52 protein-coding genes (1 of these 52 running past the window's edge) are annotated in these 57671 nt (G+C 54.0%); 38 read left to right on the forward strand and 14 right to left on the reverse strand.

Annotation, left to right across the window (positions count from 1 at the left end; all coding sequences use genetic code 11):
• Positions 1 to 3097: CHASE domain-containing protein (locus tag FFS57_RS11970; protein WP_171013874.1), on the reverse strand; the 3097-nt coding region annotated here is incomplete at its 3' end.
• A gap of 675 nt (positions 3098 to 3772) precedes the next feature.
• Here FFS57_RS11970 and FFS57_RS11975 point away from each other — a divergent pair.
• The 17 genes from FFS57_RS11975 to lexA all read left to right on the forward strand — a co-directional run bounded on the left by FFS57_RS11975 (position 3773) and on the right by lexA (position 17881).
• On the forward strand, positions 3773 to 5344 hold the full coding sequence (locus tag FFS57_RS11975; protein WP_137938032.1) for a thioredoxin fold domain-containing protein: 1572 nt from the start codon (positions 3773 to 3775) through the stop codon (positions 5342 to 5344).
• A 224-nt stretch (positions 5345 to 5568) separates the two neighbouring features.
• On the forward strand, positions 5569 to 6234 hold the full coding sequence (locus FFS57_RS11980; protein WP_137938033.1) for a class I SAM-dependent methyltransferase: 666 nt from the start codon (positions 5569 to 5571) through the stop codon (positions 6232 to 6234).
• 225 nt (positions 6235 to 6459) lie between these two features.
• Complete coding sequence (locus tag FFS57_RS11985) at positions 6460 to 6750, forward strand: LapA family protein (RefSeq protein WP_137938111.1); 291 nt, start codon at positions 6460 to 6462, stop codon at positions 6748 to 6750.
• Positions 6751 to 6840: 90 nt separating this feature from the next.
• On the forward strand, positions 6841 to 8004 hold the full coding sequence (lapB, locus tag FFS57_RS11990) for a lipopolysaccharide assembly protein LapB (protein WP_349306736.1): 1164 nt from the start codon (positions 6841 to 6843) through the stop codon (positions 8002 to 8004).
• A gap of 21 nt (positions 8005 to 8025) precedes the next feature.
• Positions 8026 to 8733 carry an orotidine-5'-phosphate decarboxylase gene (gene pyrF, locus FFS57_RS11995; protein ID WP_137938035.1) on the forward strand — a complete coding sequence of 236 codons (708 nt, stop codon included), beginning with the start codon at positions 8026 to 8028 and terminating at the stop codon, positions 8731 to 8733.
• Between the two features lie 16 nt (positions 8734 to 8749).
• The gene (locus FFS57_RS12000) at positions 8750 to 10072 is read left to right on the forward strand and encodes a UDP-glucose dehydrogenase family protein (RefSeq protein WP_137938036.1); all 1323 of its coding nucleotides are present in this window, start codon (positions 8750 to 8752) and stop codon (positions 10070 to 10072) included.
• A gap of 88 nt (positions 10073 to 10160) precedes the next feature.
• The gene (rfaE1, locus tag FFS57_RS12005; RefSeq protein WP_137938037.1) at positions 10161 to 11105 is read left to right on the forward strand and encodes a D-glycero-beta-D-manno-heptose-7-phosphate kinase; all 945 of its coding nucleotides are present in this window, start codon (positions 10161 to 10163) and stop codon (positions 11103 to 11105) included.
• 144 nt (positions 11106 to 11249) lie between these two features.
• Positions 11250 to 12245 (forward strand): ADP-glyceromanno-heptose 6-epimerase, encoded by a 996-nt coding sequence (gene rfaD, locus FFS57_RS12010; protein ID WP_137938038.1) that lies wholly within the window; start codon positions 11250 to 11252, stop codon positions 12243 to 12245.
• A gap of 153 nt (positions 12246 to 12398) precedes the next feature.
• Positions 12399 to 12860, forward strand: a complete 462-nt coding sequence (locus FFS57_RS12015; protein WP_137938039.1) for a PaaI family thioesterase — start codon at positions 12399 to 12401, stop codon at positions 12858 to 12860.
• Between the two features lie 7 nt (positions 12861 to 12867).
• Positions 12868 to 13299 carry a PaaI family thioesterase gene (locus FFS57_RS12020; protein WP_137938040.1) on the forward strand — a complete coding sequence of 144 codons (432 nt, stop codon included), beginning with the start codon at positions 12868 to 12870 and terminating at the stop codon, positions 13297 to 13299.
• Between the two features lie 52 nt (positions 13300 to 13351).
• Positions 13352 to 13888: a hypothetical protein gene (locus FFS57_RS12025; RefSeq protein WP_137938041.1), complete on the forward strand. Its 537-nt coding sequence runs from the start codon at positions 13352 to 13354 to the stop codon at positions 13886 to 13888.
• Positions 13889 to 14081: 193 nt separating this feature from the next.
• The gene (locus tag FFS57_RS12030) at positions 14082 to 14639 is read left to right on the forward strand and encodes a DUF2059 domain-containing protein (RefSeq protein ID WP_137938042.1); all 558 of its coding nucleotides are present in this window, start codon (positions 14082 to 14084) and stop codon (positions 14637 to 14639) included.
• 169 nt (positions 14640 to 14808) lie between these two features.
• Positions 14809 to 15888, forward strand: coding sequence for a 3-phosphoserine/phosphohydroxythreonine transaminase (serC, locus tag FFS57_RS12035; protein WP_137938112.1), 1080 nt, complete (start codon positions 14809 to 14811; stop codon positions 15886 to 15888).
• Positions 15889 to 16010: 122 nt separating this feature from the next.
• Entirely contained in the window at positions 16011 to 16148 is a 138-nt protein-coding gene (locus tag FFS57_RS25210; protein WP_171013876.1) for a hypothetical protein, read from the forward strand.
• Between the two features lie 229 nt (positions 16149 to 16377).
• The gene (locus FFS57_RS25215; RefSeq protein ID WP_171013878.1) at positions 16378 to 16521 is read left to right on the forward strand and encodes a hypothetical protein; all 144 of its coding nucleotides are present in this window, start codon (positions 16378 to 16380) and stop codon (positions 16519 to 16521) included.
• Positions 16522 to 16572: 51 nt separating this feature from the next.
• Positions 16573 to 16992: an MAPEG family protein gene (locus tag FFS57_RS12040; RefSeq protein ID WP_249383982.1), complete on the forward strand. Its 420-nt coding sequence runs from the start codon at positions 16573 to 16575 to the stop codon at positions 16990 to 16992.
• 283 nt (positions 16993 to 17275) lie between these two features.
• Positions 17276 to 17881 carry a transcriptional repressor LexA gene (gene lexA / locus FFS57_RS12045; protein ID WP_137938043.1) on the forward strand — a complete coding sequence of 202 codons (606 nt, stop codon included), beginning with the start codon at positions 17276 to 17278 and terminating at the stop codon, positions 17879 to 17881.
• A gap of 95 nt (positions 17882 to 17976) precedes the next feature.
• Here the strand turns inward: lexA and FFS57_RS12050 are convergent, their stop codons facing one another.
• The 3 genes from FFS57_RS12050 to FFS57_RS12060 are packed head-to-tail and all read right to left on the reverse strand — an operon-like array spanning position 17977 to position 22918.
• Positions 17977 to 20043: a putative bifunctional diguanylate cyclase/phosphodiesterase gene (locus FFS57_RS12050; RefSeq protein ID WP_137938044.1), complete on the reverse strand. Its 2067-nt coding sequence runs from the start codon at positions 20041 to 20043 to the stop codon at positions 17977 to 17979.
• Positions 20040 to 20972 carry an ABC transporter substrate-binding protein gene (locus tag FFS57_RS12055; RefSeq protein ID WP_137938045.1) on the reverse strand — a complete coding sequence of 311 codons (933 nt, stop codon included), beginning with the start codon at positions 20970 to 20972 and terminating at the stop codon, positions 20040 to 20042. The genes FFS57_RS12050 and FFS57_RS12055 overlap by 4 nt, the downstream gene beginning before the upstream one ends.
• Positions 20972 to 22918: a TonB-dependent receptor plug domain-containing protein gene (locus FFS57_RS12060; RefSeq protein ID WP_137938046.1), complete on the reverse strand. Its 1947-nt coding sequence runs from the start codon at positions 22916 to 22918 to the stop codon at positions 20972 to 20974. The genes FFS57_RS12055 and FFS57_RS12060 overlap by 1 nt, the downstream gene beginning before the upstream one ends.
• 220 nt (positions 22919 to 23138) lie before the next feature.
• Here FFS57_RS12060 and FFS57_RS12065 point away from each other — a divergent pair, with 220 nt between their 5' ends.
• A complete protein-coding gene (locus FFS57_RS12065; RefSeq protein WP_171013880.1) occupies positions 23139 to 23933 on the forward strand; it encodes a substrate-binding periplasmic protein in 795 nt (264 codons plus the stop codon).
• A gap of 86 nt (positions 23934 to 24019) precedes the next feature.
• Positions 24020 to 25093: a hypothetical protein gene (locus tag FFS57_RS12070; protein ID WP_137938048.1), complete on the forward strand. Its 1074-nt coding sequence runs from the start codon at positions 24020 to 24022 to the stop codon at positions 25091 to 25093.
• A gap of 69 nt (positions 25094 to 25162) precedes the next feature.
• On the opposite strand, the gene FFS57_RS12075 is transcribed toward FFS57_RS12070, so the two are convergent.
• From FFS57_RS12075 to FFS57_RS12120, 10 genes are all read right to left on the reverse strand, one after another.
• Positions 25163 to 26077: a class I SAM-dependent methyltransferase gene (locus tag FFS57_RS12075; protein WP_137938049.1), complete on the reverse strand. Its 915-nt coding sequence runs from the start codon at positions 26075 to 26077 to the stop codon at positions 25163 to 25165.
• 293 nt (positions 26078 to 26370) lie between these two features.
• On the reverse strand, positions 26371 to 27435 hold the full coding sequence (locus tag FFS57_RS12080; RefSeq protein ID WP_137938050.1) for a bifunctional nicotinamide-nucleotide adenylyltransferase/Nudix hydroxylase: 1065 nt from the start codon (positions 27433 to 27435) through the stop codon (positions 26371 to 26373).
• 98 nt (positions 27436 to 27533) lie between these two features.
• Positions 27534 to 28454, reverse strand: coding sequence for a quinolinate synthase NadA (gene nadA, locus FFS57_RS12085; protein ID WP_137938051.1), 921 nt, complete (start codon positions 28452 to 28454; stop codon positions 27534 to 27536).
• Positions 28455 to 28839: 385 nt separating this feature from the next.
• Complete coding sequence (dapD, locus tag FFS57_RS12090) at positions 28840 to 29661, reverse strand: 2,3,4,5-tetrahydropyridine-2,6-dicarboxylate N-succinyltransferase (protein WP_137938052.1); 822 nt, start codon at positions 29659 to 29661, stop codon at positions 28840 to 28842.
• A 360-nt stretch (positions 29662 to 30021) separates the two neighbouring features.
• Complete coding sequence (locus FFS57_RS12095; RefSeq protein WP_137938053.1) at positions 30022 to 30588, reverse strand: PilZ domain-containing protein; 567 nt, start codon at positions 30586 to 30588, stop codon at positions 30022 to 30024.
• Between the two features lie 24 nt (positions 30589 to 30612).
• On the reverse strand, positions 30613 to 30897 hold the full coding sequence (locus FFS57_RS12100) for a hypothetical protein (RefSeq protein WP_137938054.1): 285 nt from the start codon (positions 30895 to 30897) through the stop codon (positions 30613 to 30615).
• 194 nt (positions 30898 to 31091) lie between these two features.
• Positions 31092 to 31700, reverse strand: a complete 609-nt coding sequence (locus FFS57_RS12105; RefSeq protein ID WP_137938055.1) for a hypothetical protein — start codon at positions 31698 to 31700, stop codon at positions 31092 to 31094.
• Positions 31701 to 31759: 59 nt separating this feature from the next.
• Positions 31760 to 33529, reverse strand: coding sequence for a hypothetical protein (locus tag FFS57_RS12110; RefSeq protein ID WP_137938056.1), 1770 nt, complete (start codon positions 33527 to 33529; stop codon positions 31760 to 31762).
• Positions 33530 to 33570: 41 nt separating this feature from the next.
• Positions 33571 to 34617 (reverse strand): TolB family protein, encoded by a 1047-nt coding sequence (locus FFS57_RS12115; RefSeq protein WP_137938057.1) that lies wholly within the window; start codon positions 34615 to 34617, stop codon positions 33571 to 33573.
• A 17-nt stretch (positions 34618 to 34634) separates the two neighbouring features.
• Positions 34635 to 34982 (reverse strand): hypothetical protein, encoded by a 348-nt coding sequence (locus tag FFS57_RS12120; RefSeq protein WP_137938058.1) that lies wholly within the window; start codon positions 34980 to 34982, stop codon positions 34635 to 34637.
• A gap of 225 nt (positions 34983 to 35207) precedes the next feature.
• On the opposite strand from FFS57_RS12120, the gene smc reads away from it, so the two are divergent.
• From smc to FFS57_RS12215, 19 genes are all read left to right on the forward strand, one after another.
• Positions 35208 to 38726, forward strand: a complete 3519-nt coding sequence (gene smc / locus FFS57_RS12125) for a chromosome segregation protein SMC (protein WP_137938059.1) — start codon at positions 35208 to 35210, stop codon at positions 38724 to 38726.
• A 192-nt stretch (positions 38727 to 38918) separates the two neighbouring features.
• The gene (locus FFS57_RS12130) at positions 38919 to 40019 is read left to right on the forward strand and encodes a cell division protein ZipA (protein ID WP_171013882.1); all 1101 of its coding nucleotides are present in this window, start codon (positions 38919 to 38921) and stop codon (positions 40017 to 40019) included.
• A complete protein-coding gene (ligA, locus tag FFS57_RS12135) occupies positions 40016 to 42094 on the forward strand; it encodes an NAD-dependent DNA ligase LigA (protein ID WP_137938061.1) in 2079 nt (692 codons plus the stop codon). The genes FFS57_RS12130 and ligA overlap by 4 nt, the downstream gene beginning before the upstream one ends.
• Positions 42095 to 42153: 59 nt before the next feature.
• On the forward strand, positions 42154 to 43035 hold the full coding sequence (galU, locus tag FFS57_RS12140; protein WP_137938062.1) for a UTP--glucose-1-phosphate uridylyltransferase GalU: 882 nt from the start codon (positions 42154 to 42156) through the stop codon (positions 43033 to 43035).
• Between the two features lie 185 nt (positions 43036 to 43220).
• Positions 43221 to 43967 carry an S-methyl-5'-thioinosine phosphorylase gene (locus FFS57_RS12145; RefSeq protein ID WP_137938063.1) on the forward strand — a complete coding sequence of 249 codons (747 nt, stop codon included), beginning with the start codon at positions 43221 to 43223 and terminating at the stop codon, positions 43965 to 43967.
• Entirely contained in the window at positions 43957 to 44499 is a 543-nt protein-coding gene (def, locus tag FFS57_RS12150; protein WP_137938064.1) for a peptide deformylase, read from the forward strand. Before FFS57_RS12145 ends, def begins: the two co-directional genes overlap by 11 nt.
• A gap of 59 nt (positions 44500 to 44558) precedes the next feature.
• The gene (locus FFS57_RS12155) at positions 44559 to 44969 is read left to right on the forward strand and encodes a DUF5713 family protein (protein WP_137938065.1); all 411 of its coding nucleotides are present in this window, start codon (positions 44559 to 44561) and stop codon (positions 44967 to 44969) included.
• A 66-nt stretch (positions 44970 to 45035) separates the two neighbouring features.
• A complete protein-coding gene (pseB, locus tag FFS57_RS12160; protein ID WP_137938066.1) occupies positions 45036 to 46031 on the forward strand; it encodes a UDP-N-acetylglucosamine 4,6-dehydratase (inverting) in 996 nt (331 codons plus the stop codon).
• Positions 46028 to 47182 (forward strand): UDP-4-amino-4,6-dideoxy-N-acetyl-beta-L-altrosamine transaminase, encoded by a 1155-nt coding sequence (pseC, locus tag FFS57_RS12165; RefSeq protein ID WP_137938067.1) that lies wholly within the window; start codon positions 46028 to 46030, stop codon positions 47180 to 47182. Before pseB ends, pseC begins: the two co-directional genes overlap by 4 nt.
• Positions 47183 to 47186: 4 nt before the next feature.
• On the forward strand, positions 47187 to 48263 hold the full coding sequence (locus tag FFS57_RS12170; RefSeq protein WP_137938068.1) for an N-acetylneuraminate synthase family protein: 1077 nt from the start codon (positions 47187 to 47189) through the stop codon (positions 48261 to 48263).
• Between the two features lie 3 nt (positions 48264 to 48266).
• Positions 48267 to 48926: an imidazole glycerol phosphate synthase subunit HisH gene (hisH, locus tag FFS57_RS12175; RefSeq protein WP_137938069.1), complete on the forward strand. Its 660-nt coding sequence runs from the start codon at positions 48267 to 48269 to the stop codon at positions 48924 to 48926.
• On the forward strand, positions 48920 to 49681 hold the full coding sequence (gene hisF / locus FFS57_RS12180) for an imidazole glycerol phosphate synthase subunit HisF (protein ID WP_137938070.1): 762 nt from the start codon (positions 48920 to 48922) through the stop codon (positions 49679 to 49681). The genes hisH and hisF overlap by 7 nt, the downstream gene beginning before the upstream one ends.
• Position 49682: 1 nt before the next feature.
• On the forward strand, positions 49683 to 50975 hold the full coding sequence (locus FFS57_RS12185; protein ID WP_137938071.1) for an N-acetyl sugar amidotransferase: 1293 nt from the start codon (positions 49683 to 49685) through the stop codon (positions 50973 to 50975).
• Positions 50976 to 51052: 77 nt separating this feature from the next.
• Positions 51053 to 51907 (forward strand): hypothetical protein, encoded by an 855-nt coding sequence (locus FFS57_RS12190; RefSeq protein ID WP_137938072.1) that lies wholly within the window; start codon positions 51053 to 51055, stop codon positions 51905 to 51907.
• A gap of 60 nt (positions 51908 to 51967) precedes the next feature.
• Positions 51968 to 52657: an acylneuraminate cytidylyltransferase family protein gene (locus FFS57_RS12195; protein ID WP_137938073.1), complete on the forward strand. Its 690-nt coding sequence runs from the start codon at positions 51968 to 51970 to the stop codon at positions 52655 to 52657.
• A 3-nt stretch (positions 52658 to 52660) separates the two neighbouring features.
• Entirely contained in the window at positions 52661 to 54139 is a 1479-nt protein-coding gene (pseG, locus tag FFS57_RS12200) for a UDP-2,4-diacetamido-2,4,6-trideoxy-beta-L-altropyranose hydrolase (protein ID WP_137938074.1), read from the forward strand.
• Between the two features lies 1 nt (position 54140).
• Entirely contained in the window at positions 54141 to 55199 is a 1059-nt protein-coding gene (pseI, locus tag FFS57_RS12205; protein WP_137938075.1) for a pseudaminic acid synthase, read from the forward strand.
• A 98-nt stretch (positions 55200 to 55297) separates the two neighbouring features.
• Entirely contained in the window at positions 55298 to 56569 is a 1272-nt protein-coding gene (locus FFS57_RS12210) for a class I SAM-dependent methyltransferase (protein WP_137938076.1), read from the forward strand.
• Positions 56566 to 57671: the beginning of a glycosyltransferase gene (locus FFS57_RS12215; protein WP_137938077.1), read on the forward strand. Its footprint extends 3637 nt past the window's final position; 1106 of the gene's 4743 nt are visible here — the first part of the coding sequence; the start codon lies at positions 56566 to 56568; the stop codon falls past the right edge of the window. The genes FFS57_RS12210 and FFS57_RS12215 overlap by 4 nt, the downstream gene beginning before the upstream one ends.

A 57671-nucleotide genomic window follows, 5' to 3' on the forward strand; every position in this document is an offset into this window, starting at 1 on the left:
GGTGTAGATCGAGGATGACTGCGTCAAAGTGCTGGTTTCTCAGGGCCCCTCGTGCTGCGGCCAGCGAAATTGCAAGGGTCACTTGATAATGGGCCTTGGTCAACAATTCGGCATAGTGTTCAGACTCCACCGCGTTGTCTTCCACCAGCAAAATACGTTTGGTCGCGTTGGCAAGCTGCCCGGTCATGCGTTGCAATACGCCCAATAGATCGGACAGATCAAAGGGTTTCACCAAGTAGTCATAGACGTCTCGTTCCTGCCAGTCATTGGGTCGATCCAGGCAGGAGACCACTTGTACAGGGATATGGGTGCCGATCACTTCGCGCAGTTGTCGCAATACGTGCCAGCCGCTCATGTCCGGCAGTAACAGATCCAATATGACCCCGTCCGGAGGGTTGCGTTTGGCCATGTCCATCGCTTGGGCGCCATTGCTGGCAACTTCAGTCTGCACACCAATTGATTGTGCAGTGTTGACAATGATATTGGCCAGCATTGCGTCATCTTCAATCACCAATAGCCGACCACCATCTGGTTTGTCGAGCGGAGCAACGGTGGCGACTTGTTCGTTGCTGCTGGTGGATCGGTAAAGCGGAGGCTGAGATTGAATCGGAATGTAGGCAGTGAAACAACTGCCGCCCGTTGGTGGGTCGCTCAACCTGACATCGCCACCCAGTAATTGGGCCAATTGTCTCGCAATGGTCAGCCCAAGCCCGGTGCCGCCAAAGCTTCGACTGGTGGAGCTATCCAGTTGACGGAACGCTTCAAAGATCAGTTCCCGCTTGTCTTGTGGAATGCCCGGCCCCGTGTCAGTCACCGCAATGGCCAGCCATGGGCTGATATCGTCAGATGTGGGATAGGGAGGGGTGTCAATGGAAAACAACTCAATATCGACTTGCCCACGTTCGGTAAATTTGATGGCATTGGCCACCAGATTTCGAACCACCTGATGCAGGCGCTTGCTGTCAGTCACAAAGTGGGCGGGCGTACCAGGCTGGACAGTTACCTTCAGCTGTAGACTCTGTCGGTCGGCCATGGGTTTGAACGACCGCAACAAATTGCTGGCCAGTTCCTGCGTACTGACTTGATCCGCAGCCACAGTCACCCGTCCTGCTTCGATCTTGGAGAGATCCAGAATATCGTTGATCAGGGCCAATAATTCAGATCCGGAGCGATAAATGATATCGGCGTGTTCTGTCTGGCGGGCGGTCAGGTTCTGATCCCGGTTTTCCCGCAGCTGCTCGGCCAGAATCAGAATACTATTGAGTGGAGTACGCAGCTCATGGGACATATTGGCCAGAAACTCGCTCTTGTAACGATTGGCCTGTTCCAGTTGTTCCGCCTGTTGTCTCAATCGCTGCTCGGTCGCTTTGCGATTGGTGATATCCGTAATCAAGCAGAGCACGAACATGCCACCATCGGTATTGATCGGATTCAAGCCAATTTCGATTGGAAACTCCGAACCGTCCTTACGTAAACCAAACAAGTCGCGATCCGCGCCCATTGGTCGGGCATGTTGTTCACGCAAAAAGGCAGCGCGATAACCCGGATGTTGGCTGCGAAAACGTGTTGGAATCAACATTTCAATGGCCTGACCCAGTAGTTCATCACGTGGATAGCCAAACCAGCGCTCCATCATGGAGTTGACCAGCTCGATATGCCCCAGGTGATCCACCATCAGAATGGCGCTGGGAACGCTTTCCACTACTTGGCGGAAGCGTTCTTCCAATCGTTTGCGGATCGAAATGTCGATGACTGAACATAAGGTCACGGCGGTGCTGTCCAGATCGGCCGGTGTCAGCTGGACTTCAACGGGGAATTCGCTGCCATCGCGTCGTCGGCCGCATAAGTCCTGATCCGGCCCCAGGTAGCGTGGCCCATTGCCGGAAAGGAAATGGGTTGAGCTGTTTTGCATGGCATCGGTGTCGGCATGGGTCCGAGGGCCGATCAGCGAATTGATCTGTTGGCCGTGCAAGGTCTCCACGCTGCTGTCAAACCATTGGGCTGCCGTACTGTTGGCCATGGTGATCCGGCCATCCCGGTCCAGTGTCAGGATGGCGTAGGGAATGGCCTCCAGCGTGTTGTGCAGCCGGGCCTCCTGTAACTGGCTTTCCTTGGCATGGTCGGCAACCCGTTGTAATTCCAACCTGCGGGCACGCCCCATCTGGGCCATCATGCCGATGCTGAGCAAGGTGATCAGGCTGCCTGCCACCAATACCCAGATGGCACGATAGGAGGTCGCGTTCTTCATGAAGGCATCGGTGGCCTGGATGTCCAGTATCCAGCGGTGGCCGACGATATCCATCGACTGCTGGGTACGAAATGGGGTGGGCAAGGTTTTGCCATCACCATAAATCAATGGGCGCTGAGGCGTGCTGTCGTAAATGTTCAGTTTCAGCGGTAAGGCAGTCATGCCCGCGCCGGCTACCAGCTCATGGATGCGACAGGCTGCATACACCCACCCACCCAGGCGAGGGTCATCTGCGGCTGGCATGGTCGTTCGATTGCCGCCGCCATAATAGGGCCAATACAGGAGGAATCCTGGTGCTTTGCTTCGTGACTTGTCGTAAAACAACACCACGCTGGCAGTCGCTGCGGCACGTCCCTGCCGTGCGGAGAGTTCGAGGGCTTCGCGACGGGCAGGTTCACTGTAGGCATCAAACCCAATGGTCGGCAGATAGTCGGATCGCGGCGGGTAAATCAATTCCACAATGGCATGGTAGGGGCGTTGACCCGGTGGATGGATACGAAAGTCTGAATGCCGGCTTTGCATGGCCGCTTCAAATCGCGGCAATTGTCCTGCCGGCACACGTCGTGCAAAGCCGATGCCCAGTAGGCCTGGATGGGCATCAAGCAAGGACTGGCTCTGGATGTAGTCGTGGAATTCGGCAGGCACCACCTCGCCACGTGCATTGAAATGGGAAACCAAGCCGCGCAGTACCTGTTGATAGGTTTCCAGTCGTTCACTCAAGCGGGCTTGCAGTTGCCGTGACTTTTCCTGAAAACGTGCTTCGGCAATGGCACGATCCTGATGATGGATGACCCAGGCAATGGCCAGCGTACTGCAGCACAGGATGATTGCCAGCAGCGAACTGAACATAAGGTGTCGTGATGGTGTCCTGATGAGGTCCGGCAGGCCTTGGCGCATGAGCGGCGCCTCCTTTCTCGTGGGGCTGGTGGTGCAGTGGCTTGCTTGTTCGTATAGGCCGGGCCATTGCCGGCCGACCGGTAAGTGGATGGAAGGCAGCGATCGATGCGGGAATTGTCGAAATTTTGCACGGTATGTGAATTGTCGGCAGCGCCGGGTCATACCGTCGTGTAGTCGTTGCCCGCTAGCAAGCTACACTCAACATGTAGTTAATCGGCAGGTAGAAGTCAATCAACTTGCTTTATCAATAAATGCGTATTCGATAAATAATTAGTCAATATAGGGCAGTGGTGAGATTATCAGCGGTGCTGCAAGTGAAATTCGCCGATGGCATTGACCCTGTTGGCCCTGCCGTAAGATGGGTCAGGCAATTTTCACATTGTCTGTCTGCGCATAGGTGGCACAAGATAGCGACATCACACCTATTGAGCCATTCAATGAGCTTGTCAGGCTGGTGGTCGTTTTGGGTGTCTGCAGCATTCAAACCCAGACTTTTTATCCCATTCGTCGCGGCGAGTGAGTATATTGGGTTGTAAGCCGCACCAGTATTAGGTTTGGTCGTGAAGTCACTACTGGCTGGATGGGTTCTTGCATTATCATCACGTTGTTATTTCTTCTGGGGGTAGCATGAAGCCTTGGCCGTTTCTGTTGTTGACCCTGTTTGCTGGTGCTGGGCCATCCCTGGTGTTGGCGGGCGATGCTGTTCAGGCTGCTGTCGCGACGCAGGTTGTACATGGCATCGATTGGCAAAAAGGAGATGTCGATGCCGCTTTTGCCATGGCTAAAGCGGGTAACAAACCTTTATTCTTGTATTGGGGCGCGGCATGGTGCCCGCCCTGTAATCAAGTTAAATCCACCATTTTCAATCAGCGCGCTTTCATTGATCGGTCCCGGGCATTTGTGCCGGTCTATCTGGATGGCGACAGTCCGAGTGCCCAACAATTGGGCGAGCGGTTCCAGGTGCGCGGTTACCCAACCATGATCCTGTTCAAGCCGGATGGCACTGAAGTGACCAGGCTGCCCGGTGAGCTGGATGTGCAGCGTTATCTGCAAGTGCTGGATCTGGGCATGACAGCGGCGTTGCCTGTCAAGACCGTACTGACACAAGCGCTTGCTGGTCAGGCCGGGTTGGGCGTGGATGTTTGGCGCATGCTGGCCGACTATTCATGGGATACCGATGAAGCCAGATTGATTGACCCCACGCAACGTGCGCAAACGCTGTTTTCCTTGGGGAAGGCATGTCCACAGCGCGAGTTGGCAGTCAGGTTGATGCTGAAGTCACTGGCGGCTGCCAGCAATCAGCAAGGTTCATTGGACGATGTTGCATTGCATCGGGCTGGCAAGCATCTCGGTCAGGTATTGGCCAATACACGGCTCAGTCGCCACAATTTTGACATTCTGACTGGCTATGCGACGGATATTTTCCCGTTGGTGGCTGACAAAAGCCTGCCACGAGCGCGCTTGATGCAATCTTGGCAACGCGTGCTGACACGGTTGGGGCAGGACACCACCTTGTCCGCCACGGATCGGTTGTCGGCATTGGCTGCGCGAGTGGGTCTGGCCAAACTGGATGGTGCTGATGGCTCACTTGATACAACTTTGTTGAGTGCGGTGCGCGAGCAGGTTGCTGAAGCGGATCGTGTCACGACTGATCGTTTCGAACGGCAGTCGGTGATCAGTGCGGCGGCTTATGTGTTATCTGAGGCTGGCTTGATTGCGGAATCCGATAAATTGTTGACTGCCGAGCTGGACCGCTCACATTCACCGTATTACTTCATGCTGTCGTTGGCGGGCAATGCCAAGAAACGTGGTGACAAGGCCCAGGCACTGGCATGGTATGAAAAAGCCTATACCGCAGCGGAAGGCCCGGCCACACGGTTGCAGTGGGGTGCGACCTACATCGGGGGGCTGGTCGATTTGGCGCCAGACGACGAAGCCCGTATCGACCAGGCGGTGACCGCAGTACTGAGTGAATTGAATGGCCAGCAGAATGTGTTGTATGAGCGTAATCGCCGTTCGCTGGAGAAAGTCATGCAGAAACTCGCCACCTGGAATCAGCAGGGGCAGCATGCTGCAGTGATTGCACGTGTCCGTAGCCAACTGGATGGCATCTGCAATGGTCTTGTCAGCGACGACCCGCAACGGGCGGTTTGCCAGGCCTTGATTGGCGCAGTGGCGCGTCCGGCTGGAGATGGCTGAACACGGTCTGAGAACCTGTTCAATATCTTACTGCGCGACCACGATCGGGGCTCATGTGTTGCTCAACATCCTCATGTATCACACATACACTCCGGTTTTTGCGCTGTGCTTCACCACCGCTGGTAGCCGCTCATCACAGGCCTTGAACAGGTTCTGAGACTGGGTGCCCGCAAGGCAGATGCTACTTTGTATGAAACTTTGAAACTTGATTGCTAGGAATCAGTATGTCCCGACGTACCCTGAATCTTGACGATACCTTGTATCACTATGTGTTGAGTCATTCGTTGCGAGAGCATCCAGAACAGACAGCATTGCGTGAAGTTACCGCACATCACGAGCGCGCGGGTATGCAGATCTCGCCGGAACAAGGGCAGTTCATGGCTGTGCTGGCTCGCCTGCTGGGGGTGCGCCGTGCCATCGAGATTGGCGTGTTTACCGGCTACAGCGCCATGACCGTTGCCCTGGCGATGCCGAGTGATGGTTATTTGCTGGCGTGTGATATCAGCGAGGAATACACCCGGATCGGTCAACCGTATTGGCAGCGTGCAGGCATCGCCAGCAAGATCGATCTGCAACTGGCGCCAGCACTGGAGACGCTGGATGCGCGGCTAGCTGCCGGCGAGGGGGGAAGCTACGATTTCGCCTTCATTGATGCGGACAAGCGCAGCTACGACGGCTATTACGAACGCTGCCTGCAGTTGTTGCGTCCAGGTGGTCTGATCCTGATCGACAACGTATTGTGGGATGGTTCGGTGGCCCGACCTGCGGAGGAGGGGGATGTCGATACCCTGGCGCTGCAGGCCCTGAACCGCAAGTTACATGATGACGCCCGGATCGATGTGTCGATGTTGCCTTTAAGTGATGGGGTGACCTTGGCACGTAAACGCTAGCCCACTGCAGGCAGCCGACTGTGCTGCCTGTGTCATTGCTTGCATACCCACCTGGATTTGTACGGCTGCCAGCATTTGCCCATCAAGTCACGCCAGCTATTGTGTGGTTTTTTGTGCTAAACAATACGTGGCGTGTGTCAACTTCTCGGGTCAAACCTACCTGTAACTGTCACCTATCGGGTAAAATGGCCGGCTATTCGGACCTGCCAAAGAGACCTGACCGTGATGCGCTATTTCATCTGGGCCATGCAGTTCATTGTTTTTCTATTGTTTCTTGGGTTTGCCCTGCACAACAGTCAGACTGTGTCGCTGCGTTACTTTCTGGGTTATGAGTGGCAGGCGCCGCTGATTTTGATGCTGTTGGTGTTTTTTTGTATCGGTGCGGCATTTGGCCTGTTGGCGGGGCTCGGGCAATTGTTGAAGCTACGCCGTGAAATCCTGGTGTTGAAAAAAGAACTCCGCAATCGGAACTCGGTCACTCAGACGGGGCCTCAGCAACCTGACATCGTGCTCTGATTCATGCCAGGTTTGCACGGGTCGGTTTCCTTGCAGCCGATCCCCCTCTTTCTGCCATCCCATTTAGCTGATTAGGATACCCGCGTGGATATGGAGTTGTGGTGGCTGATATTGCCACCCTTATTTTTTGGCCTAGGCTGGCTTGCAGCCCGAATTGACATTCGCCAGTTGCTACGCGAAACCCGCAAGCTGCCTTTGGCCTACTACAAAGGCTTGAACTTCCTGCTGAACGACGAGCAGGACAAAGCCATTGCCGAATTTGTCGAGATCATCAAATCCGATCCGCATTCAGTCGATTTGAACTTTGCGCTGGGTAGTATGTTCCGTCGCAAAGGGGAGCATGAGCGTGCCATCCTGATTCATCAGAACCTGTTGGCACGTAATGACATCAATCCCGAGCATCGATTGAAAGGTCAATATGAGCTGGCGCTGGATTTCGTCAAGGCAGGGCTGTTTGATCGCGCGGAAGAAATGTTGCAGAAGCTGACTGGTTCAAGCTATGCACGTGTCGCGAGTCAGCAGTTGCTGGATATCTACCAGCTTGAGAAAAACTGGGAAAAAGCCATTGAGACTGCAAACCGGCTGGCTGATGGCACGGCTTCATTCCAGAATGAAGTGGCGGAATTTCACTGTGAAATGGCCCAGCGTGATATTGCCAACTCACAGCCGGAACAAGCCAAAACCAATCTCAACAAAGCATTGCAGATTCACCGTAAGTGTGTGCGTGCCAATATTCTGTTGGGTGATATTGCATTGGCGGAGGGTGATTTCGAGACGGCTATCGATTACTGGAAGCGCATTGAAACTCAGGAGCCGCAATACTTGTCTTTGGTCGGCACACGATTGATGGATGCCTACAAGCAGGCCAATCGCGCTGCCGAGGGTTTACAGCTGTTGCGGACCTACTTGGGGAGCTATCCCGCTCTGGATATCCTGGATCAGGTCTTTCAGGTCATCAGCGAGCAGGAAGGGCTTGATGCAGCGAAGGAATTCCTTTACGCCGAACTAAGACGCAACGCGTCGATGTTGGGCTTGAAATCCTTGGTGGATGTCGAATTGAACTATGTTGCAGCCGAGCGCCGGCCGGATCTGGAAGCGATTCGTAGCCTGCTGCATGACAACACCAAGAAGCTCGCCATGTATCAATGCCAGCAATGCGGTTTTCGCGCGCGGCAATATTACTGGCATTGCCCAGGTTGCGCTGGCTGGGAAACCTATCCGCCCAAACTGGGGGGTGAAGGCAGTGCACATTAAATTCATATCATGACGGACAGTATGACACCTCATCACGATCCTAAAATCATTGTGCCGCTGGATTACGCGGATGCGGCCAATGCCTTGCAATTTGTCGCCCGTGTCGACCCTGCCCTGTGCCGCCTGAAGGTAGGCAAGGAGCTCTTCACGGCTGAGGGGCCACGTTTTGTCGAGCAGCTGATCGGCAAGGGGTTCGACATTTTTCTTGACCTCAAATTCCATGATATTCCCAATACCGTCGCCCAGGCTTGTAAAGCTGCCGCCGGACTGGGTGTGTGGATGGTGAATGTTCACGCTTTGGGTGGGCGGAAGATGATGGAGACCACGCGTGAGGCGTTGGCCAACGTGTCGCACCGCCCCTTGTTGATTGCCGTGACGGTATTGACCAGCATGGATGCTGTACAACTGGCGGAAGTTGGCTTGCCCGGGGATCCGGCAGCCATGGTAGCCCGTTTGGCCCAGTTGACCCAAGATTGTGGCCTGGATGGTGTGGTGTGTTCTGCGCAGGAAGCAGCACAGTTGAAGGCGCAGCATGGCGCAGATTTCAAACTGGTTACGCCAGGCATTCGCCCGAAAGATGCCAGCCTGGATGATCAATCCCGCGTGATGACGCCAGAAGAGGCCGTTCGCGTTGGCGCTGATTACCTGGTAATCGGTCGCCCCATTACCCGTTCTAATGATCCCCTCGCAACGCTGATGCGTATTCGCGATGCGATCGCAATGGCTTGAGTAAAGGAACCTCTCAATGAAAATCAGCATTATCGGTACCGGCTATGTCGGTTTGGTGACCGGCGCTTGTCTTGCCGAGATGGGCAACAATGTCTTGTGCCTGGATGTTGATCCACGCAAGATCGATATCCTGAACAAGGGTGGCATCCCGATTTATGAGCCGGGCCTGGAAGATATGGTCAAGCGCAATGTGGCTGCAGGTCGCTTGGCTTTCACCACCGATATACAGGCCAGTGTTGCCCACGGAACACTCCAGTTCATCGCCGTGGGTACACCGCCGGATGAAGATGGTTCTGCCGACTTACAATATGTGGTGGCGGCTGCCCGTAATATTGGCCGCCATATGGCGGATTACAAAGTCGTGGTCGATAAATCGACTGTACCGGTTGGTACGGCAGATCGTGTTCGTGAAGCCATTCGTGAGGAATTGCAACAGCGTGGAGCGCAAATCGATTACAGCGTTGTGTCCAACCCTGAGTTCCTGAAGGAAGGGGCGGCGGTGGAGGACTTCATGCGCCCAGACCGTGTGGTGATCGGTGCGGATGACGAACGTGCGCTGACATTGATGCGTAGCCTGTATCAGCCGTTCCAGCGCAACCATGAGCGTATCATCACTATGGATGTTCGTTCTGCCGAGTTGACCAAGTATGCTGCCAACGCGATGTTGGCGACCCGCATCAGCTTCATGAACGAGCTGGCCAATCTGGCGGAAGTCATGGGTGCTGATATCGAGCACGTCCGCAAGGGTATCGGCTCGGACCCGCGAATCGGCTACCACTTCCTTTACCCGGGTGTGGGGTATGGTGGTTCTTGCTTTCCGAAGGATGTACAGGCGTTGCAGCGTACTGCCAGCGAAAATGGCATTGATCTGCATGTGTTGAATGCAGTCGAACGTGTCAACGATGCTCAGAAATTCCGAGTACTGAACAAGTTGGAATCGCACTTTGATGGTGACCTTGCAGGCCATCATTTCGCGCTGTGGGGCTTGGCCTTCAAGCCCAATACCGATGATATGCGTGAGGCGCCCAGCTTGGTGATCATTCGTGGCTTGCTGGCACGTGGTGCCACGGTTACTGCCTATGACCCGATTGCTACCGACGAGGCACAACGTATTCTGGGTGGGCTGGAAGGTGTGCGCTATGCGAGTTCGCCAATGCACGCATTGGAAGGGGCGGATGCATTGGTGATCGTCACCGAATGGAAAGAGTTCCGCAGTCCAGATTTCCCTGGTATCAAAGCTGCGTTGAAGCACCCGTTGGTAATAGACGGCCGCAATATGTACGACCCAGCGTTGGTTCGTAGTTTCGGCTTGGAATACGATGCGATCGGGCGCAAGTAATCAACGGTCAGCCAATGGCCATGCCGGCGTTGTTGGCCTTGGGTGAAGATCCGGGCTTTCGTCGGGTAATCAGTATGAGGGAAACACAATGGATCGAGCCCAGATCAATCAGCTGAAATCCGCTATCCACGGCGCACGTATCCTGGTGGTGGGTGATGTGATGCTGGACCGTTACTGGTTTGGTGACGTCAATCGTATTTCACCAGAGGCACCGGTGCCGGTGGCACTGGTCAATCGCGCCGAAGAACGGGCGGGTGGTGCGGCAAATGTGGCCCGCAATGCGGCATCACTTGGCGCACAGGTAACGTTGTTGTCGGTGGTGGGCGATGACGAGGCGGGTACGGCATTGGTACGGTTGATGGAAAGCTCTGGCGTGAAAACCTCACTGCTGCGTGATCCTACCATCTCTACCATCATCAAGTTGCGCGTGATTGCCCGTCAACAGCAATTGATTCGGATCGATTTTGAAGCTCAGCCCAGCCACGAAGTACTGGCAGCCAAGTTGGGGGATTTCGAGGCTGCATTGCCTGACCATGATGTGGTGATCCTGTCTGATTATGGTAAGGGTGGGCTGACGCACGTCGAAACGATGATGAAGTTGGCACGGGCTGCTGGCAAAGTCGTTTTGGTCGACCCGAAAGGTGACGACTATCGTCGTTATCAAGGCGCCACCTTATTGACCCCCAATCGCAGTGAGTTCAAGCAGGTGGCTGGCAGCTGGCGAGATGAGGCCGAGTTGACCGAGAAAGCACAGGCACTGCGTCAGCAACTGTCGCTGGAGGCTTTGCTGGTCACCCGCAGTGAGGAGGGTATGAGCCTGTATCGCGATGACAGTGCGTTGCATGAACCGACGCAGGCCCGTGAGGTCTATGACGTGTCTGGCGCGGGGGATACGGTTATCGCTACATTGGGTGTGATGCTAGGTGCAGGCCTGCCGATGCCGGAAGCCGTACGCTGGTCCAACCGGGCGGCCGGGATTGTCGTGGGTAAGTTGGGTACGGCAGTGGTGCAGCAGGACGAGTTGTTCGCCTGAAATGCGTGGGTATACCCGCCAACATGACATCAAGACGCGGTATTGCTACGGGATGCCGTGTCGTTTTCATTCTGAGTTCCAACGGGCCGGGTTGGCCCGGCATCATCAGAGCCAGTCATCTACACTGACTCACGGAGGTATTGCATGACCATTATCGTCACCGGCGCTGCCGGATTCATTGGTTCCAATCTGGTCAAGGCGCTGAATGAGCGCGGTCAGACCGACATCATTGCAGTGGACAATCTCAAGCGCGCCGACAAGTTCAAGAATCTGATTGACTGCGAGATTGCTGATTACCTGAGCAAGGAAGATTTCATCGAGCTGTTCCTTGATGGTGCGTTTGACGGAAATGTGGATGCCATTCTGCATCAAGGTGCGTGTTCCGACACCATGGAAACCGATGGCAAGTACATGATGGACAACAATTACCGCTACACGCTGGATTTGTTTGAATACTGTCAGGCTGAAGATATTCCTTTCCTGTATGCCTCTAGTGCTGCGACTTACGGTGCAGGTCGTGTTTTCCGCGAATCACGTGAATTTGAAGGGCCGCTGAACATCTATGGCTATTCCAAATTCCTGTTTGATCAGGTTGTGCGTCGTCGTTGGGATGATTTGACCAGCCAGGTAGTCGGTTTCCGCTATTTCAATGTCTATGGCCCACGCGAACAACACAAGGGGCGCATGGCATCGGTTGCCTTTCACCATTTCAATCAGTATCGCGATACGGGTCGGGTCAGGCTGTTTGAAGGGTGTGACGGCTATGGTCATGGCGAACAGCGTCGCGACTTTGTCTCGGTGGAAGATGTGGTCAAGGTCAACCTATACTTCCTCGACAACCCGGATAAATCCGGTATTTTCAATCTAGGCACTGGAAACGCGCAGAGCTTCAATGACGTTGCGGTGGCATCGGTCAATGCTTGCCGTGCGGCGGAAGGTAAGGAAGCGCTGGGACTGGTGGAACTGGTTGAGCAAGGATTGCTGGAATACATTGATTTCCCTGAGGCGCTCAGGGGTAAATATCAAAGTTTCACCCAGGCGGACATCACGGCATTGCGCAACGCTGGCTACGATCAGCCTTTCCTGAGTGTGGAAGAGGGTGTGTCGCGCTACGCACAATGGATGCTCTCCCGTGCTTGATAGGCTGGTGGTAGCAAGTGGCAGTGTGAGTATTGTTTGCGAATATGCAAAACTCACCTTGTTGCGTTGCAATAACTGCTAGAATCGTGCTCAGGATTGCGGACGGCCGGCAAGGTGTTTGCCGGCCGTCTTGTTTTGAGCAGGAGCCATATCATGTCGACACTTCCATTGCCGGTCATCAATCAAGCGCTGTTTGATTCGGTCGCCCGGTGGTTCACTGAAATTCCCCACTCCAAAACCATTGGCCTGCAATATGTGCAAGGCGAGCGAGGTCGCGCCACGATGAAAATCGATTATCGTGTCGATCTGGTCGGTAACCCGAAAACAGGTGTGGTGCATGGTGGGGTGATCACCTCGTTGATCGATACGACCAGCGGCTTGGCTGTCTTTTCGCATTTGCCAGATTCAGAAGCCATTGCGACCCTGGACTTGCGGATTGACTACCTGCAATCGGCCATTCCGGGGCAGGCCATCTACTGTACGGCGGAATGTTATCGATTGACCAAAAATGTAGCGTTCACCCGTGCTACTGCCTATCAGGAAGGGCAGGAACAGCCTATTGCCTACAGTGTGGGTACCTTCATGCGCGATTCCAGCGCTGCAACCATCAAGTGAGGCTGTCATGAATTTGATTGATAAACTGATGGCAGCCAAGAGCAGCAACGATTATTCGGGTATTATCGAGCTGATCCCCTACGCGAAATTGCTTGGGGTGAAAATGGATGAGCGTGATGGCAACCCGTTTTTTACGCTGCCTTTCAATCAGGCCAACATTGGGAATGCCATGTTGCCGGCGCTGCATGGCGGTGCAATTGGCGGATTCCTGGAAAATGCTGCATTGCTGCAATTGATGTGGGCACGTGAATCCAATGAGATCCCGAAGACAGTGGATTTCTCGCTGGATTATCTGCGCCCGGGCAAGGCGCAGGATCTGTTCGCCGTTTGCGATATCACCAAGCAAGGTAAGCGGGTGGCGAATGTGCTGATGACTGCTTGGCAGGAGGATCGAGATAAGCCGGTTGCCGTGGCGCGTGCACATTTTCTGTTGGTCTAGTTGCCAGTTGCGTGGTCTGCTAATCGAACCCTGAGATAAAGGAAACTGACGAATGATATGGTGGCGCGGAGTGCTGGTGGTAATGATGGCGTGTCAATTGAATGTGGCGCAGGCAGAAGAAGCGCCACCAGCTGTCACGCGTGAAACCGTGCGTGCCTTGATCCAGCGTTTTGAATTCGGAGGCCAGTTACAGCAGATGATGGCCGCCATCGTGCAACAGACACAGACCACGCTACCCCAGGTCGCAAATGACTGGATTGATCAGCGTCCCTATTGGGACTATGAGAAAAAGCAGCAGCGTCGTGCGCAGTTGAAGCAGGAGCAGGCCAAGTTGGCTCAGGCCTTTGCTGACGAGGTCAAGCAACTGGATTTGTCTGATGTGATGGAACGTAACTTGCTAGCCGTGTCTGGTAACTATGTCAGCGAATCAGATCTCAAGGCGATGTTGGAGACGGGCAAAGCAGCAGAAATGTTTTCGAGCACGCCATTGCCGGCTATGCTGAGTGAGGCCATGCAGCGTACGTTGAAGCAAGTGATGCCCATGATCGCAGCAACCCGGGATCGTGTGATCGAGCAGCAATTGAACTGATGTGGCAACCGGGCGTCTCAATTGGCACTTATTGTTGCAATCTGGGAAGAAGACAGTCCGGATTCCTATTTCGTACTGCAATGTGCTGATCATTCAAGACTGACGGAAGTTGCGTGAAAATCAGGTGCTTTCGAGATGATCCGCACTTTGGGGTATCCCGAATCATGAACAAAAACCATAGATGGAGAAATGAATGAAATCGGTTCAAGTGATGTGTGCCGCCCTGTTGGGCGCCGCCTTGATGAGCCCTGTGATGGCTGCAGATGCGCCGTTGTCGGCGGAAAAGCGCAAAGCCGCCCAGGAACTGCTGGCGACGCTGGACGTCAAGCGATCCACGTCGCAATTGAAGGAACTGATGTTCCGCCAGTGGATGGTTGCTGCTTCATCGGCAGCGCCACGTGCCATCAAGGAAGACAAGTCGCTGACTGAAGAACAGAAAAAGAAGCTGATGAACAATGGCGAAAAAGTCATGAAGGTCATGGGTGATGACTTCAAGGCTGCGCTGGACAAAGTCGACATGAACAAAATCCTTGAGAATGCCGCATCGGAAGCCTATGCCAAGAATCTGACTGAGCAGGAAATGCGCGAGATTGCAGCATTCAACAGCACTGCGACAGGTAAAAAGCTGCAACAGTTGCAGCCACAGATTTCTGCTGATGCCATGAAGCTGGCAACCGAACGTGCTGCAGAGCAACTGCGTGGTGCCAAGCAAACCTCGTTTGCAGATATGGTTAAAAAGATCGACAAGTAAGTCAACTTGGCAGGCTAGCCATGGCGTCCGCGTTGTGGGTGCGCCAGTGCCGCCCTGTAGTTTTGGGGCGGCGCTTTGTTTTTGAGGTTTTGAATCGTCTGGCGATTGGCAGTAAGCCGTGAATGCTGGTCGTTTTTTGGTTGGATAGAGCAAAGAGGTCGTCGTGAGCATGGTGTATAACTTTTCGGCAGGCCCGGCGGTACTGCCTAAGGAAGTCTTGTTACAGACCCAGCAAGAGTTGCTGGATTGGCATGGTTCTGGCATGTCGGTGATGGAGATGAGTCATCGTGGCCCTGAATTCACTCAGATCATTCAGGAAGCTGAAGCTGACCTGCGTGAGTTGATGGCGATCCCGGCCAACTACAAGGTGTTATTTCTGCAGGGCGGGGCGACTACACAGTTTTCGGCAATTCCGATGAATTTGATCGGCCGCACGGGTAAGGCAGATTACGTTCACACTGGGCATTGGTCCAAAGGCGCCATCAACGAGGCCAAGCGCTACGGTGATATCCACCTGGCTGCCAGTGGTGAGGATCGCCATTTCACTTATATCCCGGATCCGGCAACCTGGCAGGTGCGGCCAGATGCGGCTTACTTGCATTACACGCCAAACGAGACGATCGGTGGTGTGGAGTACCAGTTTGTACCTGAAGTTGGTGACATTCCATTGGTGGCCGATATGTCATCCAATATCCTGTCACGTTCGGTCGATGTTTCCAAATTCGGTTTGATCTATGCGGGGGCACAAAAGAATATCGGTCCTTCCGGGTTGGTGATCGTGATTGTCCGTGAAGATCTGCTTGGCCATGCTTTGCCATCTACGCCGAAGCTGATGGACTACAAGCTGGTGGCGGACAACGATTCCATGCTGAATACCCCGGCAACCTTTGCAGTGTATGTTGCGGGGTTGATCTTCAAATGGTTGAAGGTCAAAGGCGGGGTGGCGGGTATTGAGCAATTGAATATTGCCAAGGCAAACAAGGTATATGAGGCAATCGACCAAAGTGGTGGGTTCTATCGTAACCCGGTCGCGTTGGATTGCCGTTCTCGCATGAATATTCCGTTCGTATTGCAGGATGATGCACTCAACGCACCCTTTCTCAAGGCGGCGGCAGAGCGTCACTTGTTACAGCTCAAAGGGCACAAGTCTGTTGGCGGCATGCGGGCATCCATTTACAATGCGATGCCGATGGCTGGCGTGGATGCGTTAATCGATTTTATGCGTGAATTTGCTGCGCGACACGCATGATGCCGATCTCAATCGACTTGCTACCTGCCTTCGTGATGGGCGTATTGGCACTGGCTATCGTTCTTGGGCCTGATCTGGCGTAGATTGGCGCGTATTCGGTTACCTACAGGCGCCATACAGGTTTGCTGTGTGTATTGGGCATCGTGCTGTCAGGTGTGTTGCAAACATTATTGATTGCTGCAGGACTGGGTAAGTTGTTGCAAACCATACCTGCCTTGGTCGTGGCGGTTAAGGTGGTGGGTGCCGTTTATCTTGCATAGCTAGGATTTACCGCATTACGAGCAGCCTGGAATGGGCTGGTAATTCGTACCATCCTGCCATCAGTCAAGGTGAGTGCCGATCACGCCGTCATCGTATGTGCTTGCCTTGGTAATTTGATGAGCCCCAAGGCGTTATTGTTCTTCAGCTTGTTCCTGCCGCAACAAGGCCCGGTCGCGTTGTAACTGGCAACCTGGAGCTTGTTGCTGACCAGTATTGCAGTTGCAGTGAATGTGGTCTTTGTATTACTGGTCACAGAACTGGGCTGACACATGGGGATACGTGTGGCGGCTGGCCGGTTTGGGCAAAGGATTGCTGGGTATCGTCTTCATTTCATTGGCGGCCCGTATTGCGATGGCAGAGCCGGGTCGTTGAATGTTCATGCGAGATTTGACGCCGCTCTCAGCTTGCTTGCGGTGTTAAACCTTGTTATTGTCCGACAATCTATCGCTTGATTTGATTGTGGGGCAGGCTGTGACAATTGCACACTGGTGTATCCTGATTACGGCATTCATGCCGATTTTTTGGGTTGGTTTGGCCAAAGGGCAGCGTACCTATAACAATCGAGCCCCGCGGGTGTATCTGGATCAGCTGGAAGGCTGGCGCCAACGGGCGGTCTGGGCGCAGCAGAATTCATGGGAGGCGCTGGCATTGTTTGCACCTGCCGTGCTGGTGGCGCAACAGGCGCATGCCTCGCAGGATCGGGTGGATACCCTGGCCGTGGCATTTTTGATGCTACGGCTGATATACGGTATTTGCTATTTGGCTGACTGGCAGGCAATGCGGTCGCTGGTCTGGTTTGGTGGGATTGGCTGTACCGTGGCAATATTTGTTGCCGGTGCCTGATTGTCGATTGCTTCCCAATATTAGCATTGCCACACTTGAGCGTAAGCCGCGCCAGAGTTATCATGTAAGCTTGACTGATAATTTAATCAGTTGTTGGCATGCTATGTGATAAGTTCTACTTTTCCGTTTTTGGCAAGCCTTCCGATAATGCATTCTGGTATGTAGATTGCAGTGCATTGCGGGTGTAATAAAAAATTTCATTTAAAGCTGTTATTTTTTACAGTTTCCGTTCTATAATCCCGCTTGGAATTTCAATGCTGACCTTAAGCAGGGAATCAAGACAATGGAACGCTTAACCGCTCGTCAACAAGTCGTCCTCGACTTCATTCGCGATTACATTCGTGAAAACGGTAGTCCCCCAACCTTTGCCGATATCGCTGAAGGCCTGGGTTTCCGCTCTATCAATGCCGCTGTGGATCACGTCAAGGCATTGGTCAAGAAAAATGTCATTGAGTTGCAGGCCGGTGTGGCACGTGGCATTCGCCTGAAGGATGAAGCCAAGCAAGATGGCTTGCCTGTCATCGGCCGGGTGGCAGCGGGTTCGCCTATTCTGGCCCAGGAACACGTCGAACACCACTATCTGGTTGACCCTAATCTGTTTTCGATGCCTGCTGATTATCTGCTCCGTGTTCGCGGCAACAGTATGATCAATGCCGGTATTCTGGATGGTGATCTGATTGCAGTGCATCGTACACAAAGCGTACGTGAGGGGCAGATCATCATTGCGCGTTTGCAGGATGATGTCACTGTCAAACGCTTTCACCGCAATGGGGAGGTGGTCGAGCTGATTGCCGAAAACCCGGAATATCCACCAATTGTGGTAGACCCGCGCCGAGAAGTATTGGATATCGAAGGGCTCTGCGTCGGCGTGATCCGCTCAGTGCAGTAAGCAGATGATTCGCGCAAGGCGGACAGTAAGGAAGAATCTGACCTGACTGTTCGCTTTTTTGCTTTTTGCGCTGCTCAATTGACGGAATCGCCAGTTCAGCCGGCTGTATCTGCTGCGATTTCCAGGCTGTTTTTCGTGAGGATCGGGGAAAATTCGTCAAAAGGTCTGGGAGCGGCAATCCAGTATCCTTGAGCATAATCTACATGTAGTGCTTTCAGTACGTTGAAGACAGCGTCAGAGTCCACATATTCAGCAATGGTCTTGAGCCCCATCAGGTGACTGATTTCGTTGATTGAAGAGACCATGGCACGGCTGATTGGATCATGGGCAATGTCGCGTACAAATACGCCATCAATTTTGACATAGTCTACCGGCAGCTGTTTCAAGTAGCCCATCGAAGATACGCCACTACCAAAATCGTCCAATGAGAACCGGCAACCCAGTTTGCGCAATCGCTGCATCAGGTCCACTGCCTGTGGCAGATTGATGATGGCAGCAGTTTCGGTGATTTCGAAGCAGATGCGGGCCGGCTGAATGGCATGTTGTTCAATGTGAGACAAAATGAAGTCGAACAGTTCGCCATCGCCAAGCGACATGCCCGATAGATTGACCGCGCAGGTGGTAGGCATGATCCGGCCGGTTGTCTGCCAGTTGCCCAATTGCTGGAACACATTGGCAACGACCCAGCGGTCCAGGGTTGGCATCAGGTTATAACGTTCAGCTGCCGGAATGAAGGCCATCGGAGAGATGATTGAGCCACTCGGGTCGGCAATACGCAACAGGACTTCAATGTGATCAATGGAGGCATGGTGCGTTACATCCATGATTGGTTGGTAGTAAAGTCGCAAGTGATGGCAATCCAGCGCATGGTTGATGCGACTGATCCAATGCATTTCACCGTGGCGCCGCTGAATGTCGGCATCGCTGGCCTGATGGATCTGTATGCGGTTGCGACCGTTGTCCTTGGCGCTGTAACAGGCGGCATCAGCATGAGCCAATACTTGTTGGAGGTCGGCTGTTTCACGTGTGATCGCGGCCAGGCCTACACTGGCACCGACACCAAATGATTTGCCTTCCCAACTGAAACGGAAGCGATTGATGGTGTCCAGCAGATCTGTAGACAGATTGAAGGCATCCTCGATTCGGGTGTGCTCCATCAGCAGACCAAATTCGTCACCGCCCAACCTTGCCAAGACTGCCTGATCAGGGACGTGCTGCTCCAGCACCATGGATAGCTGCCTGAGTAGTGCGTCACCAGCGGCGTGGCCACACGTATCGTTCACGACCTTGAACTGATCCAAATCCAGATAGCCAATGGCGTGCATCGATCCATGTTCCTGAGCATAGGTGATGGCTTGTGCCACCCGTCGTTCAAATTCGGCACGATTGATCAGGCCGGTGAGTGCATCGTGGCAAGCCTGATGACGAAGTTGGCTGGTGGCGTGACGAATTCGCTCTTGCAAGTGTTCCTGTGCTGATTCAATGGCATTGGCCATGCGATTGAAACCTTGCTCCAGTACGCCCAGTTCTCCAGGCGATATACAATGGACTCGTTCATCCAGTTTGCCCGCGCCAAAACGTTTGACCGCACGTGACAGTGCACGTACTGGCTGGCGGAAGCCTTTGGACAGGCGCCAGGCCAATGCACAGCAAAGTAGAATTCCACCTATGCCGATCAATACGGAATGGCGGATCATCTCCTGACGCCGTTCGATCATGTTGCGCTGTGTCAACACCACCTCCACTTCGCCGATACGATGACTTTGACTGCTACCTTGATTGGAGAAGTCATCTAGTGTGATTTCGACATGCTCGATGGTGGCAACGTAGCGAGCGATCGGTTCATCTGATGTTGGTTTGCGCCGCCAGATGCCAGCCAGCTCATGGCCCTGGTGATCCCGAACGCTTATCGACACCACATCGGTTGCTTGCGCAGCAGAGCGAAGCAACTCATCCAGAATGGCGACGTTGCCAGACAGGACGCCATATTCACAAGCTGGCGCCAGATTATTGGCCAGTTGGGTGCCACGATCTCGCAGCGACTGGCGCAGATCATTGAGCTGGGTGCTGAGTGAGTGTGTGGTCAGCAGGATACCTAGCAGCAACATGGGTGCCACCATGGTGGCAATCAATCGGGGCAGAAAGCCATTCAGCAGTCTCATTCTTCCCCCAGTTCCTGGCGTAACCGATCCATCAGTAATGGAATCGGATCAATATCGATATCCAGCGCCCGTGCAACTTGATCGTTGACGTTCACGGAATAGTACTGTGGGTATTGCGGTGGTGGCAGGTTGGTTTTGCTGGCTAGTACCCGCCCGGCGATTTCGCCTGCCTGCTGGCCAATCTGGCTGGGTGTTGAATAAATTGAGCATAACGCACCAGCTCGGGTAAAGGTGCTGGAGAAGCCAATGATTGGTACGCGGCGGCGAAAAGCCGTCAGGATGACCAACTCTGCCGTTCGTGGCGTATAGACTTTGTTGTCCGGGATTGCAAGCAGTGCTTGGGCATCCGATAGAATACGCTGCATGGATGGCATCAGATCGCGCTCGTTCATGACTGGCTCGACGGCAATCGATACGCCGCTGCGTGGATTGCTGGAGAACGTTTTACGCTGCGTCATGGTGTCCAGGCTGCTTAATACTGCTACCCGTTCCAGTTTGGGGATGGTCAGTCTGGCCAGTGTCAGAAAGCGGTCAAAAGGTTGGTCGAGGTAGATGGCGCTTCGGTTACGTATTTCTGCTGGCGTTTTGCCGGCAAGCATTTTTTCATAGGTACTGCGCGGCACCAGTACAGCCAGATGCATGCCGCGATAGCTATTTTGCAGCATTGCCTCTGTGGCGGTTACGCCGAGTGTGACAATCAGGCGTGGGGGCTGACGGGTCAGCATGTCGGTCGCTTGCAGGCGAGAAAGGGTAACGATTTCTGTTTTTTCCAGCCGCTTGGTCAGGCTGGAACGAAATGCGCCCATTAATTCCTGATAGGGTGCCGTGTCGTCGCTACTGATCAAGAGTACATCGGGTGCGGCTCGTACTGCACTCAGGATGCCGAGCCAGGCCAGCAGGGCCAGTAACAGGCGCAGGTCAGGGAGCATCAATAGTCCAGGCTAAGTGTGACCGCTGTGGTTCGGCGGGCCAAATTATCTTTGAAGAAGTCCATGTGGCGGCTATCGGTCAGGTTCTGTACGGACATGGCCAGTTTTCCATTCAGCCGGGCGATTCGGGCCGAGTAGCTCACGCTTGCATCCCAGCGATGGATATCGCGAATCCGATCTCCTTCCCACATCCAGACCATCTTGCCGACACGAAAGTAGCTGAGATGACCGGTAATCGGGCCGTGTCGCCAGCCCACCGCACCGGTAAACGTGTAATGTGGCACCGACTCCGTCAGTTCATCTGGTGTGCTGTCGGACAAGGCGCGAGTCAGATTGCGCGCATAACTGGCACGCAGGTCGACTGATTGGATGGGCAGCCAGGCCAGCTGTATATCGGCCCCCCGGACACGAATACCCGATTCGTTGCGAAAGTAATTAGGCTGGTTGCGATCCGCCCGCTTGGTTAGATTGACCAGTTGATCAATCCGATCATCAAATAGTCGGATATCTACGTTCAGCCGTTTGTCGGGCCACTGCAGCAAATAGCCGATGTCACGACTGCGGATGCGTTCAGTGCTGAGATTCTGGTCGGTCAGAATGAAGCGAATGCGCGTATCGTTGATCTGGATGCTAAAGTCTCCACGTTGTTCAAACAAAGCTGGGTTCCGCGTGGCGCGGGATTCGCTGAATCGAAACGTATGTCCGCGCCAGGGCTGCAGATTCAGGGCCACACGGGGAGACGTGCTGTTACCAGCCAATCGGTCTCGCTCAGTCATCAACCCTGCATGCAACGACCAGAATGGGTTGGGCTGCCAGACAGCATCTGCAAAGCCGCGTCGAAGTTGGTTGCTGACTTTGCTGCTGGGGCCGGAAATATAGCCGGTCGCACGTACCAATTCATTGCGCAAACTGCCACCCCAAGCCAAACGTAGGCTGGACAACGGGCTCAGCGTGTGGGCCAGTTCCAGCTCCGAGCGTGTTTCCTGATCCAGATTGGCGGTGATCTCATATTGTTGTGGTGGAATGGGGCCAATTGCGATGGGTAGTGTATGAGTCTGTTTGCGGAAATGCCGGTTCTGGGTGTAGGCCTGTAAATTGATTGCACTATCGTCACCAAGCTGATGTACCCATTGAATCTGGCCAACATAGCTACGGTGATATTCGTGATGTGGTGTGTTAATTGCCTCATTCTCGAAGCCAGCTTCCCGCTTGCCATCTATCAAACCACCATGCAGGGCGAGTGTATCCTGATCGCTAAGACGGATGTCTGCCCTCGTGGAGAGGTAGCGGTAATGTCTGCTATCCCGTACCTTGTCAAAACCGTCATCCATATCGCGCGCCAGCGTGACTCGATAAAACACATTGGTAGCTTGCCCGCCATAGCGAAATGACTGCCGCTGATACTGACCCACTGTACTTGCAGCCGACCAGCCTTGTGTTTCGGTGGCATGGCGCGTGATGATGCTGATGACACCCAGAAAGGCATTTGCGCCATGGGTGGCGGCATTGGGGCCGCGTACCACTTCAATCCTGTCGATGTCCTGTATGGTTAAAGGCAAATCAATCCAATCCACGCCACCAAACATCGGAGAATAGACAGGGCGGCCATCAACCAATATCTGCATGCGTCGCGCGTATTGATCACCCAGGCCGTGATAACTGGCAGCAGGTTGGTTGCCATCCAGGTTCCCGACAATCATGCCCGGCACTAATCGGAGGATGTCAGGTAGCTGACGCAACCCAGCGCGTTCCAGTTGTTCGCGATCAATTACGGTGATGGCGGCAGGTACATGTTCAATGGGTTGAACCAAGCGTGATGCAGATAAAACAGGTGGTAGATTGAATAGGAAATCCTGTTCCGACAACGGCTTCTCTTCACTGGCATCGGCGTAAGGCGCGGCAAGCACCAAACCAACGGCGGTAAACAGGCGCAGCGCTAAGGTCATGTCGTCGTATGCCGCCAGGGATGCGGTACCTTATTATTGTGAATGTTGTGATTCTAGCATTGCGTTTCGCGAATGCGCACGTCACGCACCGCTAGGCCTTGCTCTTCTTGATTACAGCGAGTTCATTTCTGGCAATTCGCTGTGCTAGGCCAGATGCTGACGTTGTCCGTAAATGTGCCTATAAACATATAATGGGGTGGCAACAGGCAGAAGGATGAGCGTGAATCGAAACTGGATGGCAGGTCTGCTGCTTGGTTTGGCCCTGCAATCGATTGCCGCGACTGGGAAGCAATCCATCAACCTGATCTTCGTCGATGTGGATTCCACTCCCTTCCTGGTTGGACGCGGAGATCGTGTGGCCAATCCACCGGGATTGGCGGTGGAATTGATCCAGCAGGCTGTTGCTGCCGCAGGTTATCAGTTGCAGTTGCAACGCCTTCCCCAATTGCGAATGTTAAGGGCGTTGGAAGAAGGTAAGGTCGATGGTGCGTTCATCTTTTCCTATACCCCTGAACGAGCGCAGCTCTATGTCTATCCAATGATAGAAGGGCAGCCGGACCCAAATTTCCGAGTTACGCATATCAGCTATCGCCTGTATCGATTAAAAGGAAGTCGCGTTACCTGGGACGGGCAGAAATTCGAAGGAATGGCGCATCCTGTAGGTGTCAATACCGGCTGGGTGATGGCCAATACACTGCGTGACAAGGGCTTGGCTGTGGACGATGGTGGGCGAGGCTATCCGGAAAATTTCAGCAAGCTCAAACTAGGTCGGATTTCAGCCTATGCCACGCTGGAGCCTTCTGCGGAAAGCTATCTGAAAAGCACAGGTATGGCCGATCAATTTGAGAAAGTCGGTCCGCCACTGCAGGATAAGGACTACTTTCTGCTATTCAGCAAACGGTTCATGAGTGAATCACCTGATGTGGCCAGACGAATCTGGCAAATGCTTGCACAGGTTAGAGAAAAGCAGGAGGCTGCACTGTTCCAGAAGTATGAGGACGTGGCGCCCCAGTAAGATGTGGAAGGGGACGATGTGGCAAGCGGCCCGATTGGTGGTGAATGATATAGTTCCAAATTTGCCATCTTTTCAGGAAGGCCGATATGACAACACAGCCTGATCTGTCACCGCATCAAGACTTGATTATGCAGGCACAACTGGCTGGGATGTTCCGGTCACTTGCATCGCAACCAGTCCATACGCTTGAAGATTGCCTGCGCGTGTTTGATGCATTGCATCAACACGTGGTAGCCACGCTCTGGGTCGAATATACCTCGGCGCCGGATGAGAAGCATATCCATCATTTATTGGTCGATGCAGATGTATTGACCCGCCAGCACTTTGCCCCTTGGTTGATGTCCATATTACAAGCCACGCTGAACGCCATCAATCAGGGCAAGAGTGACGTGTATTCAATCTGTCTGGTCTGTGGCGCGCTGAATGTACTGAACACCTTGGCTAGTCTATTGTATGACCCGGAAGACGACGATCAATTGCAGTTGGATGAACTCGTCGTGGAAGAGGAGGTCTTCAGGGATTGGTGGGAAGCGGCATTGTTGATGCTGGATCAGCCCAGCCCATTTGCTCCGGAGCCAGATGCTGCCGATGTGCAGGATAGGGAGACCAATACGGTGGGACAAGCAGCATTTTATGCAATGAGTCCACTGGCCAAGCTGGAGTGTGTCGCTGCTGTGTTACAAGATGCAGATATCGAGGTGGCTGACCCTGACCTGGCTACCTATGTGGCGTTGGATAAATCACAGGTGTTCGGACTTGGCTGTGTAATGGCGTTGCTGGTGCCAGACCGTTGTGGCGTATGTTTGATCAAGCCGTTTGAAGATGGCATCGAGATTGATTCACGTGAATATTACGCCGACTTATGGCGGCATGCGTCAATTGTGGCGGGTTGGCAGATTGATGATATGTCGGTGGTCGTGGATGACGAGCTGGCTGGGGCCTCAATCAATATCCAATTCATGGCGTTTGGTCATTTGCATCAGTGGCACTACCACTGTGATGGTGCGGATATGGATGGCCGTTGGTTTGCTGATGTACATGGTTTCGCCAAGACCTATCTGTCAGGTCGTTTTCTGTTTGATCAGCTTGCTAATGGGCAGATCGGTTACGCCTATCTACCCATTACTGTTGCACAGAGATTGGCCAGATTGGTGTCGTGACCTGATAGGCTACTGATCCCAACCCCGGCGTGCCTGCCCTTGAGCGGTGTCCAAGAGGCAGGCCCTGCCTTATTTATAGCAATGGAAGAAATTCAAACCATATTTGCCTTTTTCAACGGTAGGTAGTGCATAGTGTTTAACCAACTTGGTAGTCAATAGTCCCACCCATTTTCCTTCCAGTGATTGATATTCCTCCTGAAAGCTTTTGAAATCCTCCAGCTTGAATAGATTGAGCCCGGGAATAATCGTATCGGCAGTAACGTCGCGTAATGTGCAGCGCTTGAATCCAGCTGTAGCCATCAATGGTTCATATAGTGAATTCTGCATGATATTGAATGTTCCATATTGACACATGACAAGATAGCGTGTGAAGTAATTGCACGGCTGCTTTAATACATAATCCGAAATTGCGAAAATGCCATTCTCTTTTAGTAATTTAAGCAATTTCTTGAGCAGTTTCTCTTTTTGGTCAATGAAATAGAAGCATTCGACAGAGAATGCATGATCAAACGAGGCATCCGGGTAGTTCATTTCTACCGCATCAATACATTCAAAAGTAATCAGGTGATCAAGCCCTTCCTCTCTGACATAGCGACGGGCTGTTTCAATATTCTCATGTGACAGATCCACACCATGGACTCGGCAGCCATGCTTTCTCGCCAGCCAGATCGCATTTGAGCCAACCCCGCAGCCGATGTCCAGGATACGATGTTCAGGTTGGATATCCAGTGGGTGAAGCAGTTCTGCCAGATATTGTTCCTGGGCCTGATTGAACAAGCCGACAAAGAAGTCATCAATCACTTTGCTGAAGGAATAGTGAAATTGCCCATTCTCCGGGTTGGCTTTACCGTTGAAGGTGATTCGATCTTCATACTCCAGGCCGGTGAAAAATCCCTGATGGATATGGCGGCTTGCCGTAAAGTGCTTGTTGAGTACTTTCCTGTAATTTTCATTGTTGTAAATCAAACTTCCGGCGCTTTCCATACAAACCTCCGTAAACTGATTGACGAACAGGTAATGCAGGTTGAGCCCATCAGAGTATTCATCGAATTAGGGCTCTATGCAACTTGACCCTTCTGGTTAAATGGAATTTATTCGTAATATTTCCATTTGTTTCAAACGGGAAGCGTATTGATATTGATTTAGGATGCCGGCGAGAATTCTAATCCATCAAGTATTAATTGCCCAACTCGTTAACTAATAGGAAAAGGCCGCATATGCGGCCTTTGAATATTGTATTAAGCGAATTACTAAGTGGGATCAATCTTTCATGCGTCTTATATCTGACCTAGAAACCAATTGACGATATAAAAATGATCATCAAATAGCTGATCTTCCATGCGATTGAATTCGAATAGTGGGACCCATTTTGCTTTGTCAGCATCATCCGACCCTTTTACTTTCGGCAGGCCTTCCTGGGTCGGTGGCAATTCAATCAGGAATGCGTGCGTAATGGTTCTGCCCCGCAGGCTACGCTTGGGGTGGTCGAATACGCGTGACGAGCGAATCGACCCGGCCAGGACAGGGCCGGGTACTTTCAGCTTGGTTTCTTCTCGAAGCTCACGAATGGCGGCATCGCGGATACGTTCATTCTGATCGACGAAGCCGCCTGGCAACGCCCACAAACCCTTGCCTGGTTGTGTCCGGCGGCGTACCAGTAGAATGTGCCCGGAATAGACGACCATGGCATCGACCGTGACGAATGTGGGCGGGTAGGGTGCACGAGCCCAACTGCGCTTGTAGTCTTGAATGTAGGCATATTCGGTGGCGAGATTCTGATAGTGTTCAGTGTCTCGAAATTGTCGCAGGTAATCGTGCACGGGTGGTGGCATTTGCTCCGCATCGTATGCGGCTTGACAAGTGGGGTGGGAATCGAAATATCGATAACGGATGTCGGCAGATATGATGCCAGGTAAATCCGGCATCTGAACCTGTCGCCATTGAGGAAAGAATTCCAGATAGTAACTGTCCTGGCTACGGCCGCCGCTGACCATGCCAATACGATATTCCGCCGGGCGTGACGACAGGTTGACCGTATCGACGGCAATGACCTTGTCTACGGTACTTTGTACTTCTCCAACCCATTGCTGGTCGTTATACATCCGATCGGAAATGCCGACAATGTAGACGCGGGTCTGATCCTCAGGTGGCAGGCAAGCGCGGATCAGATGTTCGCGCTCCTGGAAAGTCCATGGATTCTCAAAAGTTCGAGCACCGCGTGCTGAGCCGACGATAACGATGACCTTGTCAGCCTGACCAAGTGCGTGGCGAATGGTTTGCAGATGGCCACGGTGAAAAGGCTGAAAGCGGCCAATGAAGATCAGGTAGTCGAATTGGGCCATGTTCGTATCGGAAAAAATGCGCGATCAATGCCTGCATTCGCATTTGGGCGAACTCAGACTCCCAGAAACCAGAAAGCGACCTATCGGTCGCTTTGGCATTATGCGTAATAGCGTTTGGAAAATTCCAGCATGCGCTCAATCGGCAGTCGAGCCGCATCCATCTGTGCATCTGTCAGGTAATCGATGCAAATGCCTTCGCCTTGTTGTGCACGCTTGACCGCTTCAATGGTGTTGAGCTTCATGTATGGACAGGAATTGCACTGGCAACCTGCGTAAATTGGAGCTTGGCGGATATCCAGTTCTGGACGTACTTGCTTCATGTTGTAGAGGATGCCGTCCTCGGTTGCCACAAAGATCACGCCATTAGGGGCTTTGTCATAGGCCTTGACCCAGTTCAGCATACCGGACGTGGAGCCTACATAATCAGCGCGTTGCAACACCGGCAGTGGGCTTTCCGGGTGTGCGATCAGGAAGTAGGGGGTGTCGCCAACCGCTGCAAAACCGGTATTGAGTGCCTCTTCATTGAATTTGTCGTGTACTTCGCACACGGCGGACCAGAGTGGCATGTCATAACCATACTGGAAGTTGAGATAGGCACCCATGTTGCGATCAGGTGAGAAGATGACTTTTTTGCCCGTGGCATACAGGTCGGCGATCAGGTCGTCGACATTGCGGCTGGTGCAAATCCAGTCTGCCAGCGCTTTATGCTCTGCAGACGAATTGATATAGGCTACATGGACATGATCTGGATACTGTTCCCGCCAGGCCTTGAGGGCAGTTACATCGGTTTGCGTCACAAGCGAACAGGTGGACCCACGATCCGGCAGGATCACTTCGGCATGCGGATTGAGAATTTTGGCAGTTTCAGCCATGAAGCGTACACCGGCAAACACAATGGTATCGGCTTCGGCATCACGGGCATAAAGGGAGAGCTCAAGACTGTCGCCTACTTTATCCGCCATTTGCTGTATTTCGGGCGTGCAATAATAATGGGCGAGTGTGACCACTTTCTTGGTCATAGGAAATCCTCCTATATCAGTGGCTTGCGATCCTAACTCGCAAGCAGGTATGCATCAGTTGTCGATCAGTTGCGTCGCTGCCACGGAATCCCCGTGTTGGGTTGCAGCTAGGCATCGGCAACTTATCAGATTTGACGCCGTGATGCCAGTGCATGTTCCCCTGCAATTCGAAAAATAGGAGGTCATGAGGTAGGAAGCACGCTTCATGGTTGCGTGAACGCGCTTTGGAGGGAGGGCAAGTTGTTAAAATCGGGTAATGAATGAGCGCCTGTTCACGATCTTGCAGTGAGAACCTGATTGAGGCTCATGTGCTACTCAACATCCTTGTCTTTCGGTTGTGAGCGGGTTCAAAGGCCGCATTCAGCGGCCCGTTGCCTGGTGAGTACTAAATACCGCGCAGTAATTCGTTGATGCCAACCTTGCCACGGGTTTTCGCATCGACTTTTTTTACAATAACGGCGCAATACAGACTGTATTTTCCATCGGCAGAGGGCAGGTTGCCTGACACCACCACAGACCCGGCTGGTACACGGCCGTAAGTAATTTCACCTGTCTCGCGGTCATAAATCTTGGTGGATTGACCAATGTAGACGCCCATTGAAATGACCGAACCCTCTTCCACGATCACCCCCTCGACGATCTCCGAGCGTGCGCCAATGAAGCAGTTGTCTTCAATGATGGTCGGTGATGCTTGTAGTGGTTCCAGAACCCCGCCAATGCCGACGCCGCCAGATAAGTGGACGTTTTTCCCGATTTGTGCGCAGGAGCCAACAGTCGCCCAAGTGTCGACCATTGTCCCTTCATCAACAAACGCACCAATGTTGACGTAGGATGGCATCAGTACCACATTCTTGCCGATGAAGCTGCCGCGTCGGGCAATGGCGTTAGGTACAACACGGAACCCGCCAGCGCGGAAATCGGCTTCGGAATAGTCGGCAAACTTGCTGGGTACCTTGTCGAAATATTGGGTGCAACCACCATCCAGTGGCACGTTGTCATTGGCGCGGAAGGAGAGCAGCACAGCTTTTTTGACCCATTCGTGGGTGATCCACTGACCGTTGATTTTTTCTGCCACGCGCAGGCTGCCGCTGTCCAGTTCCGTGATGACCTGGCCAATAGCGGCCTTCAATTCAGGCTGAATGGTGGAAGGCGTGAGCTCTGCGCGACGTTCAAAAGCTTCTTCAATCAAAGGCTGAATAGGATGCATGCGATTTCCCGAATTTGGAGTTAAATGAATAGTAGTCATGTGGTTCAACCGGTGGTGATATCAAAACGCAGTTCATCCATGCTGGCGGGCCGGGCCGTTATCGTTGGATGACTTGACTGTTTTCCTGTTTACATGGCCATGCCTGAGCCAGTACTTGTGCACGCCCAACGAATGGATAGGAAATGCATGACTAGCGTGCCTGCCACACTCGGTGGCGTCAATTGGGACGATCCATAGCAATATTGGTGTAGTGGATCAAGCTTACCGGAGCAATGACCAGGGTGAACACAACATTATAGAACGTGAATGACCAGAGCCCAATAATCGACGGTTATATAGAAAGTAATGGTCAGTGGGAACTTATTGCCTAGCTGCTGCTGATGGATGAAATCGAGCCTGTATCTGTCGACGGTGGTAGCGAAAAATGGTGCGTTCCAGCCAATCTGTAACGGATTGGGTCACATGTTCGAAATGTGCTGATATGCGCCAGCTGTTACTGGAGATCTGCTCGCAGCCAATGATTTTGGCTGGCAGGCGCAGTGGCTCTGGAATGCGGGAGTTGATGAGGAGGGATAGCAATACATTGTTGTTAGTGGCCAATGGGGTATCCACATGCCAGATCAGCATATCGGCGTGCAGTGTCACGGCCTGTGGCCTTGTCTGTTGGCACTGCGATGCCATCAGCTGTGCCAATAGATGCAAGGCAAGATTCAGTTTGGCTTCGATGCGGTCAGGTTGGCGTGCAGCATCGAATTCATGCTCTTGCTCGCTGCCACCGGCTTCCATGGCAGCCAAGCCGGCCAGTAAAGCCTGATTGGCCTGCATCCAGCCATCCACCAGGGCGATCCAGCCATCTGGTAATGGCTCTGCCTTCATACTCAATATGATATCGAGCCCGACAGAGGCAGGGGGGAGGGTATCATTCATGACAGCAGCCTCATGCTGAACTGGTCAGTTGCGGGTAGCGGCATCAGAGGCTGTCTGATGGCTTGCCGTGACTGGCGGCGGCGTATCTACCGGTTGGGTCGTGGCCGCAGGGGGCGTATTCTGGTCTTTGCCCGACTCCACTTTGCCTGGTGGTTGTTCGGCATTTGGGCGTACTTTGCAGAAAGCAGGCGGGTTGTCGGAAAAGCACAGTACGCTGAGCTTGCGCTCGCCATTGCAAACCGGGCAGGCCATGACACTACTTGTTAGCAGCAATAACGTTGAGCTCAGGACAAGTTTGAATTTGAACATGTCAGCGTGCTTTGATGTTGGGGTATAGCAGGATGATAGCGCTGACGCCGCTGCCTTGCATGCAGAAATACCATGCCAGGGTCAGTTTTCAGGTTGCTCGTTCGTACGAACACCGTTGGCCATGTGTTGTGTGATGATCAAGCGGTCTGCCGGACCCAGTGTATCGATCCGGCAGACTGTGAGTTGAGTGTTGGTCAAACGACGGCAAATCGTCTCATGGTGACAAGCGCCGCCGCGCCGATGCCCAATAACATCCAGCTAGGCGCAACAGGAATGCGGCCATTCGGATCGCGAATAACCTCCACGCTCCCATCTTCTATGCTGGTGTTGGCCAATTGGGCATCCCAGGTTTTGACATCCTGGCCGCTGACCCCTGGGACCGTATCCGGCAGAAAGCTCAATCCGGACAGGCCAACCCCAATCGCCTTGAAGGTAAGTGTCGCCAACGTGATTGGGTCGTCCTGCATTGCATCGAGTATCGTTTCGTCGACAATGAGTGACAGCTCCCACAGATCAATCACATTGACACCCAAGGTAAAGCCCGAAAACGAATCCGCCGGCCCCCCAAGTTTGTCGTAGAACGTGACACCCATGCCTAGCAGAATGGTTTGGTTGAAACCGACGTCCAAATCGTAGGCACTGATGATATCGGTACCCAGGTCAGTGGCGATGATATCGACGTTGACCGTGTCACCCAGAAATTTCACCTGGTTTTGTGGTGAGAATTTCAAGGTAAGTGCCTGTGCCTGAACCGTGAACAGCGCACAGCCCAGTAGTACTGCATTGAGAAATGCTTTTGACATGATGTTTGCTCCATGCATGGCGTTAGTCTGAACTGATGGTGACAGTTGTCTGGGACATATCATGGTGCGCAGTTCGGACGTGTGCATTTCAACGTGCACATCCGTCCATCGTTGACCGTGATAAAGCCATTGCCATCTGCATCTCTCGAATCGCCTGGGGCAGCTGTCGTGTTGCGGGCGGCCAGAATGGCGTTGATATCGTTGCGGTCGATATCACCATCACCATCGACATCGCACGTGGTTCCCTGGCTGCTCAATGTCAGGTCATACAGGATGGGGGAAGCCTTGTCAGCATTGGCGGTGAGTCTTGCCTGTACTTGTATGTAACGTCCCGACTGATTGAACGGGGTATTGTTGGAGACCAATGAGTAGGCCGACAACGGCAGATTGCCCAATGTGTCCGCAGTACGGACTCGGACCTCAATGGTTGCGCCGGTTGGTAGGGTTTCAGTCCAACTGGCCTTGCCCCATGGCATGCCAGCTACGTTGCTATCGTATATTGCGGTCCATGTACCGGTTGGGCTGGTGATGTTACGTGCTGCAAAGCCAGTTGCATCACTATAGGTGTAAGGTGAGTTGCCAATAGGGAACACCCCCAGTGACGTACCATCGGTCCCCTTGTACTTGGACAGGTTGTTGGAAGTACGGTGAATCAGCCAAACGTCATTATTGGCATCAATCACCGCACCACGAACCTCACCGGTTCCAGGTTGGGCCGGTTTGCTCCAGATAACTGTGCCATCCGGGGCAAATTTGGTGACGCCGCCGGAATTGACATTGCCGGGGACAATGTTGCCAGAGCCATCGACCGCGATCCCATAGGAGGTATAGAACTGCGCTGCCGGTGTGGTGAATGTGTTGGTAGTCGGGTCGAACTGGATATACGAGCGGCCGTTCAGGCTGGCAACATAGACTTTGCCGTTCCCCAGTGCGATGCCGTAATTACCGCCAAACTGCCCGTGGTTGAAGCTGCTGACCACCAGGGTATTCGTATCGATTTTGCCCAGGATGGTTCCCAGCGAAGCACTCCACAACATGCCGTTGGAGTCAACCAGACAACCATACGGGCTCCAGGAAACCGCGATCGGGCCGACCATGGGCGAACCATCAACGGAGCTGATCTTGTAATATTGCGCAGTATTGAATAGGCCCACCCACAAGTTGCCGTCCTTGCCGATGCAAAGTGAACGACCTAAGCCGTTCGGTACGCCGACATAGACGATCCAGGCGACGCGTTCATCCGTGATTTCGGCAGGGTCGACTCGTCCGTTGCCATTGGTGTCCCCCATGGGCATGATTTCGGCTGGGTCAATCACGCCATTATTGTTGGTGTCCTGGGATGTGTCGGCAACACCATTGCCATTGCGATCGATAAAACTATCGGACAGGATCTTCATGACCGATGCACTTTTACCATCAAAGTGGCGGTTGGCTACGTAGGCATTGCCGTTGATGTCAACTGCGGTACGGGACGGTGCCGCGCCGGCATAGGCATTGCCAAGGTGATTCACAAAGCCTGGTTGTCCTGCGGGACCGAACCAAGTGCGATAGCGTGCCAGCTCTTTGTTGGTGGAGGTATCGATTTTCGACAGGGTGTCCTCACCCGCATTGGCATTCCACAGCACTGGGAAGGTGGTGCCCACCGCATTCAGTTGTAATTGATGATTGTTTGGCGCCGTATGATTGACGCCATCCAGTGTACCCAAGTCGAAATCACCGTCCAACGTGTAGGTAATGGTGACTGCGGATAGTTGGGAAAATGCCAGACAGGCACCAATGGCCAGTAGCCACCGGGCAAGCGGGCGTTGCGTAGAGCAACGATGTTCCATGGTCTTATCCTTCATGGTAATAGGTAATAATCACTTGAGGGCTATTGCTTGGCTAGGCGGGTCAATTGTCTTGGGCGCGCCAGTGGCTGGGCATCCATCGCCATGCTGTAGGTCAGCCGCTGTGCGGATTGACCTGCTGCCGTTGTCACCCGATAGAGCTGTGCATTGCCATCGCGATAGCTGACGAACAATATCGCCGTGCCATCCGGTGTGAGGCTGGGCTGATTGTCTTCGGCTTCCGACTCGGTCAGATTGGCCAACGCACCGTCAGCCAGCGAAACTTTGGCAATATCCTGACGGCCAGTTTCGGCAATGGTGGTCAACACTAGTAGTGATTGGTTATCGGGTGTCCAGCGTGCTTCACCGGTTTGTATTTCCTTTGGAGTGACTGCCTGGGCTTCGCTGCCATCGGCATTCATGACCCAGATTTGCAGCAGGCTTGAGTTGCGCGAGGTATAGGCAAGCCGTTGTCCATCGGGCGACCATACCGGATTGGTTTCTGATGCTTTGGTTTTCGCGATGTAGGTGTATTTGCCTGTAGCAATGTCCACCGTGGCTATGTCGCCTTTTCCTTCGGTAAAATTGACATAGGCCAATCGCTTCGAATCTGGCGCCCAAGCGGGTTGACCTTTGGCCACGCCAGGATCTGCGGCCGTCACATTGGCCAACTGTTTGCCATGACTGTCCATGACATAGATGTTGGCGGTTTTGTCCCGATAGGATATGAAAGCGATATGTTTGCCATCTGGCGACCAGACGGGATCGCTGTCGGCCGCGTCATGATGGGTCAGCCGGCGTTGATTTTTACCATCTGCATCCATGATGTAGATTTCCGGATTACCGTCCCGCGTGGACGTCATCACGATGCGTTTGCCATCTGGTGACCAGCTGGCTTGGCTATTCTCGCCTTTGCCATCTGTCAGTTTATGGACAGCATGATCGGGTGTCAGCGTATAGAGCTGAAGCGAGCCATCACGTGTGGAGGCGAACAAAATGGTATCCTCGCGTGTCGGGCTGGCTGCGATTACACAGGGTGGCAACAACAGGGCACATACCGCCATACTCAGATAGGTCGAAGAATTGATCATCAAGGTGCTCCTGATTGTTACGGGGTCACAACAAAACGGGTGGTTGTGATGGTTTTGCCGTTGTTGTCCTGGATTTCTATCTTGTGCTCGCCGGCCATCGCGGTACGATATGTTTCGGCGAGATTGCCGGCACTGGTCGCAACAACCGCCCGCAGCATCTGCGAGCCATTGGGCAAGGTAATCAACAGTCGATAAGCTTGTCCGGGGGTATAGCCTGGACCGTTGACGTGGGCATCCGTCCCGGCCTGAATTGCGGATTCGACATTGATCACTGCGGCCTGGGCAGGGAAGCTCCAGGTCAATGCAAGTATCAAAGCGCTGGTCGCCGCGTTCAAGCGGCGTCTTTTCATCGTTGTGCACGTCATGGGTGTTTCTCCTGCCGTTGAATTAATTCGACCAAGATAAGCCAATGGCTTAACGAATAATTGCTACGCATAAAATATGCCAACTAAAAATATCAATATTGATCAACATGTTAAATGCATGCCATTATATGATTGTAAATATATGCGAAATGAATTATTTCAAATTTGATTAATTGTTCGTGTTAGAATTTTCCCTCGCTTTTTACCCGTTTCCGGAATACCACGTTGCGTCTTACACAAATCAAACTTGCCGGCTTCAAATCTTTTGTAGATCCACAGCAGATCCCTGTCCCTGGGCAGTTGGTTGCGGTGGTTGGCCCCAATGGTTGCGGTAAATCCAATGTAATTGATGCTGTGCGGTGGGTACTGGGTGAAAGTTCGGCCAAGCAATTGCGTGGCGAATCAATGCAGGATGTGATTTTCAATGGTTCCGACCACCGTAAACCGGTAGGGCGGGCGTCCGTGGAATTGGTATTCGACAATAGCCTGGGCCGGGCAGCCGGGCAGTGGTCACAGTATGCCGAGATTTCGATCAAGCGGGTGCTGACACGCCAGGGTGAATCCAGTTACTACATCAACCATATTCAGTGTCGGCGGCGGGATATTCAGGACCTGTTCCTGGGGACCGGTGTGGGCACACGTGGTTACGCGGTGATCGAGCAAGGCATGATCTCGCGCATTATCGAGGCGCGGCCGGAAGAATTACGGGTGTTTCTGGAGGAGGCGGCGGGCGTATCCAAATACAAGGAACGCCGCAAGGAGACGGAAGCCCGCTTGACTGATACCCGTGACAACCTGACGCGTGTCGATGATATCCGGCGTGAGCTGGAAGGTCAGCTTGAGAAACTGGCCGTGCAGGCGGAAGTGGCCGAAAAGTACCAGCATATGAAGTTGACGCTGGAAAACACTCAAAACCTACTGGCATTGTTACGCAAGCAGGAAGCGCAGAAGGATCAGGGCAGGCTGGCACGGGACATTGCAGCGGCGATCAACGACCTTGAGGCAGCCACCGCGCAGCTGCGTGAAACGGAAAGCCAACTGGAGCAGCTACGCGAAACGCATTTCACTGCCAGTGACGAATTGCATAATGTACAGGGGCGCTTGTATGAGGCGAATGCCGAGGTGGCGCGACTGGAGCAGCAGATTGTCCATTTGAAGGACAGTCGCAATCGTATTGGAAACCAAATCAACCAAGCCAAGACGCAGTTGGCTCAATTGCAACAGCAAGCGGGAACGACCGATGAACTGGTGGTGCACTGGCGGTCGGAAAGCGAGGCACTGGCAGAGCGGGTGGAATTGACTCAAGAGGGCTTGCTTGAAGCAAATGATGCACTGCCTGCTGTGGAAACTGCTTGGCGTTCAGCTCAGCAATCCTACAGCGAAATCCAGCAAAAGCTTGCACAGGTTCAACAGGCGCGAGAGTTACAGGCGGCACATGGCAGCCATGCGCTGAAAACCATTCAGCAACTGGAAGCGCGCCGTGAACGCCTGCGCCAGGAGCAAGCTGCTCAACCCCAAGCTGATCGCGATGCATTGCTGGAGCTGGAGGAATCAGTCGGGGAGCTGGAAGCACGGCGACTGGCGTTGGAAGAAAGCCTATTCACTCTACAAGAGCAGGTGCCCAGGCTGGAGGCGACCAAACGAGATGCCCAGGCTGCACAACAACAAGTGCAACAGGCACTGACCAAGCTGGAGGCCCAGCATGCTGCGCTGGCACGACTCCAGCGGCGCGGTGATGGCAACCAGCAACTGGAAGCCTGGCTGCAACATTTTGGTTTGACCGATCAACTGCGGTTTTGGCAAGGGTTGGACGTGCAACCTGGCTGGGAGTCGGCTTTGGAAGCTGTCTTGTCCGAGCGACTCCAAGCACTGCCGCAACCAGATGCCGCCGCCGATCTGTTGTGCACACCCGCTCCCGCTCGACTGGCCTTGTATCAAGCGAAGGCTGTACCGGCGGGTTTGACTGCACCATTGGGTGATTGGCTGCCGTTGACCAGCAAGGTAACCATACGACAAGCAGCCTGTCAGTCAACCCTGCAGGATTGGTTGGCCAATGTGTGGTGCGTGGCAAATATCAACGACTTGACGGCAGCCCAGGCTGCCTTACCGCCAGGTGGTTGCTTGGTGTTGCAGAACGGCATAATGGTCACTCGAGCCGGTATGCGTTTTCATGCGGAAGACGACGTATTGTCAGGTGTGATGGTACGGCAGCGCGAGCTGGAGCAATTGGACAGCGATATGCTTGTACTGCAGGCATCCCTGGTACACGCGCAGGAGCAGGCTCATCTGGCAGATCAGGCTCATGCTCGCGCCTCAGCCGATTATCAGCACCAGCGGGGCGATAGTGAGCAGTTGGGGCGGCAGCTCCATCAGCAGCAGATGGAGCTGTTGAAACAGCAGCAAGCGCTGGAGCGTATTACCCAGCGCAGCGATCAGATTGCTCGAGAGTTGGCGGAAATTGCCGATGCCATCTCGATGGAAAATGACGCGCATGGCGAAGCCGCCTATAAACAGGAAGAATTTGACGAGCAAGTGACGCACCTGAGTGAGGCCATGGCTTCGGTCAGTAGCCATCGCACCCAGGCTGAAGCGGCGCTGGAAGTTGCACGTAACCGTCTGCGCGATGCTGAGCGAGCGGCCCGCGAGGCGGAGTTTCAACTCAAGACTGCGCAAAATAAGATTGTCGAGCTGGAAGGGTTGAAGCGTGGGCATGGCGAGCAACGTGAAGATCTGCAGTCACGCATCGAGGAGTTGCAGATCGAATTGGAGGGCTTTGATCCAACTGTGCTGGATGAGGCTATCCAGGAAGCGCTCAACCGTCGTGGCGAGCGTGAAGTGGCGCTGGCCAAGGCACGTGATGCAGTGGGCCATGCCACCAACAAGCTGCGCGAGCTGGAAGCAGATAAGGTACGTATTGAACATAGTCTGGAGCCGCTGCGTGAGCGCATCAACGAATTGCGCCTGAAGGAACAGGAGGCACGACTGGCGGTCGAACGTTTTACGCAGGAGTTGCAGGAAGCCGGTGCGGATGAGGCTGCGTTGATCCCATTGTTGGCAGCGAACACCAAGGTATCTTCGCTGGTTGGGCAGATCGGTGCGTTGACGCAGCAGCTGAACTCGCTGGGGGCGGTCAATCTGGCTGCCATGCAAGAGCTTGAAGAGTCGCGTACCCGCAAGGATTTCCTGGACGCTCAGGCGACTGACCTGACTGAAGCCATGGAAATGCTGGAGGCGGCCATCCGTAAGATCGACAAGGAATCCAGTGACCTGTTGCAGGCTACCTTCGACAAGGTCAATGCCTCCATGACGGAATTGTTCCCGCTATTGTTTGGCGGCGGCCAGGCGCGGCTGGTGATGACAGGAGAGACTATTCTGGATGCAGGAGTGCAGGTGATTGCGCAACCGCCTGGCAAAAAGAACAGTACCATTCACCTGCTGTCGGGTGGTGAAAAGGCGCTGACTGCGCTGAGTCTGGTGTTTGCGTTATTCCAGCTCAATCCTGCACCGTTTTGCCTGCTGGACGAAGTGGATGCACCGCTGGATGATGCCAATACCAGTCGTTTCTGCGATATGGTGAAGCGCATGTCGGCCAATACGCAGTTTTTGTATATCAGTCACAATAAGATCACCATGGAAATGGCAGATCAGCTGGTGGGTATCACCATGCAGGAGAAGGGGGTATCACGAGTGGTGGCGGTGGATATCGAGGTGGCATTGTCAATGGCAGAGGCCGCCCCTGCCTGAGCGAGAATAAAGCGCGCGGTCAACGGACCGACAGTTGCCGCGTTGCTGCCGAATGTAAGCCGATACTAAAGTAGTTGTCGCTTTTTGGCAGTATGTCGGAAAATGAGAGTCCATCCTGCTGTGTGGGCCGATTGGTTCGCGCTGTCGGATGGATGCCAAGTTAAACCCGTAGTCGAGTCATCCAAACCCCACATGAGCGATCTCAATCTAGCCCTGATCGTGGCCGCTGCAGGCATTATCGGCGGTGTCTGGGCATTGAACTGGTGGCAGGAGCGCAGCTTCCGCCGCAAAGCCGAACAAGCTTTTGAAAAACCGGCAGAAGATGTATTGCTGGAACGCAAACCCAAGACCGCTGCACGGGTCGAAGCTGATACGCAACGGCTGGAGCCCAGCCTGGTTGCAGCGGCCGCAGCCGATATGCCGGTTACTGTACCGTTGCCACAAACTGAAACAGACCTGCCGCCGCCAGTGGATGCCACACTGGACGGTGGTATTGATTTCATTGCCGAGCTGCATCTGACTGAACCAGTGGCAGCGCGTAAGTTGCAAGTGGCAATGGAGGACGCTGCCAGCATCGGCAAGCCAGTCCGCTGGAGCGGCCTGGAAGCCGATGGAGAGCATTGGGTGATGCTGAATCCCGGCTCAGTTGGTACCTTCAGTCTGCTACGTGCTGGCTTGCAGCTGGCTGACCGCAAGGGGCCGGTTAGTGATGCCCAGTTGCTGGAGTTCATCCGGATCATCCGTCTGACTGGTGAAGACATTGGTGCGGTCGTCGAGCTACCCCAGCGGACACCTTCGTTGACCGCCGCTGCTGATCTGGATGCTTTCTGTGCCGATGTGGATGTATTGATCGGCCTGAATATTGTCAGTCGTGATGGGACGCCGTTTTCCGCTACCAAGATTCGCGCCTTGTGCGAGTCAGCAGGCATGCAACTGGCGGATGATGGTTTGTTTCATTTCCGCAACGAACAAGGGCAGACCTTGTTTTCCCTGTGTAACCTGGGGCAGGAGTCATTCTCTTCAGCCACCATTCGCCAGATGAGGGTGAATGCTGTGACCTTGCTGTTCGATGTGCCGCGTGTGATTGGCGGCGTGCCGGTATTTGATCGGGTTGCCAAATTGGCTGGGCATCTGGCGGAATCGCTGGATGGTGAACTGGTGGACGACAATCGTCGTCCATTGAATGAACAGGGGCTGAGCGCCATCCGGCGCCAGCTGATTGAACTTTATCGACGTATGGAGCAGCGCGGCATCCAGCCGGGCGGCCCTACTGCACTCCGACTTTTCGCATGATTCCCTTTTCTGTTAATGAGCGCGCAGCTGAGCTGCGCGTTTTACTTGAGTATCACAATCATCGTTATTACGTGTTGGATGACCCGGAAATACCGGATGCCGAATACGACAAGTTGTTCCGTGAACTGCAGGGACTGGAAGCACAGTACCCACTGTTGTTGACCGCAGACTCGCCAACGCAGCGGGTGGGTGGTGCAGCGCTGGCTGCATTCAATTCCGTCACGCATCGCACGCCAATGCTGTCATTGAACAATGCGTTTGAGGCCGAGGATGTCGAGGCATTTGACCGACGTATTCGTGAAACAGTCGGTACTGATCTGGTTGATTATGAGGTCGGTCCCAAGTTTGACGGTCTGGCCATCAACCTGACTTACGAAAACGGGATGCTGACACAGGCAGCTACCCGTGGCGATGGCCTGACTGGTGAAGATGTCACCGTCAATATCCGAACCATCCGTAACATCCCGCTGAAGTTGGCGACGGATACGCCACCACAGCGGGTGGAGATCCGCGGCGAGGTGTTGATGTTGAAGGCGGATTTCGAACGTTTGAATCGGGAGCAGGAAGCGCGTGGCGAAAAACAGTTTGCCAACCCGCGTAACGCTGCGGCCGGCAGTTTGCGTCAGTTGGATTCAAAAATCACAGCCAGTCGTCGCTTGAGCTTTTTTGCCTATAATTTGGGCGAAATGCAGGGTGGGCCCAGTTTTGAGGCTCAATCGGCCATCATGGACTGGTTGCAGTCCTTGCATCTACCCGTGTGCGAACTGCGGCAAAAAGTAAGCGGCCCACAGGGTTTGTTGCAGTATTACAACACTATTGGCAGTCAGCGTAGCAATCTGCCATTTGATATCGACGGTGTCGTCTACAAGGTTGATTCCTTGTCTTATCAGCGCACCCTGGGCTTTGTCTCACGTGCTCCTCGGTTTGCGGTCGCCCACAAGTATCCGGCAGAAGAGGCGATGACAACGGTCGAAGCCATCGATGTGCAGGTGGGACGAACCGGTGCGTTGACGCCAGTGGCACGATTGAAGCCTGTCTTTGTCGGTGGCGTGACTGTGACCAATGCCACCTTACATAATGAAGATGAAATCCGCCGCAAGGATGTGCGGGTTGGTGACACGGTGGTGGTGCGCCGTGCGGGTGATGTAATCCCTGAAGTCGCGCGGGTCATCATTGAGCGTCGCCCTTATCGGGTGGTGGCTGGGAGCGATCTGTTCTCAGTCTCGCAGGAGCCGGTTCATCCCCCGTTTGAAATGCTCAAGGCCTGCCCGGTGTGTGGTTCGCATGTGATCAAGGAAGACGGTGAAGCGGTATCTCGTTGCAGTGGTGGACTGTTCTGTTCGGCACAGCGAAAGCAGGCATTGATTCATTTTGCTCAGCGTCGTGCCATGGATATTGAGGGCCTGGGTGACAAGCTGGTTGAGCAAGTGGTCGATGTGGGTCTGGTACGCACGCCTGCCGATTTGTACAAGCTGGGCTTGGTGAAATTGGCGGAACTGGACCGAATGGCAGAGAAGTCCGCCAGCAATTTATTGGCGGCGATTGATAAAAGTCGCTTCACGACACTGCCTCGTTTCATTTATGCTCTCGGCATTCGCAATGTCGGTGAGTCTACGGCCAAAGACCTTGCGAAACATTTTGGTCAGATCGACACGCTGATGTCGGCTACTTACAATCAATTGTTGCTGGTTCCCGATGTGGGGCCCGTGGTTGCCCAAAGTATCCTGGATTTCTTTGGCGAACCCCACAATGTGGAAGTGGTGGAGCAGTTGCGTGCTGCTGGCGTGACGTGGCCCGATATCGAACCGCGAACCATGGCGAATAGTCCGTTTGCCGGCAAGACCTTTGTATTGACAGGTACCTTGCCGACGCTGTCGCGGGATGGGGCCAAGGCAATGATTGAGGCGGTGGGTGGCAAGGCGGCCGGAAGTGTGTCGAAAAAAACTGATTACGTGGTGGCCGGCGCAGATGCCGGCAGCAAACTGGCGAAGGCGCAAGAGCTGGGCATCACAATCCTGGATGAAGCAGGGTTGCAAGCGCTGTTGCAGGTAGCCCAGGCGCCAGTGGCTGAATAGCCAATCGGACACCACCCAGCACGACCAATCCGATCGAATCGAAACGAAGGGGAATTTGAATGCAGAAGGTCAAGAAAGCAGTGTTCCCGGTTGCAGGAATGGGCACGCGCTTTTTACCTGCCACCAAGGCAAGTCCGAAGGAAATGATGCCGGTTGTTGACAAGCCGTTGATTCAATATGCGGTGGAGGAAGCCGTTGAGGCTGGTATCACCGAGATGATCTTCATCACCGGACGCAACAAGCGCTCCATCGAAGATCACTTCGACAAAGCCTACGAGCTGGAAAACGAGCTGGAGATGCGTAGCAAGCATCAAATGCTCGAAATCGTGCAAAGTATCATTCCGAAAAATGTGACCTGCATCTACATCCGTCAACCAGAAGCATTGGGGCTGGGGCACGCGGTGCTCTGCGCCCAGCCGGTGGTTGGGCATGAGCCGTTCGCCGTGATCCTGGCCGATGATCTGTGCGATGCCAAGAAGCCTGTCATGAAGCAGATGGTGGATGAGTTCGATCGTTGCCATTGTTCGATTCTGGGTGTGGAAAACGTCGAGCCGGAGCAGACTGGCTCGTATGGCATCGTGGCGGTTGATGAAGAAAAGCCGCATGTGCACAGGATTCGTTCCATTGTTGAGAAGCCGAAACCCGCTGAAGCACCGTCAACGTTGGCCGTAGTGGGTCGATACATCCTTACCCCACGCATTTTCGACATGCTGTTGAATGTGCAGCCTGGCGCGGGTGGCGAGATTCAGTTGACTGACGGAATTGCTGCATTGCTGAAATACGAAGCAGCTTTTGCATATGAATACGATGGCATTCGTTATGATTGCGGTTCGAAGATGGGTTATCTGCAAGCTACCATTCAGTACGGTTTGAAGCATCCCGAGGTTGGCGCAAAATTTGCCGAATACCTTAAACAGCATCACTGCGACTGGGTAGCGTAAGCGCTCAGTGCAATTGAAAAAGGCACACGTCACCGGCGTGTGCCTTTTTTGTTTCGCTTTACCCGTATTTACCCCGCCAAGCCGCGCCAGTGCTGGCGTTACCCGCAGAAACGGCCGATAATGAAAATATCCCGTCTCGCCATCTCTCAGTGCGAGGCGCCTAACATCCAGTCAGAGGAGATGCGATGCTTGCCATCATCGGCGGCACGGGCATGACCCAGCTTGCCAATCTTGAAATTACCCATCGACAGGTAATCCGTACCCCCTACGGTGAACCCTCTGGACCACTCACATTTGGTCGTATCAATCAACACAATGTGGTGTTTCTGGCTCGCCATGGTTATGGGCACACCATACCACCGCACGAAATCAATTACCGTGCCAACGTCTGGGCATTATCGACACAGAAAGTCAAACGCATCATTGCGGTTGCCTCGGTGGGGGGCATCAAACCTGAGTTGGGGCCCGGTGTGCTGGCCGTGCCCAATCAGCTGATCGATTACACTTACGGTCGTAAATTCACCTATTTTGAAGGAGGTGAGAAACCGGTTACACATGTGGACTTTACCGAACCCTATTCAGACCGTTTGCGCAAACGTCTGTTGAAAGCAGCCAAGGCTGCCAAGGTGCCGGTGCATGACGGTGGGGTGTATGCAGCCATGCAGGGGCCACGCCTGGAAACGGCTGCCGAGATCAATCGCCTAGAGCGTGATGGTGCCACCATGGTGGGCATGACCGGCATGCCGGAAGCCGCATTGGCGCGTGAATTGGGTATCGAGTACGCCGCACTGGCCGTGGTGGCCAACTATGCGGCTGGCCGTCAGCCGCAAGGCAAAGCCATCGACATGTCGGCGATTCATGATGTGCTGACGGCCTCCATGGAACAAGTAAGAGATATCTTGGAATACGTGGTGGATCACGATGCCGATTAAATCAGTACTGAAAATGGGCGATCCGTTGCTCTGGCAACAGGCCAAGCCGGTCGAGACATTTGATACGCCAGGGTTACATGGTCTGATTCGTGACCTGGAAGACACCATGTCGGCGATGAATGGTGCAGGTATCGCCGCCCCGCAGATTGGGGTCAGTCTGCAAGTGGTGATTTTTGGCAGTCACGAACCCCGGGACAATCCACGCTATCCGGATGCAGGTCATGTGCCCTATACCGTGCTGTGCAATCCTGAAATCGATCCATTGGGCGATGAGATGGAAGAGGACTGGGAAGGTTGTCTGTCAGTGCCGGGTTTACGGGGGCTGGTGCCCCGCTACAGCGCCATCCGCTATCGTGGGCAGGATCAATATGGCCAATCGATTGACCGTACGGTAACGGGTTTTCATGCCCGTGTGGTGCAACATGAATGCGACCATCTGTGGGGTGTGCTATACCCGATGCGGGTACAGGACATGAAACAGTTCGGATTTACCGACGTATTGTTCCCGGAAATGCAAGGTGAGGAAGACTAGTGTAATGCCCTGCGTTGCATTGATCACCGATCACGGTGATGTTGAAAAGGAAAGTCAGAATGCCCGTGCAGTTGATCACACAGTGGTGGCGTGAACAGAAAGAGAAAGAACGGTGTGCCTTGGCGGCGGGTGAGATTTCGGCCGATGAATGCCATATGGATGAGCTGTTTCCTGATGCCTTCATTGAGCAGACCGAACAGTTGCTCAGGGCCTTCATTGCGGAAATCGATCAATGTGCCACAACGGACACCGGCTTTCCAAGGGTGATGAAAGGCATCGAAGTCCTGGTGTTGGCACTCAACGAAGTCAACGATCAGTTTGATGGCAGCGTCATCGAGACCGGTGAGCGCGAAGCGTTATGTGACTTCATTGATCAGGTCATCGTAAACAGAGGTATCGACATCGAGGCGTTGGCGGCGTCACAACAATGCAGTCGTTATGAACTGACTGATAGCTGGCGCGATTGGTAGGCTGTTTGCCACAAGGCACATCGAGGCTGGCCCTGCTGTGGAAGTGCACATAATAAGGAGGTGGCCATGTTCGACAACAAATCGATCTTGATCACGGGCGGAACCGGTTCGTTCGGGCGCAAATTCATCCGAACCTTATTGGCCCGACACCAGCCGCGCCGCGTGGTCGTGTTCTCGCGAGATGAGCTGAAGCAGTACGAGATGCAGGCTGAATTCAACCAGCCCTGCATGCGCTTCTTTCTTGGCGATGTTCGTGATGGGGAGCGATTGCGGCAAGCTATGCGGGGTATCGATTATGTTGTGCATGCCGCCGCCCTCAAACAAGTACCTGCGGCCGAATACAACCCTACCGAATGTATACGTACCAACGTCTGGGGGGCGGAAAACCTGATCAATGCTGCGATTGAAAGCGGCGTGGAAAAGGTGATTGCACTGTCCACCGACAAAGCTGCCAGCCCAATCAATCTATATGGCGCAACCAAGCTGTTGTCCGACAAACTGTTTGTGGCCGCCAACAATATTGCTGGTGGCCACGTCACCCGCTTTGCCGTCGTGCGCTATGGCAATGTGGTGGGTTCCCGTGGTTCAGTTGTGCCTTTGTTCCGCAAATTGGTGCAGGACAATGCGCCAGATCTGCCGATCACCGATGTGCGTATGACCCGCTTCTGGATTACGCTGCAGCAAGGCGTGGATTTTGTGCTGAAGAATTTTGCTCGTATGCATGGTGGCGAGCTGTTTGTACCGAAGATTCCATCGATTCGCATTGTTGATCTGGCCCAGGCCATGGCGCCGGGCAAGTCACATCGTGTCATTGGCATCCGCCCAGGCGAAAAGCTGCACGAAATGATGGTGCCGCGTGATGCAGCCTTTCAAACCGTGGAATTCGACGATCATTACGTCATCAAACCCGCTATTCTGTTTACTCAATCGGTGGATTTCCATCGCAACAATTTGACGGAGGTCGGACAGGCGGTGGCCGATGATTTCGAGTACAGCTCAGAAACGAATCCATGGTTTCTGACCGTGGATGAGCTGATCGAGTTGGATCGGGCGGAAGCATGATCCCTTATGGTCGACAAAGCATTTCCGAAGCCGATATCGAGGCAGTTGTCGCCACGTTACGGTCGGATTGGTTGACACAAGGCCCTGCGATCGCTCGTTTCGAATCGACTGTTGCGGCGTATTGTAGTGTGCGTTATGCCGTGGCCGTTTCCAATGCGACTGCGGCGTTGCATCTGGCTTGCCTGGCATTGGGTCTGGGGCCAGGTAAGCGCTTGTGGACATCGCCCAATACCTTTGTCGCATCGGCGAATTGTGGCCGCTACTGTGGTGCCGATATTGATTTTGTTGATATCGATCCGGTCAGCTACAACCTCAGCACCACGGCCTTACAGGCCAAATTGACGCAGGCCGAGGCCGCTGGCACATTGCCAAATGTGCTGGTGCCCGTTCATTTCGCTGGCCAATCCTGTGATATGCAAGCCATTGCTGCCTTGGCCAAACGCCATGGTATCGCCATCATTGAAGATGCTTCACACGCCATTGGTGGTCGATATCAGGGTAAACCTGTCGGCTGTTGCGAATTCTCCGACTGTGCCGTGTTCAGCTTCCATCCGGTCAAGATTGTCACCAGCGGCGAAGGAGGGATGATCCTGACCAATCGGGAGGATCTGTATCGACAGTTGCTCCGATTACGCAGCCATGGCATCACCCGCGAACTGGATGAAATGCATGGCGAGCCGGATGGTGCCTGGTATTACCAACAAATCGAGCTGGGCTTCAATTACCGGATGACGGATCTGCAAGCGGCATTGGGTGCTAGCCAGATGACGCGGATTGATGAATTTGTCGCCCAACGCCGTGAATGGGTTACTGCCTATCGGGCTGCATTGGCCGATCTGCTGTTGCAGTTACCAGATGCATCAGTAGATGGCGAATCTGCATGGCATCTGTTTGTGGTGCAAGTACTGGCCACCAGAGGCCGCAAGGTAGTGTTTGATGCATTGCGACAGGCCGGGATTGGTGTCAACGTGCATTACATTCCGGTGCATCTACAACCCTATTACCGGCAGTTGGGTTTCAAGGCTGGTGATTTCCCGGTGGCAGAGGCCTATTACCAACGGGCGATTTCACTACCGATGTTTCCTACGCTCGACCGTCAAGATTTCCGACATGTGGTCGATAACCTGACTGAAGCACTGAAGGAAGGTTGACACAATGGCTGTTCATTTTGGCAAGCGTAAGGTTGGCGATGGCGAACCTTGTTTTATTACCTACGAAGCCGGCCCCACCCATGACGGCCTAGTATCTGCAAAACGATTGGTCAAGCTGGCCAGCGAGGCCGGTGCCGACGCGGTGAAGTTCCAGATTCTGGATCCAGACCGATTGGTGGCAGACAAAAAACTGTTGTTCAGCTACGAAGTGTTGGTTGACAAGGCCACGGGCAGGCTTGAAACCGTGGAGGAACCCTTATATGACATCCTTTGCCGTCGTTCGATGGGCCATGTCGAATGGCGGGAACTGAAAGCCTATTGCGATGAGCTTGGCTTGGCATTTTTCGCCACGGTTGGGTTTGACGACGAAATCGCCTTGTTGGAAAGCCTACATTGCGATTCGATCAAGATCGCCTCTGCCGATGTCAATCATTTCCCCCTGATCCGCAAAGCGGCTCGTACTGGCATGTGTATTCAGCTGGATACTGGCAATGCCTCGCTAGGTGAGGTTGAACAGGCGGTGGATGTGATTCGCAGTGAAGGCAATGAGAACATCATCATCCACCAATGCCCCAGTGGCTATCCGGCACGGTTGGAAAGCATCAATCTCAATATCATCAAAACCCTGAAGCAGATGTTTCCCTATCCGGTGGCGTTTTCCGACCATACTCCGGGCTGGGAGATGGATGTGGCTGCGTTGGCGGTTGGCGCCAACCTGTTGGAAAAAACCATTACCGAAGACCGCTGCACCCGCAGTGTGGAGCATGTGTTTTCGCTGGAACCGCAAGATATGCGCCAATTCATCCAGACCATTCGCGATGTGGAAACGGCGTTTGGCGGTAATCGGCGCATCTTGCATGCAGAGGAGCTAGCCAAACGCAAACGCATCCGCCGCAGCGTGCACCTGAATCAACCAGTACAGGCCGGGCAGAAGCTGGCTGATGTGGCGGTCGAATTCCGTCGCCCCGGTTTTGGAATTACGCCAGATCAGTACGAAGGCCTATTACAGTGCACTTTCAATCAGGCATTGCCAGTAGGCACTTTGCTGGCACCGGAACACCTTCGTAGTAGTGAGGGTTGAGCAATGAGTTTGCGAATTGGGATCGCCGATTATGGCATCGGCAACATGCGCTCCGTCTGCAATGCCATACTGGCCGCAGGTGGGCAGGCCGATATCGTGACCGATCCAAATGCCTTGCGTCGTTACGATAAGTTGATCCTGCCCGGTGTTGGCGCGTTTGGCGATGCGGCACGCCAGTTGCAGGATAGCGGCATGGCGGCTGCGTTGACGGAGCTGCAGCGAGCAGGCAAGGACATCATGGGTATCTGCCTGGGCATGCAATTGATGTGTATCGATTCCAGTGAAGATGGTTTGCATCAAGGGTTAGGGTGGTTTGATGCCCATGTACGGCGCTTCCCTGATCAGCTGGGCCAGAAGGTGCCACATATCGGCTGGAATGATCTGAGCTTCCCACGCAACCATCCGGTACTGCTTGACCTGACAGCCCATCCCGATGTGTACTTTGTGCACAGTTACCGTGTGGAAGCGACCGATGCCACTGATGTGCTGGCCTGGTGTGACTATGGTGAACCGTTTGCGGCGATGATTGCGCGCGATAATCTGATCGGCATCCAGTTTCATCCGGAAAAGAGCCAACGCATCGGCTTGGCCATCCTCAAGAACTTCATCATCACCCAGACGGCGGTCAGCGTGCCGCGGGAAGCCGAGGCGCTTGCATGCTGAAAAAGCGCCTGATTGCTGTATTGATTCTGCGTGATGGGCAAGTGGTGCAAAGTGTGCGATTCAAACACACCAATGTCATTCATTATGATGCAGTCCATGCTGTTGAGTGCTTCAACAAATGGGCTGTCGATGAATTGGTGATGCTGAATGTCTCGCCTGATGCAGCATCGGCCAAGGGATTTGCTGAGGTGGTGCGAAATATCTCCGGCCAGTGTTTCGTGCCTTTGTCTGCCGGTGGCTGGATCACCGATGCCAGCTATGCAGAAGAACTGCTACGTAGTGGGGCTGACAAGCTGGTCCTCAATACAGCCTTTCATACCCAACCCGAGCTCACCCAGTCGCTGTCTGCCCGTTACGGCAGGCAGTGCATTGTGGCGTCGATGGATGTCAAACAGCACGAATCCGGCCAGGCGACGGTCATGGTCAATCGTGGCCGGGACGATACCGCTATCAGCCCGGTGGAGTGGGCCAAACAGGTTGTGGCATTGGGGGCAGGTGAGATTTTCTTCAATTCCATCGATCACGATGGTGCCCGCAAAGGTTACAACCTACCGATACTGACGGAGGTGTGCCATGCGGTGGATGTGCCGGTGATTGCGTTTGGTGGTGTGTTCACTTGGCAGCACCTGGTCGATGGACTGAATGCTGGCGCGCAGGCCGCTGCTGCGGCCAATATCTTCCACTACACTGAGCATAGCACCCGCAAGGCCAAGCGGTATCTGGTCGAGGCGGGCATTCCAGTCAGGAGCGAATAATATGCGGTACTGCGCCCGTTGTCTTTACCCGGAAAATGCCAAGCCCACCATCATTTTCGACGACGAGGGCGTATGCAGTGGCTGCCGTTACCATGAAAGCCGCAGCCGGCTGGAAGTGGATTGGGCGTCGCGTCTGGGCATGTTGGAGCAAATCCTCGACGAAGCCCGGCGCATGGCCAAGGCCCGTGGCAACTGCCACGATTGCATCATCCCCGTGTCAGGTGGTAAGGATTCGCACTACCAAGTGTGGTTGCTGAAGAAAAAATATGGCATGAACCCGCTGCTGGTCACGTTCAACCATGTCTACAACTCGCCGGCGGGGTTGCGCAACCTGTCCAATCTGGTCGAAAAGTCCGGGTGCGATCTGATCCGCTACACAGCCGGAGTGGATTCGGTACGGCGCCTGTCCCGCTTCATGCTGCAGACCGTGGGTGACTTGACTTGGCACTACCACGGCGGTATCCGTACCTTCCCGTTTCAGGTGGCGGTCAAATACAATATTCCATTGATTGTGTGGGGCGAGCATGGCTTCGCCGAACTGACCGGCATCGTGTCACTGGAGGATTTTGTCGAATTCACCCGCTGGACGCGCAAAGAGCATGACATGCGTGGCTATGAACCGCATGACCTGATCGGCAAGGGCGGCATTACCTTGGGTGACGTGGCACCTTATATCTATCCCAGTGACGAAGAAATCGAAAAGACCGAAGTGCGAGGCATCTATTTGTCCAATTTTGTGGACTGGAATGCCAAGGAGCATGCCGAGCTGATGATCCGCGAATGGGACTTTGCACCGGTAGCATACGAACGGGATCGCAGCTTCAATCTGCATGCCAAGATCGAAGACCACGCCAATGATGTGCATGACTATCTGAAATACCTGAAATTCGGTTACGGTCGGTCCACGGATGACGCCAGCATGGAAATCCGCCACGGTCGGATGACGCGCGAAGAGGGCATCGCACAGGTTGCCTATTATGATCATCGGGAACCCAGAACCCTGGAAACCTATTGCGACTTCTTGGGCATCAGCAAAACCGAGTTCTATGCCTTGGTCGATAACCAGCGTGATCCGCGTATCTGGGCACGTGATGCAAGCGGCGCCTGGGCGCCGTTGGATTCGGTATGTCGCCATACCATTGGCGAAGTGGAGGAGAAGCAGCGGGTCAAGCAGGTGGTGGATCGAACCATGTCGGACGCAAACCGGCATCTGTACTACAACCTGGCGAATCCACCCCAACCAACCGGTAATCCTGTGCTGGATGTGCAGAGTTTGAAATTTAATGTGATGTGATCAACGTAGCTGATCATGTCGTAGCCTGAGTTGATCAAGGTTAAGATGCCGGCAGGTGTAGTCAAAAAGGTGTAGTAATGCGTTTCTTGGCACAGGCTGTGGCCTGCTTATTGTTAGGTGGCGATATTGCGTTGGCAGGTAATTGCGGAAAAACGGACTTATGTATCAATCAACTGACTTTCAAAGTGCCAGACGGCATTGTTTTCGAAGAGTCGGAAACACGAGATCAAGACCGGATGTGGCGTATCACCGACACGGGCAGAGAATCAATCCAGATACTTGGCCAAAAACAGCATCATCTGTTGTTGATGAAGCTACCAAAAGGTATGTGCCAGCAACTGGCGAATGAGCAGCCACCTTTTCTCTCAATTGCAGACAGATTGATGACGGGGCTGGGGCCACGGTTGATGTTATCAAAGGCTTTTCCTGATGGGCGGATAACCTTGCCCGGCAATGGCAAAGTTGTAGATAGATGGGTGGAGAGTTCCTGGGCTTACGGGCGCGAGATTTTTGCGGTGCATGTAGAAGGTATGGGTGAAGCACGCTGGGCTTATCGCATCGAGAAAAAACAGACCATCGAGACGCCAAGTCAGAATGCGCCTGGAACTGCTATCGAAGAAGAGCCCTGCGCAAAACCGAAAATATCATCGGAAGAGGCAACCGCCCGCATGCAGCGTGGTGAAGCTGTTTTAACCTGCCAGATCATCTGGTACACAATCGAGACCCGTGATGACCGCGCAGCCGCACGCGCCAAGCTGACACCAGTTGGGCAGGTCTGGACGGGTGAGTTCAATACTCAGTATGCCAAGCCATTGCCGGATGGATTCTCGCTTGCAGGTTGGCACAATGAAAAACATGTTCAATTTGCTACATTGGGCGATGCGCGTGCACAGCCTCCGCGGCCGTTAAAGCAGTTGGCGCCTTGTGACTAGCCAGCGGTGGCTGGCAGATTTTCTTGTACATTGACATCGTTCGTGTTGACGGTACCTGCCATGACCACATTGACGCTTATCCCCGCCAAGGGTGGCTCCACCCGGCTTCCACACAAGAACATCCTGCCGCTGGGTGGCAAGCCATTGCTGGCTTGGGCGGCAGATGCAGCTCGGCAATCCGGTGTTTGCGGTCGTATTATTGTGTCAACTGAGGATGAGGCAGTGACCAGCGTTGCACAACAGTATGGCATTGAAGTCCCTTTCATCCGCCCAGCAGAATTGGGCCGCGACCCAGCAGGTGTGGTGCAGGTCGCACTGCATGCCATTCAGGCCCTGCGTGAGCAAGGGGATGAATACACCCGCTTGATCATTCTGCTGCCAACCAGCCCCTTCCGCACGGCAGACGATATTCGTCAAGCCTGCGCGCTGTTTGAACAACAGCAGGCGCAATTCCTGATGAGCGTCTCGCCATTCGACCATACCCCTTTTGCAGCGATGAAGCTGGAGGACGGCGCCGTTTCACCTTGGTTTCCTGATTATTTTGGTCGTAAATCACAGGAGATGCCGGCTGCGTATCGACCCAATGGCGCAATACATGTGTTGGATGTGGCGGCATTCGAGGTGGCCCGCAGCTACTTTGGCCAACCTTTGTATGCTTATCAGATGCCTTGGCCCCGTTCATTGGATATCGATACCCCAGCTGATCTGGCGATGGCAGAGGCGGTGTTGGCGGCTGGACTGGTGAGGTAGCGCATGCGGATTGCCTTTCGTTGCGATGCGTCGATCCAGCTGGGTACCGGCCATGTGATGCGCTGTCTGACACTGGCGGATGCGTTGGCAGCCCAAGGCGGGCATTGCTTGTTCATTTGTGCAGATGGGCCGGGTGAAATGACCGCAACGATTGTTGCGCGAGGACATGAGGCAGTCTGTTTACCTGCTGGCATGGGTGCTGACAAAGATGCCGCAGCGACCTTGGCGGCACTGGGTGGCATGGTGATCAATTGGCTGGTGGTGGACCATTATCCGCTTGATCAGGACTGGCACCGTGCCCTGCGAGTCGTGGCTGAGCGTATCCTGGTGATTGACGATCTGGCCAATCGCACACTGGACGCCGATATGGTGCTTGACCAGAATCTTTCCGTTCATGCCGACACACGATATGTCGATCTGGTGGGCGCACAGTGCCGACAATTGATTGGCCCGCACTATGCTTTGTTGGGGCCGGATTTCGGTCGACTAAGGCAAATGCAGCGACAACCTGCCTCGCCAGTGCGCGTGCTGGTGAGCTTTGGTGGCAGTGATCCGGCCGGTTTGACCTTACCGGTTTTGCAAGCCTTGCTGGCAGCAGAATTGGGTGATGTCCGCTTCGATGTGGTGATTGGCAGTCAATGTTCGGCGAAGCAGTCCATTGAAGCGCTGGGTAGAACAGATCAACGGGTGACTTGCCATGTCGCGACGCCCCACATGGCTGCGCTGATGGCCGGCGCCAGTGTCTTTGTGGGTGCCGGCGGGGCGACCTCCTGGGAGCGGTGTTGCATGGGGGTACCCTCAGTCATTGCTGCGGTGGCTGACAATCAGCAGGCGGGTTGTGAAGCGTTAGCGGCCATAGGTGCCCAGCTGTACCTAGGCCGTTGTGAGTCGGTACCAATACAGGCCTGGGTTGCTGCCACTACTTTGTTGTTACAGTCGCACACGGTTGCTCAGACCTTGTCACAAGTGGCGGCAACGGTGGTGGATGGCCAAGGAACTCAGCGAGTTGTGCGTGCGATGTTGCAAGCTGATCCAGGCCGATTGTGCCAACTGCGCTCTGCTACGCTGGATGATGCAGCCAACCTGCATGCCTGGCGGAATCATCCGGATGTGCGCCGTTTTGCCGGCGATGATCGCGACATCCCGTTGATACAACACATGGCCTGGCTCAACCGGCTGTTCGCCGATCCCCAGCGGGTCTTGTTGATCGCAGAGGATGAGGCCGGGCCTGTTGGTGTACTACGTTACGACAGGGAAGATGAAATAGCCATCGTCTCTATTTACTTGGTCCCTGGCCGGATTGGGCAAGGTCTTGGTGCAGGATTGCTGACCGCGGGTGAGCACTGGTTATGTACGCACTGGCCGACGGTGCGTCAAATCAAGGCCGTGGTACGTGCCGACAATCCCCGCTCGGCCCGCTTGTTTGCCGCAGCGGGTTATCAACCTGTCACCCATCATTTACTGAAACAGATCGGAGCCTGACATGTCGAGCCAACCGTTTCTAATCGGCCCGCGCGAAATCGGGCCGCATTGCCCGCCGTTCGTGATTGCCGAAATGTCAGGTAATCACAATCAATCATTGGATCGCGCGTTGGCGATTGTCGATGCCGCGGCTCAGGCTGGCGCCCATGCACTCAAGCTGCAGACTTACACCGCCGATACCATGACCATCGATTGCGATGCGCCCGGTTTTCGCATCGACGACCCGAACAGCCTGTGGGCTGGCCGCACACTGCACTCGTTGTATCACGAAGCCCACACGCCATGGGACTGGCATCAGCCGATCATGGAACGTTGTGCAGCGCAGGGCATGCTCTGTTTCAGTACGCCATTTGATGATACTGCAGTGGACTTTCTGGAATCGCTGGCAGTGCCCTGTTACAAGATTGCCTCGTTCGAAAACACCGATCTGCCGCTGATCTGTAAGGTAGCCAGTACCGGCAAGCCGATGATCATCTCCACCGGCATGGCCAGCGTGGCAGAACTGGATGAGACTGTACGGACGGCCCGTCAGGCGGGTTGCCGGCAATTGGTCCTACTGAAATGCACCAGCACCTATCCTGCTACACCGGCGAACTCCAATGTTCGTACTATTCCACATCTGCGGGAATTGTTTGGGTGTGAGGTGGGCCTGTCCGACCATACCATGGGGGTAGGTGCATCGGTCGCGGCAGTGGCTTTGGGTGCAACGGTAATCGAAAAGCACTTTACCCTGAGACGGGCCGACGGTGGGGTGGATTCGGCTTTTTCACTGGAGCCGGATGAAATGCATTCCCTGGTGGTGGAAACGGAAAGAGCCTGGCAATCGCTGGGGCAGGTGCGTTATGGCGCAGGCGAGGCTGAGCAGAAATCGCTGGCTTTCCGGCGTTCGTTGTATGTGGTGACTGATGTGGTAGCCGGGATGGTATTGACGCACGCGCATGTACGGGCGATTCGTCCTGGCTTTGGTTTGCCGCCGAAGCATCTTGACCAGGTCATCGGGCGTATCGCCAAAACCGCCATCCGGCGCGGTACGCCGTTGTCGTGGGACTTGCTGGGCTAAAAATCGGCGACTACACTGCTATCAGCACCAGCGGTAACAATAAAAAATCCCTATGACGAGCCCCCAGCTCGTCTTCATTTCACAATAATGGAACCGTTATGGCGAATGTGGACCGGCTGATCAACTGGAAGACCGATGCCTGGAAAGATCCGCAGATGGTGGCGTGGTATTCACGCCGTATGGTGGAGAACAGCGGTACCAATCGCCTCAATAATGCGTTGGAAACCAGTCTGATTGCACAATATTGCCTGGGAGAGACGGTACTGGATGTTGGCATTGGCACCGGCCGTGCCTCGCTGCCGTTGGTACGGGAAGGCAAACAGGTCACGGGTGTAGATAGTTCGCAGGCGATGCTGGATGAAACCCGTCGCTTGGCTGACGGATTGCCGATTACGCTGATTCCTGGCGATGTGCTGGATCTGCCGGTTGCGAACCAGAGCTATGACACGTTGTGCGCCTTGAATGTGTTGACACATTTCCCTCACTGGCGCGAAGTGTTGCCGCATTGGGCCAGTAAAGTGAAACCCGGCGGACGGCTGGTGTTCGATGTCTATTCGTTGGATCACCTGCGTGTTGCGACTGGTAAAGCCTTGACTGAAGCGGACATGTTGCCCAGGGAAGGGGACGATTCGTCCATCTCCCGTTTCAATTTGCGGATCGCCGTGGAAGATCTGGTGACGGCGGCAGATCAAATGGGTCTGACCATTGTTGCCGTGGTGCCCTACCGAGGTTTTTTCGGCTCCACCGATACCAATCAGCTGCTGGCACCTTGGTTGGAGGGACAGCAACGCTGGGAGCGATTGTTGTCATGGTTGGCAACCGATCAGCGCATGTTGGATTGTGCCTTGTTCCTGGAAAAACATTTCATTGCACCGTTGACCAGTCAGGTCTCGGGTAAATTGATGCTGGTTCTAGATCATCGACCAGACCCATCTGCCAATGCCCGTTGGCTGGCCCGGAATACCGAAATGAATGCAATATTGGCAAGCGAGCGTCTGTCGTTACCGATGTTGACACCTTATCTACCTGCTTCTGCCGAGCAGATTTGTGATCAATTGGCGCAGCATTTGTTGCCCTTGCGCAATCAGATGTTGCTGTACCGTATTGTCAAACCCATGTTGGCCAACGCCCAGCGCTTCGACCTGGCCAGCCTGTTGCCTGACCCAGTATTCGGCAGGTTTGTCGATTGGTTCCGACGAGAGTTGCTGGATCAGATGGCCAGTCGTGTCGCCGGCCATTGGTCAACTTGTCTTCCTGCCGAGCAGGCCACTCATTATGAAGGTGTGGATGTGGCAGTTGCGACCCAATATGCATTGACCGAACGTTTGTTGACCGAACATCTCGGTCGCTTCAGCGGGGTACGCACATGAAGCAGCAGGCGCTGGTCTATTTCTTGTGGGAAAAGAATATCGATGTATTGCGCCATCACCTGGCGCGCTTTCCCGAGTGCGTGATTCTGGTCTACGGTCCCTATACCGGGGCCCTATCACCTGCCATACAGGAGCTGGCTGGCAGCCGCCTGGTCGACATCGGCCAGTTGCTGACCCAGGCCGATTTACCCGAGCTTCAGCAGGCGCTGGCCCTGTACGAACAGCATGTGGATACCCTGGGTCAGACCGATGCCTGGTTGGGGTTGTGCGAAACCTTATCACTGGCGCCACTTGACGTTGCTGAATCGGTCATCGAATCGGCCCGGGGGCATGGCGCATTGGGCATTCAGTTGCTAGCCGCTTTGAGCAAGGCCCGCCGTCTTTACGATATCCGGCTGTTACTGTTGAATGAAGATGTGACGGCCGCTGGCCGGTTGACTACAGGTTGGGGCCGAGCCCATGGCGTACCCAGCCTATTGGTGCAGCACGGGGTACAGCTATCCACTGCTTATACAGTCCATGGCGATTTGTTTGCCGATGCTGCCGCAGTGTTTGGTGGTCGTGGCACTGAAGCTTACCTGGACGTAGGGGTAGCGCCTGAACGATTGTTCATTACCGGCAATCCTGCGTGGGATCGTTATCCAGACTGGATTGCCCAGCGTGAGACATTGCGTGCCGATTTATGCGCACGACACAGCCGTGACGCTGCCCAGCCCATTATTTTGTTCGGTACCACGTGGGCGGCCAACCTGACTGCGTTGGGGGACGAACAGATCTATGGCGATACCTTGCGTGATTTCATGCGGGCTTTGCCGCCATTGTTGGCAGCCGGTTTATCGCCGCAGTTCGTGATCAAGGATCGTGCCGCCAACGCGCACTTTGGTACTGAACGTTACCAGCAGATTGCGGTCGAGGAGGGCATCGATCCAGCTTTGTTTACCTATGCCACTGCTGACACCGAAGCCTGGGTGGTCGCCAGCGATGTGGTGATCTCAGTCGATTCCAATCTCAGCATTGAAGCGATGATGGCAGGTACGCCAACCATCAACTTGATGAATGAAACCGGCATGCTGTTAGGCCCCAGCTTTGATGCCGATGCCGG

Source organism: Chitinivorax sp. B, from assembly GCF_005503445.1.
Lineage (GTDB): Bacteria > Pseudomonadota > Gammaproteobacteria > Burkholderiales > SCOH01 > Chitinivorax.

Excerpts from the sequence above, each read along its gene's own strand:
- FFS57_RS11975 (WP_137938032.1), top strand. The coding sequence starts at position 3,773 with ATGAAGCCTTGGCCGTTTCTGTTGTTGACCCTGTTTGCTGGTGCTGGG.
- FFS57_RS11980 (WP_137938033.1), top strand. The coding sequence starts at position 5,569 with ATGTCCCGACGTACCCTGAATCTTGACGATACCTTGTATCACTATGTG.
- FFS57_RS11985 (WP_137938111.1), top strand. The coding sequence starts at position 6,460 with ATGCGCTATTTCATCTGGGCCATGCAGTTCATTGTTTTTCTATTGTTT.
- lapB (WP_349306736.1), top strand. The coding sequence starts at position 6,841 with ATGGAGTTGTGGTGGCTGATATTGCCACCCTTATTTTTTGGCCTAGGC.
- pyrF (WP_137938035.1), top strand. The coding sequence starts at position 8,026 with ATGACACCTCATCACGATCCTAAAATCATTGTGCCGCTGGATTACGCG.
- FFS57_RS12000 (WP_137938036.1), top strand. The coding sequence starts at position 8,750 with ATGAAAATCAGCATTATCGGTACCGGCTATGTCGGTTTGGTGACCGGC.
- rfaE1 (WP_137938037.1), top strand. The coding sequence starts at position 10,161 with ATGGATCGAGCCCAGATCAATCAGCTGAAATCCGCTATCCACGGCGCA.
- rfaD (WP_137938038.1), top strand. The coding sequence starts at position 11,250 with ATGACCATTATCGTCACCGGCGCTGCCGGATTCATTGGTTCCAATCTG.
- FFS57_RS12015 (WP_137938039.1), top strand. The coding sequence starts at position 12,399 with ATGTCGACACTTCCATTGCCGGTCATCAATCAAGCGCTGTTTGATTCG.
- FFS57_RS12020 (WP_137938040.1), top strand. The coding sequence starts at position 12,868 with ATGAATTTGATTGATAAACTGATGGCAGCCAAGAGCAGCAACGATTAT.
- FFS57_RS12025 (WP_137938041.1), top strand. The coding sequence starts at position 13,352 with ATGATATGGTGGCGCGGAGTGCTGGTGGTAATGATGGCGTGTCAATTG.
- FFS57_RS12030 (WP_137938042.1), top strand. The coding sequence starts at position 14,082 with ATGAAATCGGTTCAAGTGATGTGTGCCGCCCTGTTGGGCGCCGCCTTG.
- serC (WP_137938112.1), top strand. The coding sequence starts at position 14,809 with ATGGTGTATAACTTTTCGGCAGGCCCGGCGGTACTGCCTAAGGAAGTC.
- FFS57_RS25215 (WP_171013878.1), top strand. The coding sequence starts at position 16,378 with ATGTGGTCTTTGTATTACTGGTCACAGAACTGGGCTGACACATGGGGA.
- lexA (WP_137938043.1), top strand. The coding sequence starts at position 17,276 with ATGGAACGCTTAACCGCTCGTCAACAAGTCGTCCTCGACTTCATTCGC.
- FFS57_RS12050 (WP_137938044.1), bottom strand. The coding sequence starts at position 20,043 with ATGAGACTGCTGAATGGCTTTCTGCCCCGATTGATTGCCACCATGGTG.
- FFS57_RS12055 (WP_137938045.1), bottom strand. The coding sequence starts at position 20,972 with ATGCTCCCTGACCTGCGCCTGTTACTGGCCCTGCTGGCCTGGCTCGGC.
- FFS57_RS12060 (WP_137938046.1), bottom strand. The coding sequence starts at position 22,918 with ATGACCTTAGCGCTGCGCCTGTTTACCGCCGTTGGTTTGGTGCTTGCC.
- FFS57_RS12070 (WP_137938048.1), top strand. The coding sequence starts at position 24,020 with ATGACAACACAGCCTGATCTGTCACCGCATCAAGACTTGATTATGCAG.
- FFS57_RS12075 (WP_137938049.1), bottom strand. The coding sequence starts at position 26,077 with ATGGAAAGCGCCGGAAGTTTGATTTACAACAATGAAAATTACAGGAAA.
- FFS57_RS12080 (WP_137938050.1), bottom strand. The coding sequence starts at position 27,435 with ATGGCCCAATTCGACTACCTGATCTTCATTGGCCGCTTTCAGCCTTTT.
- nadA (WP_137938051.1), bottom strand. The coding sequence starts at position 28,454 with ATGACCAAGAAAGTGGTCACACTCGCCCATTATTATTGCACGCCCGAA.
- dapD (WP_137938052.1), bottom strand. The coding sequence starts at position 29,661 with ATGCATCCTATTCAGCCTTTGATTGAAGAAGCTTTTGAACGTCGCGCA.
- FFS57_RS12095 (WP_137938053.1), bottom strand. The coding sequence starts at position 30,588 with ATGAATGATACCCTCCCCCCTGCCTCTGTCGGGCTCGATATCATATTG.
- FFS57_RS12100 (WP_137938054.1), bottom strand. The coding sequence starts at position 30,897 with ATGTTCAAATTCAAACTTGTCCTGAGCTCAACGTTATTGCTGCTAACA.
- FFS57_RS12105 (WP_137938055.1), bottom strand. The coding sequence starts at position 31,700 with ATGTCAAAAGCATTTCTCAATGCAGTACTACTGGGCTGTGCGCTGTTC.
- FFS57_RS12110 (WP_137938056.1), bottom strand. The coding sequence starts at position 33,529 with ATGGAACATCGTTGCTCTACGCAACGCCCGCTTGCCCGGTGGCTACTG.
- FFS57_RS12115 (WP_137938057.1), bottom strand. The coding sequence starts at position 34,617 with ATGATCAATTCTTCGACCTATCTGAGTATGGCGGTATGTGCCCTGTTG.
- FFS57_RS12120 (WP_137938058.1), bottom strand. The coding sequence starts at position 34,982 with ATGACGTGCACAACGATGAAAAGACGCCGCTTGAACGCGGCGACCAGC.
- FFS57_RS12130 (WP_171013882.1), top strand. The coding sequence starts at position 38,919 with ATGAGCGATCTCAATCTAGCCCTGATCGTGGCCGCTGCAGGCATTATC.
- ligA (WP_137938061.1), top strand. The coding sequence starts at position 40,016 with ATGATTCCCTTTTCTGTTAATGAGCGCGCAGCTGAGCTGCGCGTTTTA.
- galU (WP_137938062.1), top strand. The coding sequence starts at position 42,154 with ATGCAGAAGGTCAAGAAAGCAGTGTTCCCGGTTGCAGGAATGGGCACG.
- FFS57_RS12145 (WP_137938063.1), top strand. The coding sequence starts at position 43,221 with ATGCTTGCCATCATCGGCGGCACGGGCATGACCCAGCTTGCCAATCTT.
- def (WP_137938064.1), top strand. The coding sequence starts at position 43,957 with ATGCCGATTAAATCAGTACTGAAAATGGGCGATCCGTTGCTCTGGCAA.
- FFS57_RS12155 (WP_137938065.1), top strand. The coding sequence starts at position 44,559 with ATGCCCGTGCAGTTGATCACACAGTGGTGGCGTGAACAGAAAGAGAAA.
- pseB (WP_137938066.1), top strand. The coding sequence starts at position 45,036 with ATGTTCGACAACAAATCGATCTTGATCACGGGCGGAACCGGTTCGTTC.
- pseC (WP_137938067.1), top strand. The coding sequence starts at position 46,028 with ATGATCCCTTATGGTCGACAAAGCATTTCCGAAGCCGATATCGAGGCA.
- FFS57_RS12170 (WP_137938068.1), top strand. The coding sequence starts at position 47,187 with ATGGCTGTTCATTTTGGCAAGCGTAAGGTTGGCGATGGCGAACCTTGT.
- hisH (WP_137938069.1), top strand. The coding sequence starts at position 48,267 with ATGAGTTTGCGAATTGGGATCGCCGATTATGGCATCGGCAACATGCGC.
- hisF (WP_137938070.1), top strand. The coding sequence starts at position 48,920 with ATGCTGAAAAAGCGCCTGATTGCTGTATTGATTCTGCGTGATGGGCAA.
- FFS57_RS12185 (WP_137938071.1), top strand. The coding sequence starts at position 49,683 with ATGCGGTACTGCGCCCGTTGTCTTTACCCGGAAAATGCCAAGCCCACC.
- FFS57_RS12190 (WP_137938072.1), top strand. The coding sequence starts at position 51,053 with ATGCGTTTCTTGGCACAGGCTGTGGCCTGCTTATTGTTAGGTGGCGAT.
- FFS57_RS12195 (WP_137938073.1), top strand. The coding sequence starts at position 51,968 with ATGACCACATTGACGCTTATCCCCGCCAAGGGTGGCTCCACCCGGCTT.
- pseG (WP_137938074.1), top strand. The coding sequence starts at position 52,661 with ATGCGGATTGCCTTTCGTTGCGATGCGTCGATCCAGCTGGGTACCGGC.
- pseI (WP_137938075.1), top strand. The coding sequence starts at position 54,141 with ATGTCGAGCCAACCGTTTCTAATCGGCCCGCGCGAAATCGGGCCGCAT.
- FFS57_RS12210 (WP_137938076.1), top strand. The coding sequence starts at position 55,298 with ATGGCGAATGTGGACCGGCTGATCAACTGGAAGACCGATGCCTGGAAA.